Below are 42741 nucleotides of genomic sequence, written 5' to 3'. Positions count from 1 at the left end.
TGACCCAGCAAAACGCGGCGCTGGTGGAAGAAATGGCGGCAGCGGCCTCGTCACTCAACACCCAGGCGCAAGACCTGGTGCAGACCGTGGCCGTGTTCAAACTCTCGGCCCAAGACGGCCAGCGGGCAGGCGCTGGCCGCACGGCGGCTGCACCTGCGGCAGCGCCCCGCAAAGCCCCTCACGCCAGCGCCACCCGGGCTCTGGCCCCGGTGAAATCGGCGGCCAAAGCGCTGTCGGCGGCCCAAGCCGGTGCCAAGGCCAGCGCCAAACCGGCGGCGGCCCCCAAGCCAGCGGCCAAGCTGCCTGGTGAAACGGCAGCGGCCACCTCCACCAACACGGCCATCGCGCCCAAGGCCAAGGGTGGGGATGAGGACTGGGAAACGTTCTGAGTCTCGTCACGCCCCCTGGGAAGGGGGCGCATGGCGCGAAGCGTTGGGGGGCTCAATGGGCAGCGTCACACGGAAGATGCTGCCACCGCCGCCGACCTTGTTGCGCACCGTGATGTCGCCTGAGTGGGCTTGCACGATGCCGTAGGCCACGGCCAGCCCCAGGCCCATGCCTTTGCCCACGGGCTTGGTGGTGAAAAAAGGCTCGAAGACGCGGGGCAGCACATCGGCTGGTATGCCCGTTCCGGTGTCCTCCACTTCAACCCATACCCGTTCCATTTCGACACCGCTGCGAAGCGTGATGCAGCCGTGTGCAGGGATGGCTTGTGCAGCGTTGAGCAGCAGGTTCATGAACAGTTGTTTGAGTTGGAAAGGCATGCAGCGGATCGGCGGCAGTGCGCCGTAATCCTTGACCCATTCGGCTTTTTGCCGAACGTCATGGCCCACGATGTTGAGGGCGCTGTCCAGGCAATCGTGAACATGGGCCAGTTGCCAGTCGGCGTGGCCTGGTCTTGAGAAATCGCGGAGGTCGGCCACAATGCGTCTGACCCGCTCGATGCCTGCCAGCGATTCTTCAAGCAGCTTGGGTGTGTCGTCGCGGATGTAGGCGTAGTCCATGGCGGTTTCCAGGTCGTGGATCTGTTGCCGCACGGGATCGTCTGTCGGTTTGTGCTTCAGCGCCATTTCATAGGCTTCCACCAGACGCAACAGCTCGGACAGGTAGTTTTGCAATGTGCCGAGGTTGGATTTCACAAACCCCACAGGGTTGTTGATTTCGTGCGCCACCCCCGCCGCCAGCTGACCGACCGCGGACATTTTTTCGGCATGGAGCAATTGCGATTGTGTGTCTTGCAACTGCTGATTCAGCTTTCTCAGGGTCACGACCTGTTCGGCCATTTCGTGTTCCAGGCGTTTGCGTTCGGTGATGTTTTCGACGATGGACCAGACGTAGTGCCGATGATCACTCCCGGTGATTCGCACGCCGCTGGTCTGCACCGGCACATGCAGGCCGTCGGGTCGCAAGTACTCCAGTTCCATGGCGTCGTAATGGCCTTCGTCCTGGAGCGATTGGCGGATGTGGTCCACCCGGTCGGCGAACTGCTGGGGGATCAAGTCCCAAAGGCGTGTGGTCTTCAGCGCGTCGTCGGAGCAACCCAACAGTTGCTGATAGGCGTTGTTGCACTCCAGATGGGTGCCCGCTTCGTCCACCAGGGCGATGCCCAGGGGTGAGTGGCGAAACAAGGCACCCAGCTTTTCGTCGCTGGCGGCTTCGGCCAGCTTGCGTTCGGTGATGTCAAGGGTGACGCCGATCACCGCAGGGCGGCCTTGGAACTCCGATGCCCGGCCATGCACTTCAACGTGAATGCGCCGCCCATCCCGGTGCAGGCCCACGAAGGTGTAGCGCATTTCTGTCACCTGACCTTCGGTACGGCGGCGGACGTTGTCTGCCACGCGTTGGCGCTCTTCGGGTGCAATCAGCTCGGAAATCTTGATGGTGTCGATCAACTCGGTGGGTGATGCGTAGCCAAAGATGCGGGCGAACTCCTGGTTGACATAACGAAAGCACCCGTCCTGGATCACGTAAATGCCGGCCAGTGACTGCTCAATCAGCGCTTGGGCCCAGGCTCCGCTCATGGCCAGATCGGCTGACTGGGGTGCCAGTGGTTGTGTTTTTTCGGGGTCACTCATGATTTGCCTCAGTTCCAACGAGTTTCCTCTGCTGCACCGAAGCGCGAACAACAAGAAGGCGTCGGTGAAGCCGGGGGCACTGAAGGCCATGGCAAGAGGAAACCTCAGGCCATTGTCTTCCGAGTGGCCGATCTCGCCAAGCAGGGCGCCAAGGTGTGTTGCATGGAAAAATGCACCCTCTCATCGGCAGAGGCGGGGGCAAATTACCACCGCCAACTCACCGAGCAATCGGCTGCGACGGCATGGGCACTTCAACCAACTGACCTCTGCGAAACCCGGGGCGGTTCAGCTTCGCCGTGGATCACCAGCGTGGGCACGCTCACCCGTTTCAAGTCATCGCGGAAATCGGTTGTGTCGAATGCATCCATGCAAGCCAGCGCCGCATGCTGTGCCGACTGATGGCACAGGGTGACGGCCGCAATGCATGCGGACTTCGGTACTTTCAGCACCCCGTGGGCAGAGAAGAAGTTCTTCACGAACTGCTCGAAAAACGCTTGGCGGTCTTGTTCCAGGGCGTGCCTTTGCTGTTTCGCATGCTCGGGGGTGAGCGGGCCCGTGGGGTTGTCGGCCGTGGCCATCAGGTAAGGTGGCACGGCGGCGGCGAACACCACGCTGTGCAGGCGCGATTCGCCGTGCCGGGCGATGTAGCGGGCCACTTCGCCGCCCCCCATTGAAAAGCCCACCAGCGTCACGTCTTGCAGCCCGCACTGCGCCATGACGCGATGCAAGTCGTCGGCCAGGGTGTCATAGGTGTAGCCGGAAGCGGGCTTGTCCGATTGTCCAAAGCCCCGTCGGTCATAGGCCACCACGCGATACCCCGCGGCACGCAGTGCAGACACCTGCGGTTCCCATGCCTGGGCAGACAGCGGCCAGCCGTGGATCAGCACCACCGGACGTCCGCTGCCCCCGCTGTCCTCAATGTGCAGGCGCACGGCGTCTGCGGCGGCGGGCTGAGGGGGGGTGTCGGAGTCGTCCGCACGGGTTGATGCCCCGGCTGCGGCACCGCCCAATGCACCGGCAACGGCCCCCAGTGCAACCCCCACCACCACCCCGACAGGCCCGCCCACGGCCACCCCGAGGGCCCCGCCGGAGGCGGCTCCTGCCACCATGCCGCCGCCCGTCAGCACCGAGTTGGCCTCGCGCACCTCTTCTTGCGGGGGCATGGGCGTCTGTGCGGCAGGGTCCGGGTCTTGCGAGGGAATGCCATGCCCGGGGTTGGCCTGTTCGGCAAGATCCCCATCAGCCGCAGGGGGGGGGAGTGCAAGGGGGTGGCAGCAGAGGTCATGGGTTTCTCCAGGTCAAAGTCAACAGAACGGCGAGGCGCACAGCCATGGGCCGCCGAGGCCCCCCGCAAGTCGCTTGGTGGAAGGACCCGCCGCACATGGACGAGTCCGTGTTGACGCGTCATGCCCCTCACATCGGACGGCCTGTGCACAGGCGCGCAGACCACCAACGCCCCGGGTCATCGCGTCAACCGCGCCGGTGGTGAAGAAGCCGGACAGACCCCAGCCAAACGTTGATTCCATGGTGCGGGCTCTGGGCTTCAGCGTCTGTGCATCAACCCACACAGCGCGCCCATTCGAAACCTATGTGTGGATGTCCGTTCTTCCCCTGTCGGGCCTCATTCCGCCCCGACACGCCACACCACATTGCCCACGTCATCGGCCACCAGCAACGCACCTCGCCGATCCAGGGCTACCCCCACCGGACGGCCGAATGCTTGGCCGTCATCGCTCAGGAACCCCGTCAGCACATCGATGGGCAACCCCACGGGTTGGCCTGCCTTGAAGGGCACAAAAATGACTTTGTAGCCACTGTGCGGCTGACGGTTCCACGAGCCGTGTTGACCAATGAACATGCCGTGGGCAAACGCAGGTGGCAGCGTGTTCCCCTGCGACCAGGCCAGGCCCAGTGAGGCGGTGTGCGCCCCCAGCGCATAGTCGGGCACCAATGCCTGGGCGACCAGATCGGGCCTGGGGGGCTGCACACGCTCATCCACATGCGGGCCAAAGTAGCTGTAGGGCCAGCCGTAAAACCCCCCGTCTTGCACCGAGGTCATGAAATCGGGCACCAGGTCATTGCCCAGGTCGTCGCGCTCGTTCACCACCGTCCACAAGGCCCCGAGGACGGGCTCCCAGGCCAGCCCGTTCGGGTTGCGCAGGCCCGAGGCAAAGACGCGCGGGTTGCCGGTGGCGATGTCCACCTCCCAGATGGCGGCACGTCCGGCCTCGGCCTCCATGCCACGCTCGGCCACGTTGCTGTTGGAGCCCACCGTGACCCAGAGCTTGGTGCCGTCCGGGCTGGCCATCAGGTTTTTGGTCCAATGGTGGTTGATGTCGCCCGCAGGCAGTTCGACCACCCTGACCCCCGGTGACGCCAGGCGGGTGTCGCCCTCGGCATACACAAAGCGACGCACCGCATCGGTGTCGGCCACATACAGGTGTGGCCCGACCAATGCCATGCCGAAGGGCGAGTTCAGGCCATCCAGAAACACCGAACGCACATCGGCCACGCCATCCCCGTCGGTGTCGCGCAGCAAGGTGATGCGGTTGGCGCTGGCCGCACCAGCCCCAGCACGCTTCATCACCCAACCGGTGATCCAGGCTTTGAACCCTTTGGCGGTCTCCTGATGCGGTGTGTTGGTTTCAGCCACCAGCACATCCCCGTTGGGCAACACATGCAGCCAACGCGGGTGTTCGAGACCACGGGCAAATGCCCCAACCCGTGTCCCGGGTGCGCCCCGGGGCACCGTCCCCTCGGGCCAGCCTAGGGCTGGAGCGATGTTGACCGTTGGCATCCATGAGGACTGGGGGGCAGGCAAGTCGGGCTGAGCCCCGTACCCCTGCGCCCACGGCGGTGGTGGTGTGTCGGCACAGGCCGACAACGCGATCGCGAACACGGCGCTCAACGCTTTTGATTTGGACATCAGGTGAACCTCTCGCACGGCGCTGGGGCACAGGAGGGAAGTGTCCGCTCGGGGTGGCCCATGGTCTTCATGGGGGGCCATGCTCATGCCCAGGTTCAACACCGTCTGTTCGGCGCCACACCGTGAACCGCGAAGTCCCCACCCCATGGCCTCGGACACCGCTGCCTGGCCATGGGAATACCTGTCAGCCTACCCAGGGTTGAGCACAGACGTTTTGGCCAGCTTCCGCCAGTTGATCCATCGGTTGCAAGACGAGCTGGCCCAGGTGGAGGGGGGATTGACGCGGGTCGTCTGCCATGGGGACACACACGGCTTCAACAACCATGTGTTCAACGGTGCGGACGGTTCCCCACGACGGTGTTTTTTGACTTTGACGACGCAGGCCCCGGTTTTTTGGCCTACGACCTGTGCGTGTTGGCGTGGTCCCATTTGATTCGAAACGGCCTCAAGGAGCCCGACGCTGTGCTGCGCGAGCGTGGGGCGCACTACCTTCGCGGATACCGCCCAGGCGGCGGTGAAGTCAGTGATGCCGACCTGGCCGCGCTGCCCTTGTTTGTGCAGTTGCGGCACCTGTGGAACATGGGTGCAGCCGCCGGGCGGCTGCACCACTGGGTGAGCTGCACCGTGGCGCATGAACACAATTGCTTGCCTCCACGAAAGCTGCGGGCAGGAGGCCCTCATCAACGCCAAAAATGGACCATGTGGGTTTTTGTTCACTGAACTGAGTGAAAGGCGAAAGCCACGGGATCGCCGTCAGTTATCCTGCCTTGGTGTTTTCTCCAAAGAGTTGGGGCATTCACCACCATGAAACCTGATCAACACGATTCCATCCGTTCCAAACCGTTGAAGGGTATTGCAGACCCCTGGTCCAGGCCATGAGTTGTGTGCTGGCCTGTGATTTGGGGGGGACCAACTTTCGTGCCTCGCTCATCGATGAGGAAGGGGTTGTCCTTGCTGAAAGTGTTGTTCCTTGCCCCATCCACGGCTCCGAAGTCGGCTGGTCGGAAATAGAGCCGGAACTGTGGTGGCAAGCGCTGATTCACGCGTGTGGCAGTCTGGCGGTTGCCGAGCCCAGGCTCTTTTGCACCGTTGAAGCTGTGGCCATTTGCGGGGTCACGCGCAGTCAGGTGTTTTTGGACAGCAAGGGGCAAAGCCTTCGCCCAGCCATCATCTGGAATGACAGTCGAGCAAGTCATTTGGCTGAGCAGTTGGCGGCAGATGTTCCTGAACCACACCCTGAGTTGGCAAACCTCAACGCCTTTCATCCGCTTGCGCGTTTGGCATGGCTTCGCATGGAAGAAGGGGCCACGTTTCGGAAACTGGCCACCGTGCTGGAGCCCAAAGACTATTTGAACTTTCGCCTCACGGGGCAACGCGCCAGTGACAGGATGTCAATGGCGCGTCTTGTTGCTGCTGCTGAACAGGTACAGGGTGTAGATCTCTTCTGCCACATCGGCACCTCGACGCGCATCTTGCCGACCTTGATGGATCCGTGTGCCATGGTGGGTACCGTCAGCGCCGACCCAGTCGCACCGTTTGATCGACTTGTTGGCCGACCTGTCTTTTGCTGCTCCGTTGACACTTGGGCATCTGCCTTGGGGTTGGGTGCCTTGCGCCCTGGTGTGGCGTTCAATGTTTCGGGCACCACAGAAGTTTTTGGTGCCATGAGCCCCAATACCGTTTCTGCGCAAGGTCTGCTTTGTGTCGATTGGGGTGGATTGTTTCAAATTGGAGGCCCGAGTCAAAGCGGGGCCGATACCGTGCGCTGGTTGCTTTCCCTGTTGGGACAGGATGTTCCTGAGAGCCGCAACATTGGCATCACCTTGGATGCATTGTTGGAGCTTCCGCGTCATCCCCAGGCGTTGCTGTTTTTGCCGTATCTTCAAGGCGAGCGTGTGCCCTATTGGGATCCGGCTTTGCGTGGGGCATTCATTGGGCTTCAGCGACAACATCGGGCAACTGATCTTGCCCATGCTGTTCTCGAGGGGGTCGCGTATTTGAATCGCATAGTGCTGGATCGTGCCGAAACAGCACTGGGGCATGCCGTTTCTGAAATACGCTTTGGCGGCGGTGGTGCATCCAACACCATTTGGCGACAAATCAAAGCGGATGTTTGTGAGCGACCAGTCATTGTGGGAGCTTCGGCTCAGCCCGGCACGTTGGGAGCGGCTCTTGTGGCATGGACTGGATTGGGGAGATTCAGCTCACTGGAACAGGCCCAAGACACATTGGTCAAGGTGGCATCACGATACGAGCCAAATCCAAAGAAAACCGAATTTCATCGGCGCATGTTTGAATTGTTTCGGCAGAGTGAAAGTTGTTTGGTGAATATTTCTCATGAACTAGTGAGAATTGGTGCTGCTGTTTGAGTATTTGTGAGATCTGGTTAATGCCCATCAATGCCATCATCAGTCGTTTTGGAACCGCCATCGCCGGACTGGGCATGGTTTTTTTGTTCATGGTATTTGCCCCCAACTTTGCATCGGTTCCCAACCTGGTCAATGTGCTCGCTGAAATGGCTTTTTTGGCCATTCTTGCAACAGGGTTCACAATGGCGTTGACCGTGGCAGAAATCGATCTTTCCGTCGCTGACGTGGCAAGCCTTGCGGCGGTTGTCTGTGGTTGGCTTATACAGATGAACTACCCGGTTTTTATCGCGACAAGTGCCGCGCTGATGGTGGGCTGTGCCTCAGGCTTAATCAACGGATGGGGTGTCACGTCATTGCGTGTTCCATCGTTGATCATGACTTTGGGCACGGCCTCAATGGCCAAAGGACTGTCTTTCATGGTCACCCAAGGGGTCGCGTTTGTGGGAAGTTGGCCTGTAGCCTTTACTGGATTGGCCAGGGGTACAAGCTTTGGGGTGCCGAACCTCCTGGTGTGGTTGGCCACAATCACGTTGTTCACTCACGGATGGGTGAACTGGACACGCATCGGTGCGCATTTGTCTGCAACAGGGGAGGCCGATGAAGCGGCTTATCGAGCAGGCATCGCAATCGGTCGCATGAAGCGCTTGGGAATGACTGTGTCGGCCATTCTTGCCAGTGTGATGGCGGTGCTGCTGATTGCCAACTTATCTTCTGCCGCCCCTGGCATGGCCGGTGATTATTTGTTGTATGCCTTGGCTTCAACGCTTTTGGGCATGACCATGTTTCAGCCTGGTAAGCCCAATGTCATGGGGACAGTTTTTTCTGCTTTCGTGCTCAAGGCAACAGGCAATGGCTTGGTGTTGTTGGGCGCGCCATATTACATGCAGGACATTGTTTTGGGTGTGGCCATTGTTGGATCGGTCGCATTCTCGGCAAGCGCTGTCAAAAAAGCAGCATTCAAGGTTTGATTGAATCACAACCCCATTGGAGGTACATCATGGACACTTTCGAAAAATTCCTTGAACGAACCACCGCCGCAACGCTGTTGTGGCTGGCCACCTCAGCACATGCGTTTGAGGTTGGCATCATTGGTTTCCAGTTTTCATCGGAAACTCACGCCCGTGTTGTCAATGCAGCGGCCAGTGCTGCCAAAGCGAAGGGGTGGTCTGCAACCGTGCTCAATTCAGAGGGCTCCTTGCCCAAGCATGCCGAGCAAATTGATGCATTGATCGCCAAACAAGTTGATGCCATCGTCATTGCAATGGGTAAACCCACTGAAGCAGAAGCCAAGCTCAAGGCCGCGCACGATAAAGGCATTCCCATTGTCACCGTGATGGCGGGATCGAGCCCCCACACCCTGTTTGATATTCAGACCAATGAGTACAAAGTTGGGGCTGAGGCTGCGCTCTATTTGTTGGGTCAAATGGGGTACAAGGGTAATATTGTCACCAGTCGATTTGATCAAAATGTCGCAACTCGAATCCGGGGTAAGGTGCTTGATTCCGTTCTGTCCGAGAACCAGGGTGTCAAGGAATTTGGGAAATTCTCCATGTCACGAACGCAAAGTTGGCGCGATGACGTGCGTGCAGGTATGCAGGCCCTTTTGTTGCAGAATCAAGGGAAAATCAATGGAGTCTGGGCGTCTTTTGATGGGCAGGCGTATGTCATAGATGATTTGCTTAAGGCCCAGGGTGTCAAGAAAGGGCAAATTCCGTTTGTCTCGGTGGATGGCGGGAAAGAAACCTATGCACGAATTGCCGATCCCAACTCAACACTGATGGCCACTGTCTCGATTCCATTTGAAGACATGGGGAGGCAGGCCATTGATGCAATCCAAGCGGTTGTTGTAGAGAAGAAGTCAAAGGAGGTAATGACAAAAGGTCCCTATTTATTCAGAGAGGCTGTGCTTGTTGATAGGTCAAATGTGCATGAATACCTGAAATGATGCGGTGATATTTGGGTGGGTTTTTTGAAAATGATTGGAGTGAATTCGGTTAATTAAAGCTGTAGCATGGGTAAGTCAATCATCTTGTCTCTCCGTGATGTTGGTAAACATTATGGATCGGTTGTTGCGCTTCAACAAGTCAATCTTGATATAGCAAAAGGCGAGGTGGTGGCCATTTGCGGGAACAATGGAGCGGGCAAGTCAAGTTTGGTAAAAATCATCTCGGGTGCCGAGCGTCCCAGTTTTGGGAGTTTGTTCTTTTGCGGAAAAGAAGTTCAATTTTCCACGCCCCGTGACGCTCTGGAAAGCGGTATTGCAACCATTTACCAGGATTTGGCTTTGGCACCGCGCTTGTCCATTGCCGCCAATGTGTTCATGGGTTCAGAACTGACACGCTCCATTGGCGTGCCTTTTCTGCATTTTCTAGACAAGCAGCGCATGGCGGTCGAGGCTCGGCAGTATTTGGCCCAACTGTCTGTTCCCCTGAATGACATGTCTATTCCAGTGGAACAGCTGTCTGGCGGACAACGGCAGGCGGTTGCCATTTCCAGGGCCTTGCGCTGGCGAGCTCAAATCATCGTGATGGACGAACCTACCGCAGCATTGGGTGTAAAAGAATCCATTGCAGTGCTTGGCTTGATTCGCAAACTTAAAGAGAATGGTCACACCGTCATACTTGTGAGCCACAACATGCGTGAAGTGGTCGCCCTCGCGGATCGGGTCGTGATCATGGAGGGAGGGTGCAAACGACAGGATCGCCTTCTCAACGGATTGGATGCAGAGGCGTTGGCTCAGCTGATAGTGAGCCGGAGCGAATGACGTTCATGCGTCAGTGAACTCCTAACGCATGCAGTCGGTTTTTGCCAACAAGTCTGCCAGCATCCGAGCCACCACTTTCGTGGCTCGGCGCAGGTCGGCCAGGTCGATGTGTTCGTCGGCCCGCTTGGCGTTGCTTTCGCGCACGGTGCGGGGGCCTGCGCCGTAGATCACGCCGGGAATGCCGTGTTCGCCGTACAGCCGCACGTCGGTGTACAGCGGGGTGCCCACGGCGGGAATGGGCTCGCCAAACACCGCTTGGCCGTGGTGCTGCAGGGCGGCCACCAGCGGGGCGTTGCCGGGCAGGGGGCGCATGGCGCGGGCCAGCAGGATGCGGCGCACGTCCACCTGCAGGGCCTTGCCGCCGCGGGGCGGGTTGAAGCTGGCGGCGGCCTGGGCGATGGTGGTGCGCAGGCTGGCTTCGACCTGTTCGGGGTCTTCCTCGGGGATCATGCGGCGGTCCAGCTTCAGCACCACCTTGCCGGGAATGACGTTGGTGTTGGTGCCGCCCTGGATGAGCCCGATGTTGAGGTAGGGGTGGCTGATGCCTTCCACCTGGGAGCTGACGCCCAGGTAGTCGCGGTTGAGCTGGTACAGCGCGTTCATGATGTGCACCGCGCCTTGCAGCGCGTCGGTGCCACTGTCGGGGATGGCGGCGTGGGCCATGTCGCCTTGCACCGTCACCTCCAGCTGCAGGCAGCCGTTGTGGGCCACCACCACCTGGTAGCTGAACCCGGCGGCCACCATCAGGTCGGGACGGGTGTGGCCGTGTTTCAGCAGCCAGCCGGGGCCGAGCTCGCCGCCGAATTCTTCGTCGTAGGTGAAGTGCAGCTCCACGCCGCCCCGCAGCGCCACGCCCTGGGCCTGTGCCACGGCCTCCAGCGCCCGCAGCGCAAAGGTGAAGGTGGAAAAGTCGCACTTGCTCACGGCAGAGGCGCGGCCATACAGCTTGCCGTCCACCACGTCACCGCCGTAGGGCGGGTGGGTCCAGCCCTCGCCGGGGGGCACCACGTCGCCATGGGCGTTGAGGGCGATGGTGGGGCCTTCGGCAAAGTGACGGCGCACGATGAGGTTGGTGATGCTCTCCAGCCCCGCGGCCCGCACCTCTTCGGGCGGCACGGCAAAGGCTTCCACCGTGTAGCCCAGGGCGGCCAGCAGCTGGGCGGTGCGCTCGGCATGCGGGGCGTTGTTGCCCGGCGGGGTGTCGGTGGGCACGCGCACCAGTTGCTGCAGGAAATCCACCTGCTCGGCAAAGTGGGTGTCCACCCAGGCGTCAAGCTGGGCGCTGAGCGTGGGGGGGAGTTCGGGGGTGGGGTGTGTGGTCATGGGGTTGCTATATATTTGCTAGCTGTTTGCGCTTTTGTATAAAGCGATAGGTGCCAAAAAGTCATTGAATTTCTGAGGGCTGTGCCAGTTGGTTCAGCAGGTGGCTGAAGGCATCCACGGCGCGTTGCATGTCGTCGGCGGTGGTGCTTTCCAGTGGGTTGTGGCTGATGCCGCTGTTTTCGCCGCGCACAAACAGCATGGCCTGGGGCATGGCCTCGTGCAGCTTCATGGCGTCGTGGCCCGCGCCGCTGGGCATGCGGAACACGGGCAGGCCCAGGGCGTCCACGGCGGCTTCCCAGCGGGCTTGCCAGGCGGGGTCGCTGGGGGCGGCGGCGGCACGCAGGGTTTCTTCCAGCGTGTGGGTCAGGCCCCGGCGTTTGCAGATGTGCTGCAATTTTTGCAGCACGTCACGCTCCACCGCATTGCGCTGGGCGTCGCTGGGGGCCCGAATGTCCAGGCTGAAGCGGCACACACCGGGCACCACGTTGATGGAGCCGTTGGGCACCTGCAGCTGGCCCATGGTGGCCACGACACCTTCACCTGCTGGGCCATCCAGCGCGGCGCGTTGTTCCAGGTACAGCGCCAGTTCGGCCACGGCGCAGGCGGCGTCGCGGCGGCGGTCCATGGGCGTGGTGCCGGCGTGGCTGGCCTGGCCCTCCACCTCGCCCAGGTAACGCACGCTGCCGTTGATGCTGGTGACCACGCCCAGGGGCAGGTTCAGCTCGTTGAGCACGGGGCCTTGTTCGATGTGCACTTCCACAAAGCCCAGGTAGCAGGCCGGGTCGCGGCGCAGCGCGGCCACGGCGGGCAGGATGTCGGCATCGGCCTCGCTGGCGCACAGCCCGGCCTGGTGCATGGCGCGGCGCAGGGGGATGCCGTCGGCGTCCAGCTGGTCCAGCCAGGCGGGGTCAAAACCGCCAGTGAGGGCGCTGGAGCCCAGGAAGGTGGCCTTGTAACGCTGGCCTTCTTCTTCGGCAAAGGCCACCACTTCAATGCCAAAGGGCAGGCGTTGCCCGGCACGGTGCAGTTCGCGCACGCAGGCCATGGGCACGAAGATGCCCAGCCGCCCGTCGTACTTGCCGCCGTTGCGCACGGTGTCGTAGTGGCTGCCGGTGAGCAGGTAGGGTGCCGCCACGCCCGGCGTAGGCGCAAGCGTGGGGGCCGGGTGAAACCGGCCCACCACGTTGCCCACGGCGTCCAGGTGCACCTCGTCGAAGCCGCAGTCGTGCATCCAGCGCTGGAGGTCGGCGGCGCAGGCGCGGTGGGCGTCGGTCAGGTAGGTGACGGTCAGTTGCCCCAACTCGGCACAGCCCGGGTCGGCGTGGCGGGCGAGTTGTTCCTGCCAGTCCCACACCTGCTGGCCCAGCGTGGGCTCCACGCCAAACTTGTCGTTCAGGCGGATTTCGGCAATGCGGTGGATGTTGCGGATGCACTCGGCCAGCTCGAAGTCGGGGTGGCCTTGCAGGCGGCGTTCCAGGGTGTGGATGATCTGCTGCTTGCTCAGGCCCGTGCCCCGCGGGCCGCGCACCGCCAGGATGAAGGGCCAGCCGAACTTGGCGTTGTAGGCGGCGTTCAGGTGCTGGAGGTGGGCAAATTCCTCGGGTGTGCACTGCGTGAGGCCCGCCTTTTGCTGCTCGTTCGTCGATTCGGCGGTGAGGGTCTGGGCCACCATGGCCTTGCCCGCGAGTTCCGGGTGGGCACGGATCAGCTCTTTTTGAGCCTCAGGGCCTGCCTCCGCAAGAACCACGGTCAATGTGTGCTTCAAATGTGAGAGCGATTTGAAAGGCCGGTGCGCCATGGACTGGCCCACGATCCAGGGCGTGTGTTCGTACAGGCCGTCGAGCATCTTGGCCGCCACATCGGGCGGTGCGGCGTTGAGTCGGGCCAGGGTGAGGGGGATGGTCATGGTGCAGGGCTCAGCCGGGGAAGGGGTGGGTGGCTTTCCAGTGGCGGGCAATGTCCACCCGACGGGTGATCCACACGCCTTCATGGCGCTGGATGTGGTCCAGGAACCGCTGCAGCGCGGTGATGCGCCCGGGGCGGCCCAGCAGGCGGCAGTGCATGCCGATGCTCAACATCTTGGGGCGGTCCAGGTCCGCCGGATCACCCTCGGCGTACAGCGCGTCAAAGCTGTCCTTCATGTACTGGAAGAACGGGTCGGCGTGGCTGTAGCCCTGAGGCAGCGAAAAGCGCATGTCGTTGCAGTCCAGCGTGTAGGGCACGATGAGTTGGGGCACCACGCTGCCGTCGGACTTTTGCACCTTCATCCAGAAGGGCAGGTCGTCGCCGTAGTAGTCGCTGTCGTACTCGAAGCCGCCGAAGTCGGCCACCAGGCGGCGGGTGTTGGGGCTGTCGCGGCCGGTGTACCAGCCCGCGCCGTGCAACTGGCGGTTTTGGTCGCCCGTGATGCGGGCCAGGGTCTCCATGGCCAGGGCCATGTGCTCACGTTCAATCGACTCGTCCAGGTTCTGGTAGTGGATCCACTTCCAGCCATGGCAGGCAATCTCGTGGCCCAGTTCGGCAAAGGCGGCGGTCACGTCCGGGTGGCGCTCCAGCGCCGTGGTCACGCCGAACACCGTCAGCGGCAGGCCGCGCCGCTCGAACTCGCGCAGGATGCGCCACACCCCGGCACGAGAGCCGTATTCGTAAATGCCCTCCATGCTGATGTGCCGGGCGGGAAAGGCCGCGGGGTTGAACATTTCGGACAGAAAGGTTTCGCTGGCCGCATCGCCGTGCAGCACGCAGTTCTCGCCGCCTTCCTCGTAGTTCAGGACGAACTGCACGGCCACGCGGGCACCGCCCGGCCAGCGGGCGTGGGGCACGTCGCGGCCATGGCCGACCAGGTCGCGGGGGTAGGGGCGGGTGGTGTCGTAGGTCATGAGAGGGCCATGGAAATGTCGTTGCTGGGCAGCTTGCGGTCGAAATGCAAGCTTTGTTCCACATGCTGCAGGTGTTCGTCCATCAGGCGCACGGCCAGGGCCTCATCCTTGGCGGCCAGGGCGTTGACGATGGCGGCGTGTTCCTCGCTGGAGTGCTCGGCGGCGCTGGTGCTTTGGTACATGAGGGTGATGAGGGCGCAGCGCGACAGCAGCTCGTCCAGCAGCTGCGCCAGCACCTGGTTGCCCATGAGCTCGGCCACGCGCACGTGAAAGTCGGCCAGCAGCTCGGTGCGGCCCGACACGTCCTGCCGGGCCACGGCCTGTTTTTCCTGCCGAACGTGGGCCTTGAGCGCCTTGATCTGCGCCGGGCGGACCTGGCGAACAAACTCGCGCACCATGGACGCCTCCAGCATGCGGCGCACCGCAAACACCTGCCGCGCCTCGTCGGCCGACGGCGTGGCCACAAAGGCCCCCCGGGCGGGCTCCATGCGGATGAGGCGGTTGCGCGTCATCTGGAACAGCGCCTGGCGCACCAGCGTGCGCGACACGCCAAACTGGTCGGCCAGCTTCTGTTCGGCCAGTTTGGTGCCGGGGGCCAGGCGGTGCTCGACGATGGCGCGGGTGAGCGATTCAACGATGCGGGCGGTGCTGGATGCCGATGACACCGCCGGGGTGCGGGAGGAGGGCGCGGCGCTCATGGAACGGGGGCTGGGTGGGGGCGTTCGCGGAAAGGTGATGGATGGAAAGTGTATACACTTTGCCGTCAACCGAACATTGGAGAACTGCCATGGGCCTGAGCACCCACGTCCTGGACACCATGCACGGCTGCCCCGCCGGGGGCATGCGGGTGAGGTTTTACGCCACCCAGGCCGGTGAGACCCGACTGCTGCGCGAGTTGCAGCTGAACGCCGACGGTCGCAACCCCGACGGCCCGCTGCTGGACAACGCCAGCCTGGCCGTGGGCACCTACCGCCTGGTGTTTGACGTGAAGGGCTACTTTGCCGCCAAGGGGGTGGTCTTGCCCGAGCCCAACTTCCTGGACCAGGTGGCGCTGGACTTTGGGGTGGCCGACCCCAGCCAGCACTACCACGTGCCGCTGCTGGTCAGCCCCTGGAGTTACAGCACCTACCGGGGTTCGTGAGGGGGCGGTTGGGCACCCGCCTCAGTCGATGTCGGTGGTGTGGATCTGGAATGCGCCCTGGCGCAGGTCGTCAAAGTAGTGGCGCAGGGTTTGTTTGACGGTGGTGAAGGCCAGCTGGTCCCACGGGATGGTGTCTTCGGTGAACAGCTGCACCTCCTGGGTTTCGTGCCCGGGGTCGAAGTCCAGGCTCAGCAGTTTGGCGCGGTAGTACAGGTGCACCTGGCCCACACGCTTGACGTTCATCAGGGTGAACAGGCCCAACAGCTCAATCTGAGCCCCGGCTTCCTCGTCGGTCTCGCGGGCGGCCCCTGACGACGTGGTTTCCCCCAGCTCCATGAAGCCCGCGGGCAGGGTCCAGAACCCATGGCGGGGTTCGATGTTGCGCTTGCACAGCAGCACCTGCTCGCCCCGTTCGCCCCAGAAGGGCACCGTGCCCACCACGTTGAGCGGGTTTTCGTAATGCACGGTGTGGCAGCAGGGGCAGACGGCGCGGGTGCGGGTGTCGCCATCGTCGGGCAGGCGATGGACCACCGCCGCACCACAGCGGCGGCAGTGCTGGATGTTGCTCACGGTGGGGCTCCCAAGGTGGTGAATCGGGCGGGGTGACTCAGGCCACGTGCACGGTCAGGGGCACCAGGCCTTCCACCTGGGCATGCAACACGTCGCCCGGCACCACGGCGGCCACGCCTTCGGGGGTGCCGGTGAAGATCAGGTCGCCGGGCTGCAAGGTCCACGCGGCGGACAGGTGCTCGATGGTCTCGGCAATGTTCCAGATCAGCTTGGACACGGCGCTGCCCTGGCGGGGGCTGCCGTTCACGGTGAGGGTGATGGCGGCTTGCGCCACCTGGGGCACCGTGGCCGCAGGGCTGATGGGTCCCAGCGGAGCCGATTCGTCAAACGCCTTGCCAATGCACCAGGGGCGGCCTTGCTTCTTCATGTCGTTTTGCAGGTCGCGCCGGGTCATGTCCAGGCCCACGGCGTAGCCGAACACATGGTCCAGCGCCTGCGCCGCCGGGATGTTGCGCCCGCCCTTGCCAATGGCCACCACCAGCTCCACCTCGTGGTGCAGGTTCTGGGTGAGTGGGGGGTAGTGCATGGTGACCGGGTCGCTGCCGTGGGCGGGCACCACGGCGTCGGCAGGCTTGAGGAAGAAAAACGGGGGTTCACGCCCGGTGAAGCCCATTTCCTTGGCGTGCTCTTCGTAGTTGCGGCCCACGCAGTACACGCGGTGCACGGGGAAGACGGCGTTGGAGCCCACCACCTCGACAGTGGTCAGCCCGGGGGCGGGAACGGCAAATTCGGCGGCAGAGGACATGGTGCAACGGGAGGGCATCGGAATGCCACAGCTTACCGTGTTGGCGAGGTGGGGTCGTGGCGGTGGGTGTTATCCCTGAGAGGGGTGGGCCGCAGTCAAATCGGTCATCAGGCCGGTATATGCTGTGCAGCATGAAGCTGTACAACTACTTCCGATCGTCGGCCTCGTTCCGCGTTCGGATTGCCCTGGCCCTCAAGGGCCTGCCGTTTGACTACGTTCCCGTGCACCTGGCCAAGGCCGAGCATCAGCAAGCCGGTTATGCCGAGCTGGTGGCCGACCCGCTGGTGCCCATGCTGGAAACCGATGGGGGCGAGCGGCTCACGCAGTCGCTGGCCATCCTGGAGTACCTGGAAGAAACCCACCCCAACCCCCCCTTGCTGCCTGCGGACGCCGCGGGCCGCGCACGGGTGCGGGCCCTGGCGTTGTCGGTCGCGTGCGAAATCCACCCGCTCAACAACCTGCGCGTGCTCAAGTACCTGGTGAAGGACATGGGCCTGTCCGAGGTGCAAAAAAACCAGTGGTACGCCCATTGGGTGCGTCAGGGGCTGGAGGCCTTTGAAAAGGCGCTCGCCACCGGGCCGCAGGGGCGTTTTTGCCATGGTGACCAGGTGACCTTGGCCGACTGTGTGCTGGTGCCCCAAATTTTCAACGCCCAACGGTTTGCCGTGCCCCTGGACGGGCTGCCGCAGGTTTTGCGGGTGTTCGATGCCTGCATGGCGCTGGAGGCGTTCCAGAAGGCCCAGCCTTCGGCGTGCCCGGATGCCGATGCTTGAGCCCACTGTCCATGCCTGAGGCCCAAGGGTTCTGGCCCATGGACTGGCCGTTGCCGCCCGGTGTGCGGGCGGTGATGACGTCGCGCCAGCCGGGGGCTTCGGTCGGCGGGCATCGCGGTTTCAACTTGGCCACGCATGTGGGCGACGATCCGCAGGCCGTGACCGCCAATCGCGCCCAACTGGCGGCCCACATCCAGGCCCGGCCGGTGTTTTTCAACCAGGTGCATGGCGTGGTCTGCGTGCCCGTGCATGGCCAGACGCCCGATGGCACCGTGGGTGACGCCGCCACCACCACCGACGAGGGTGTAGCCTGCACCATGATGGTGGCCGACTGCTTGCCCGTTCTGCTGTGTGACCGACATGGCCGCCAGGTGGCCGCGGCGCACGCGGGCTGGCGGGGGCTGGTGTTCGGGGTGCTCGACACCACGGTGGCCGCTTTTGCCGACATCCCGGCAGGGGAGCTCACCGCCTGGCTGGGGCCGTGCATCGGGCCGACCCGGTTCGAGGTGGGGGATGACGTTCGAGACACCTTTGCCTGCCGCTGGTCCACCGAGGTGTTGGGGGCGCCGTGGTTTGTGCCGCATGCCAAGGTGGAGGGCAAATACTGGTGCAACCTGATGGCCTTGGCCCGCTGGCGGCTGGCCCAGTTGGGGGTGGAGTCGGTGCATGGCAACGACGGTTCGTTGCCCTGGTGTACAGCGTCTCAGCCCGAGGTGTGGTTCTCGCACCGTCGCGACGGCAGCACCCCCGGCGGTACCGGGCGCATGGCCGCCTGCATCTGGCGTGAGGGGGCTGCGTGAGGTCTGTGTGCGGTGCGTCGGTGTCAGGGCTGAGGTGGGGGCGAGGGGGGCATTTCAGATGGCGTGGGCGGTGCGGACGGTGTCTGCGCCTGTTCGGCCGCTTTGCGTGCCCGGCGCCGGTGGGGGGTGTTCAGGATGTACATCAACAAGGCCACGGGCAGCGCCCCGTACAGCAGGAAGGTCATCGCTGCACCCAGCAGCGTGCCCGTGGGGTGGGTGGCTTCGGCCACGGTCATCATCACGGCCACATAGAGCCACGCAATAGCCACAAGGTACATGGGATGGAACAGGTAGAAAATGAACGTGTCAGCGTGCTGGAAGCGCATGCCCCCAGACTGGCCCGTGAAAACCACCGCGGACGGCGGGAGATGACAGGAGACAAACATGAATTTTGACCCCAAGTGGCTCGAAGGGGCTCAACAGTTTCAACAGCAGATGCTTGGCTCCTTGGGTTCCCTGGGGGCTTTCGGTTGGCCCGGGGCGTCGGCGGTGCCCGACATGTCGACGCTGATGCCCGACATGGGGGCCCTGAAGGACGTGTTGTCTGGCGGAGGAACCCAACCGGTCAAACTGGACCCGGGGCGTTTGCTGGACATCCAGCGCCAGTACCTGCAAGACGTGGCCCAGCTGTGGAACCAGGGCTTTCAGGCCAAGCCTGTGGGTGACCGCCGGTTTGCCAACGACGCCTGGCAGGGCAACCCGGTGTCGGCGTTTTCGGCGGCGCTGTACCTCATCAACGCCAAGACCCTCATGGCCTTGGCCGAGGCGGTGGAAGGGGATGCCAAGGCCCGTGCCCGGGTGCGGTTTGCGGTGCAGCAGTGGATTGACGCCAGCGCACCCAGCAACTTCCTGGCCTTCAACGCCGAGGCGCAGAAAAAAGCCATCGAAACCCAGGGCGAGAGCATTGCCAAGGGCGTGCAGAACCTGCTGCACGACCTGAAGCAGGGCCACGTGTCCATGACCGACGAAAGCGTGTTCGAGGTGGGCAAGAACGTGGCCACCACCGAAGGCGCGGTGGTGTTCCAGAACGAGCTGTTCCAGCTCATTGAGTACAAACCCCTCACCGCCAAGGTGTACGAGCGCCCCTTCCTGCTGGTGCCACCGTGCATCAACAAGTTCTACATCCTGGACCTGCAGCCCGAGAACTCGCTCATCCGCTATGCGGTGGAGCAGGGCCACCGCACCTTTGTGGTCAGCTGGCGCAACCCCGACGAATCGCTGGCCCAGGCCACCTGGGACGACTACATCGAGCACGCCATCCTCAAGGCCATTGCGGTCACGCAGGACATCACCGGGGCCGAAACGCTCAACGCGCTGGGCTTTTGCGTGGGCGGCACCATGCTGGGCACCGGGCTGGCGGTGCTGGCCGCACGGGGCGAAAAGCCCGTGCACAGCGCCACCTTCCTCACCACCTTCCTCGATTTTTCGGACACCGGCATCCTGGACGTGTTCATTGACGAAGCCTTCGTCAAGTTCCGCGAAATGCAGTACGCCAACGGCGGTCTCATGCCCGGGCGTGACCTGGCCACCACCTTCAGCTTCCTGCGGCCCAACGACCTGGTGTGGAATTACGTGGTGGGCAACTACCTCAAGGGCGAAACCCCGCCGCCGTTCGACCTGCTGTACTGGAACAGCGATTCCACCAACCTGCCGGGCAAGTACTACACCTGGTACCTGCGCAACACCTACCTGGAGAACAAGCTGGTCAAGCCCGGGCAGGCCACGGTGTGTGGCGAGCCGATCGACCTGGGGCTGGTGGACATTCCCACCTACATCTACGGCTCGCGCGAGGACCACATCGTGCCCATCGGCGCGGCCTACGCCAGCACCCAGCACCTGTCGGGGCGCAAGCGTTTTGTCATGGGTGCGTCGGGCCACATTGCCGGGGTCATCAACCCCGCCAGCAAGGGCAAGCGCAGCCACTGGATCGGTCAGGCCAACCAGTTCCCCGCCGACTTCAACGACTGGCTGGCCACCGCCACCGAACACCCCGGTAGTTGGTGGACCGACTGGTCGGCCTGGCTCAAAGGCCAGGCTGGCAAACAAATTGCAGCACCCAAGGCCTACGGCTCGCGCAAGCACAAGGTGCTGGAGCCCGCGCCGGGCAGTTATGTGAAGGCCAGGGCCTGATTTTTTGCATCCCATTCCATTCCATTGACATCAAGGAGAGAGACACATGGAAGACATCGTCATCGTTTCAGCCGCCCGCACCGCCGTGGGCAAGTTTGGTGGCTCGCTCGCCAAGACCGCTGCCACTGAGCTGGGCAGCATCGTCATCAAGGACCTGCTGGCGCGCAGCGGCCTGCCCGCCGATGCGGTGGGTGAAGTCATCATGGGCCAGGTGCTGGCTGCGGGTGCGGGCCAAAACCCGGCCCGTCAGGCCATGATCAAGGCCGGTGTTGCCAAGGAAACCCCGGCGCTCACCATCAACGCCGTGTGCGGCTCGGGCCTGAAGGCCGTGATGCTGGCCGCCCAGGCCGTGGCCTGGGGCGACAGCGAGGTGGTCATTGCGGGTGGCCAGGAAAACATGAGTGCCAGCCCCCACGTGCTGCTGGGCAGCCGCGACGGCCAGCGCATGGGCGACTGGAAGATGGTGGACACCATGATCAACGACGGCCTGTGGGACGTCTACAACCAGTACCACATGGGCATCACCGCCGAGAACGTGGCCAAGGCCAACGGCATCACCCGCGACATGCAAGACGCCCTGGCCCTGGCCAGCCAGCAAAAAGCTTCTGCCGCCCAGGACGCTGGCAAGTTCAAGGACGAAATCGTTGACGTGCTGATCCCCCAGCGCAAGGGCGACCCGCTGGTGTTCAACACCGACGAGTTCATCAACAAGAAAACCAACGCCGAAGCCCTGGCCGGCCTGCGCCCCGCCTTCGACAAGGCCGGCACGGTGACCGCGGGCAACGCTTCGGGCATCAACGACGGGGCCGCTGCCGTGATGGTCATGACCGCCAAGAAGGCCGCCGCCCTGGGCCTGACGCCCCTGGCACGCATTGCCAGCTTTGGCACCACCGGCCTGGACCCCGCCATCATGGGCTTGGGCCCGGTGTCGGCCTCGCAAAAGGCGCTGGCCCGTGCGGGCTGGAAGGCATCGGATGTGGACCTGTTCGAACTGAACGAAGCCTTTGCCGCCCAAGCCTGCGCCGTCAACAAGGCGCTGGACATCGACCCGGCCAAGGTCAACGTCAACGGCGGTGCCATTGCCATCGGCCACCCCATCGGGGCGTCGGGCTGCCGCATTTTGGTCACGCTGCTGCACGAAATGCAGCGCAGCAACGCCAAGAAGGGCCTGGCCGCGCTGTGCATCGGCGGCGGCATGGGCGTGGCCCTGGCCCTGGAACGTTGAGTCTTAAGAAAAAACAGGCTCTACCGCTTTATTTGAAAGCGGTGGCAGCTATCAATTTCATAACACCGGGCTGCTTGAATGGCCCGGATCACCGCAGCCAAGAAAGAGGAAACAAATGAGCCAGAAAGTTGCATACGTCACCGGCGGCATGGGTGGCATCGGAACCGCGATTTGCCAGCGCCTGCACAAGGAGGGCTTCAAGGTCATCGCCGGTTGCGGCCCCACCCGCGACGCCCAGAAGTGGCTGGACGAGCAGAAGGCCCTGGGCTACACCTTCTACGCCTCCATGGGCAACGTGGGTGACTGGGACTCCACCGTCGAAGCCTTCAGCAAGGCCAAGGCCGAGCACGGCTCCATCGACGTGCTGGTCAACAACGCCGGCATCACCAAGGACCGCATGTTCCTGAAGATGAGCAAGGAAGACTGGGACGCGGTCATCAGCACCAACCTCACCTCCATGTTCAACGTCACCAAGCAAGTGGTGGGCGACATGGTGGAAAAGGGCTGGGGCCGCATCATCAACATCAGCTCGGTCAACGGGGCCAAGGGCCAGGCGGGCCAGACCAACTACTCGGCTGCCAAGGCGGGCATGCATGGTTTCAGCATGGCGTTGGCGCAGGAAATGGCCACCAAGGGCGTGACCGTCAACACCGTCAGCCCCGGTTACATCGGCACCGACATGGTCAAGGCCATCCGCCCTGACGTGCTGGAAAAGATCGTGGCCACCGTGCCCGTCAAGCGCCTGGGTGAACCCAGCGAAATCGCTTCCATCATCGCGTGGCTGGCGTCGGAAGAAGGTGGCTACGCCACGGGTGCCGAGTTTGCCGTGAACGGCGGCCTGCACATGAGCTGATGGCCGCGTGCGCCCCGCACCTCAGGGGCGCAGGGCCTGTGCCAGTGCCGGGTGCAGGCCTGCCATGAAGCGTTCCACCGCTTCGGTGTAGGGGCCGGGCAGGCCCAGGCGGGCGTTGATTTCGCCGTGGCTCAATGCCTCGGGGTGCACCTCGCTGTGCCCGCCCAGGCTGCGCACCTGGGTGGCAAAGTCCCGGGCCTGCTGGCAGGGGTGATCGGGCCGTTCGCTGGAGCACACCAGCATGGACGGCGGCACGCTGGCCGTGAGCTGGTGCCAGGGCGACACGGACTGCCAATAGGCCGGGTCGGTGCCAAAAGCCTCGTCGTACAGCGACATGTGCCGTTGCTTCATCACGCGCGGCACGTCCATGGCCGCACTGTCCAGACTGACCACGCCCAACCAGGGGCGCGCCCCTTGCGCCAGCGCCCGCGCAGGGTCTGCCGACACCAAGGACACCAGGTGGGCCCCGGCGGAGTGGCCCATCAACACAAAGCGGTCCGGCGGGGCCTGCCATTGCGGTGCCAGGCGTTGCGCCTGGGCCAGGGCCAGGCGCACATCGTCGGCCTGGGTTTGCACCGGGGCCTCGGGCAGCATGCGGTAGTTGATGGACACCAGCGCCAAGCCCTTGGGCACCCAGCGGGCCACCTTCTGGTCCACCACGTTGTCGTGGCGTTTGTCGCCGTGTTTCCAGCCCCCACCGTGCACCATGAAGATCACCCCCTGAATGGGCTGACCCGCAGCGGGCAGGTACACGTCCATGCGCTGGTCCGCGTCGGGGCCGTAGCTCACATTGCGCAACACCTTCTGGGGGCCATGGCTGGCCTGAGGGGCTGCAGCCTCACCCGCACGGGCCGCCCGGTGGGCCTGGATGCGGTCCATCAGCAGGCCCGCGTGCGCAGGGCGGGTGCCGCCCACCAGGGCCGCGGCCAGCACCACGGCGCCCAGAGCCAGGGGGTTCAGTCGCTGTGAGAAGGGAATGGGTTTCATGGTGGATGCGGTTTGGAGCAAAGGCTTGGAGGGGCTGACGGGATAATTCTGCCCATGCCCCAAGACACTTCCGCCCCCGAACCCGGTGGCTTTACCCAGATTTACCCACGGTCCACGCAAGTTGACCTGGGACATCTGACTGGCGCGGATTTAGCTTGATTGAGAGGGGCTGCGGCCGCCCCGTGGTTGCCTTCGAGGCCTAACGCGCATGAAAAAACCCGCAGGCCCTTGGCGCTGCGGGTTGGGTTATTTCCGGCGGCGTAGCGTCGGCAGTGGCCCGAAGGGCTCACGTGGCATCGTGGTACATCAGGTCAGATGCAATGGCATTGGCCAGGGAAACACCTGCAATGCTCGCAAACCTGTTCCTGGTTCCCATTGCGGGTCCGGGTGTAGGAGCGAACATGCACGGCTTTCGACAGCTTGCGGTACATGTGGTTGGATCTCACACAAATGGTTGAGAAAAACCTGATGACGTTTAGCACTTGCTCAAATTTGAGGGGTAGACTCCAGCCGTCCGGCAAGACTTCTGTTGTCGTTCCCTCAAGTTTCACTTGTGCACGGTCATCAGAACCTGAGAAGCCTCTGACGAAAGTTGGGGGCTTTTCTTTTTTCTCCTTTCAACACAGCCACCTGCGTCTGTTGCTTCTGGTTCGGGACTGTATCAGCCCGTCATCGGTGTTATTCACCGCTAGCAGTGGTGTTTGGGAATATTTTTGAAACCAAAAAATAGGCCCAAAACATGCTATGCGGCACTCGGTTTCGGGGTGATTTTTCAAAAACTGAAGCAAATTCTTCAGTCTAGGCAAGCGTTTCTGTCTGTTGCTGATTTTTTTGCGGTGTCATGAGGCCGTCGCAATTCTGAGCATACGGACTTGATAAATGCCTACCCGCGTTCAAAGAACAATTGGAAAAACGCATCGCAGTGAAATTGCTCTGCGCCTCTTCAATGGTGACGTGTGCATATTGATGTCGGTCTTGATTACCTGTCGAACAAACTACCGTAGGTGCTACTTGTCGCACCGCTGTTGGCGTTGAATGGGAATAGCAGTTCGGCCTTACGGTTCATCGCCTAACATTTTTGAGCAATGGTCATACTTCTCGACTAAGGCGTGGCGGGCGTTTTTTCCGTCAGACGGTTCTGACGATGGCGACCAGGATTTGGTCGTATATGGGTGGCGCATCTGCCCTCTTGGATTCAATCCGCGAGTGGTTCACCAAGAGCCAGTCCCACTGGACCTCAAGTTGTCCCAGTCAGAGGAGATGAGCACAAGCTGCTAGAAGGTCTGGACCTCGGAATGGATAATCAATCTGCCGGACTATCTGGGCCGCGTGCACCTCCATGCCTCCTTCTGTCCTTTAGTGATGTGACGGAGATCATTGCTCCCTCAGCCTAAGCCACAAGGCATGTGCCGTAGCACCCGATGAGCACTGATGGCAAAAAATCCACCAAAAAGCCAGCAAATGCACCAGAACGTAACTACTTTGCACCGACCCTAAGTGACTGATTCAAAAGAAAATTCAATCAAATCAAGCCCTTGGCGCGTGTCTGTTGCGCCGATGCTGGACTGGACCGACCGCCATTGCCGTTTTTTCCACCGCCTGCTGACCCGCCACACCCTGCTGTACACCGAGATGGTGACCACCGGTGCGCTGGCGCACGGCAGCGTGCAGCGCCACCTGCGCTTCAATGCCGAAGAACACCCCGTGGCCCTGCAACTGGGCGGCAGCGAGACGGCTGATCTGGCCATGGCGGCCAAGCTGGGCCAGCAGTGGGGCTACGACGAAATCAACCTCAACTGCGGTTGCCCCAGCGACCGGGTGCAGCGCGGTGCGTTTGGGGCTTGCCTGATGAACGAGCCGCAAACCGTGGCCGATGGCGTCAAGGCCATGCTGGACGTGGTGGACCTGCCCGTCACCGTCAAGCACCGCATCGGCATCGACAAGGTGGAGCGTTACGACTTTGTGCGCGACTTCGTGGGCCAGGTGGCCGAGGCCGGGTGCCGCGTGTTCATCGTCCACGCCCGCAACGCCTGGCTGCAAGGCCTCAGCCCCAAGGAAAACCGCGAAGTCCCGCCCCTGCGCTACGAGCTGGCCCACCAACTCAAGCGCGACTTTCCGGCGCTGACCATCGCCGTCAACGGCGGCATCACCACGCTGGAGCAGATGCACAGCCACTTGCAGCAGGTGGACGGCGTGATGATCGGGCGCGAAGCCTACTACCGCCCCTGGGCCATGACCGAGTGGGACGCCGCCTTCTGGGGCGATGACCACCCCCGCCCCGAGCGCGAGGCCGTGGAAGCCGCCATGGTGGATTACATGGAACGCGCCCACGCCGAAGACGGCTGCCCCTGGTACCCCATTGCCCGCCACATGCTGGGCCTGTACCACGGCCAGCGCGGCAGCCGCCTGTGGCGGCAGGTGTGGAGCAACCACCGCCTGAAGCCCTTGCCCCCGCGTGAGGTGTGGCAACTGGCCCGCCAAGCCTTGGCGTCGGCGGCGCACACCGAGGACGAGGGCTCGCCGTTCGACTCGGACGTGGTGGGGGCCCCGTCGTGACACCGCGCCCCCGGTTGCAGGCGCAACGGCAGCGTGCGCAGCGGCTCAAGGCCCGCGTGCAATCGGCAGGCCTGGCCGTGTGGGCCTTGCTGTGGTCCGCCGGGCCGGTGCTGCTGCTGGTGCTGGCCGCCATGGGGGCGGCGTACTGGTGGCTCAACCCCACGCCGCCCAAACGGGTGGTGCTGGCCACAGGCCCCGGGCAAAGCGCCTACGACACCTTTGGCCAGCAGTACGCCAAAGCCCTGGCCCTCAACGGCATCGAGCTGGTGCTGCGGCCCACCGAGGGGTCGTCCGACAACCTGGCGCTGCTGCGCTCGGGCGAGGTGGACCTGGCCTTTGTGCAAGGCGGCAGCGACACCCTCACCGACGACGACCGCGACCAGCTCGTGTCGCTGGGCAGCCTGTTCGTGGAGCCGGTCTGGGTGTTCTACCGGGGGGCGGTCAACCGCTTCAGCCACCTCCAACAGCTCAAAGGGCAACGGGTGAATGTGGGCACGCCGGGCAGCGGGGTGCCGCAGCTGTTCAACAGCCTGTTGGACGCCAACCACCTGGCCCCGGCCGACTACCGCCTGAGCGGGCTGACCCAGACCCCGGCCACCGTGGCCTTTTTGCAGGGCGAGGTGGATGCGCTGGTGTTTGCCTCGGCCCCTGAGTCGCCGCTGGTGCAAATGCTGCTGCTCACCCCCGGTGTGCGGTTGATGAACTTTGCCCAGAGCGAGGCCTATTCCCGCCGCTTTGCCTACCTCAAACCCGTGGTGCTGCCCCAGGGCGTGGTGGACCTGGCGGGCAACCGCCCCAGCCGCGACGTGCGCCTGATCGCCCCCACCACCAGCCTGGTGGCCCGGGCCGACACCCACCCCGCGGTGCTGCAACTGATGGCGCAGACCGCCGTCAAGCTGCACGGCGGGGCCAGCTGGTTCAGCACCGCCCGCGAGTTTCCCAACCTGACCCACGCCGAGCTGCCCCTGGCCCCCGAGGCGGCGCGGGCGCAGGCGGGGGGCATCCCCTTCCTGCAGCGCCTGCTGCCGTTCTGGCTGGCCAACCTGGTGGAACGCATGTGGCTGGCCATGGGCCTGATCCTGGCGCTGGCCCTGCCGCTGTCGCGTGTGGTGCCGCCGCTGTACACGCTGCGCATCCGCTCTCGGGTGTTCCGCTGGTATGCCGAGCTGCGCGACATCGAGGAACGGGCCGCCGCAGTCCCCGACGGTTCAACCCCAGACGGCGCAGCAAACGCCGTGCTGGCCGAACTGGACGAGCTGGAACGCAAGGCCGGGCGCATGGTGGTGCCACTGGCCTATGCTGACGAGTTGTACGCCTTGCGCAGCCACATCCAGCTGGTGCGCAAACGCTTCCTTCACCCTTTACCCCAGGAGAGAACCCCATGAGCATGGACGTGATTGACTATGAAATCCGCGGCGCGGAAATGCAGTTTGTGGAAGTGGAGCTGGACCCCGGCGAAGCCGCCATTGGCGAGGCCGGCAGCCTGATGTTCATGGACAGCGGCATTGCCATGGACACTGTGTTTGGCGACGGTGCGCAGCAAAGCGGCGGCTTCTTTGGCAAGCTGATGAGCGCAGGCAAGCGGCTGGTGACGGGCGAATCGCTGTTCACCACCGTCTACACCAACCAGGGCAGCGGCAAGCAGCGTGTGGCCTTTGCCGCGCCGTACCCCGGCAAGATTCTGCCCATGGACCTGCGCCAACTGGGCGGCACCCTCATTTGCCAGAAAGACGCCTTTTTGTGCGCCGCCCGCGGCGTGAGCCTGGGCATTGCCTTCCAGCAAAAGCTGTCGGTGGGCTTTTTTGGTGGCGAAGGCTTCATCATGCAAAAGCTGGACGGCGACGGCCTGGCCTTTGTGCACGCCGGGGGCACCGTGGTGCGGCGTGAACTGGCCCCCGGCCAAAGCCTGATGGTGGACACCGGCTGCGTGGTGGCCTACACGCCCAACGTCAACTTCGAGGTGCAGTACGTGGGCAAGATCAAGACCGCGCTGTTCGGTGGCGAGGGCCTGTTCTTCGCCAAGCTCACCGGCCCCGGCACCGTGTGGCTGCAAAGCCTGCCGTTCTCACGCCTGGCCTCTCGCGTGTTTGCCGCAGCCCCGCAGCGTGGCGGCTCCAAGGAAGAAGGTTCGGTGCTGGGTGGCTTTGCCGCGGGCGGCATGCTCGGCGGCTTGCTGGGCGGCGACGACAACGACTGAGCTCACTGCAAGGTCAGCCCCGACTCCAGCACCCGCTTCACCAGCGGGTGCATCACCTTGCGCTCCGAGCCGATCAGCACAAACTGCTCGGCCACGCCGGGGCAATCGGCCAGCCACACCAGGCCCTGGCGCTGCTCCAGGTCGGCCCGCACCAGCTCAGGCGCGGGAAACACCCCCATGCCGCTGGCCCCAAACTGCATCAGCAGGGCACTGTCTTCAAACTCGCCCGCCACCTTGGGGTGAATGTGCTGCTGCTCAAACCACCGGTTCAGCCGCCCCCGCAAGGCCGCGTGGTGGGTGGGCAGCAACACCGGCAGCACCTGCAAGGGGTGGGGGTGGTTGGCGTCCCGGTTGTGCAGCGCCAGCACCTGCTGCCAGCGCTCGGCCAGCGCCGGGGTGCCCAGCCACTGCACGGGCGACTGCCCCAACGCGTGGTTGTAGACCCGCACGTTGTCGCTGGGCGGGGCAGGGCGGTCGGCCAGGATCATGTCCAGCCGGTGCAGCGCCAGGTCGGCCAGCAGGTCGTCGAACTCGTCTTCGTGGCACTCCAGCCGCAGGTGGGGCGTGTCCAGCACGGGGCCCAGCAGGCGGGGAATGGCCAGCTTGGGCAAGCCGTCTGAAATGCCCACCCGCAACATCACCTGCGGGCTGTCGGTGGCTTGCTGCAACACGTCGGGCAGGCGTTCGCCCAGCTCAAAAATGTGCTCGGCATGGCGGTAGGCCGCTTCGCCCGCCGGGGTCAGCGCCACGTTGCGCCCCACGGGCTTGAGCAACTGGTAGCCCAAGGCCCGCTCCAGCTCCCGCACCTGGGCGCTCACGGTCTGCACCGCCATGCCCAGCCTGTCGGCCGCCTTGGTCATGCCCCCCTCCTTGGCCACGGCCCAGAAGTAGTACAGGTGCTTGTAGTTCAGAGGCTGGGACATGGCATTTCCAGTTGAAAAGAAATTGGCTTCTACCGCTTTATTTTATTGAACTTTCAGCTACTGAAACAGGAGTGTTTGAGTGCAACGATTCCCCCATTTGAGGGATGGTGCGATGGGGCAAATTCCGGCAAAGTCGCGCCCTTCATATTTTGTTCAGATTGAATCGTTCAAGGCCCATGGGCTTCGATTCGGCTGTGCATTCAAAACATCACGACGTGGGGCAGGGGGAAGGTTTGATCCAAAAGAACAACAACGCCAAATGTTTTGGCGAGGGTGGTTGGTGCGCCCATTTTGTGGCCCGGTTTGCGGCTTGTGTGATCCGTGCAGGGCTGCTGGTTTGGGCTCTGGGCTTTGGCTTCAACGCCCAGGCTTTTCCTGCGTCGGTCACGCAAAACGGCCTGGTATGGCTGACAGCCCAGGTTCAGCCGACGGGTGACATGGCCAGCGGCACGGCCTCGGGTGCGGCCGATTGGCAGGTCCAGGCCGAAACCGTGTCCACCCTGCGCACCTTCAACCAGCCGTTGCCCCCCGCACTGCTCACGAATCTGCTGGGCCGCCCCGACGAAGGCGTGGTGGAACTGCTGGCGCGGCAGGTTGTGGCCAGCAGCGCAGGCGGCTTGGACAGCAGCGGCATTCAGACCAGGCTGCTGGCTGCGCAACAAGCGGGCACGGGATGGGGTGCCACCGCAACCCATCAGCCCAATGCACTCGACACCGCCTACGCCCTGTGGGCTTTGAGCGCGGTGAGCAACACCAGCGGGGTGGCGGTGGGTTTGCCGTTTCTGCGCGCACAGCAGTACACCAGCGGCGGCTTTGGCCCGCCCAGCGCATCTGCCGACACCGAACAACCCAGCGTTTTTGGCACCGCATTGGCGGTGCAGGCCATTGCCGCATGGCGGCAGCAGTTTGAAGCGGGAACCTCGCTGGCCAATGCACAGAACTGGCTGTTGAGCGAACGCGCCACTGGGGTCTACGCCAACGTGTTGGACAACGCCGTGGCCTTGCTGGCGCTGTCCCGCCAAACCAGCGACAGCGCCGTGCTCCAACCCCTGGTGGACGCCCTGGTGAATGCCCAACAAGCCAACGGCAGTTGGGCCAACGACGGGTACCTGACGGCCCTGGCCTTGCGGGCGTTGGGCACCTACAACCTCGCTCCCCCCACCCCCACCACAGGCGGCCTGACCGGCTTGGTGGTGGACCGTGACACGGGGGCAGCCTTGCCCAACGTGCCGGTTGCCCTGGTGGGGGCCAGCAGCCAAACCGTGGCCACGGGCACGGATGGCGGGTTTTCTGTCTACAACATCGCGCCGGGCAGCTACACCTTGAGCCTGTCTCAAGCAGGCTATGCCACGGTGCAGATTCCCGTGGACATTGCCGCGGGGCAGTTGCTCAACCTGGGCGTGGTGCGCCTGACGCCAGCCCCCAACACCGCCAGCTTGAAGGGTCTGGTCAGGGGCAGCAACGGCTATGCGCTGACCAATGCCCTGGTGGCGGTGGGGGCCAACTCCGCCCTCACCGATGCGCAAGGGGCCTACCTCATCACGGGTATCGAGGCGGGCACGCACGACGTGTTGGTGTCGCTCAGCGGGTACACCGCGGCAACGGTGTCCATTGCCTTTGCGCCGGGGCAAGGGTATGTGTTTTCGCCCACGTTGCAGTCCACTGGCTACAGCACCAGCCTCACGGGCAAGGTGGTGGATGCCGACACCAGCGCCCCGTTGGCGGCGGCCACGGTGCAAGTGGGCAGCGCCACGGCCACCACGGGGGCCGATGGCAGCTTCTCGCTTGCCAACCTCAGCCCAGGGGCCTTCAGCCTCAAGGCCAGCGCAACGGGTTATCCCGCCAGCACCTTCAGTGGGGTGTTGCTGGCCGGTGCCAACAGCCTGGGCACCCTGCGGCTGAGCAAGCAAAGCGTCGCACCCACCACGGCCAGCCTGTCTGGGGTGGTCAAAAACACCTCGGGCACCTTGTTGCAAGGCGTGGCCGTGTCGGTGGCGGGAACAACGGTGTTGACCGATGCCAACGGGGCCTACCAACTCGCAGGCATTGCGGCGGGGTATGCCAGCGTGAAGGCCAGCCTGGCCGGTTACACCGACATCTCGGTTCTGGTCAATTTCGAAGCGGGCCAGAGCTACGTGTTCTCTCCCGTCATGGGCAGCAGCCCCACCTATGCCACGCTTCAGGGCAAGGTGATGAACGCCACCAGCGGGGCCCCCATTGCATCGGCCACGCTCACGCTGGGCAGCCTGACCCGCAGCACCGCGGCAGATGGCAGTTTCTCGTTTCCGAACCTGAACCCCGGGGCCTTCAACCTCCAAGTCAGCGCCACGGGCCACCAAGGGGTGACGGTGAGCGGTACGCTGACCTTGGGCGTCAACGACGTGGGCAACATCTCCCTCACCCCGCAGGCGGCCACCCGCAAGCTGTCCGGCGTGGTGACCGATGCGCTGACCCAAGCCCCCATTGCGGGCGCAAGCCTCAGCCTGGCCGGGCTGACGGGCAACGCCATCACCGCCGCTGATGGCCGCTACAGCTTTGACGCCGTGGGCGGCAACAGCGCCAGCCTCACCGCCACGGCAGCTGGCTACGTGAGCCAAACCTTTGCCCTCAGCTTCGGGCAAGCGGGAGACGCCACTTTCGACGTGCGCCTGTCTCGCCCCATTGCCTCGCACGTGGCCATTCGCAACGTGCAAACCAACAAACCCAGCTACGAGCCGTTTGGCCCCATCGAACTCGAAGTGGAAGTGCAAAACGGCGACGCCCAGGCCGCCAGCCTGTTGATCGAGGCTGATGTGGTCGATGCGCAAAACCGCGTGGTCTACACCTTCATGGGCAACGCGCCCACCGGGGGCGCGGGTGTGCGCCAGCCCAACCAACCCCTGCTGGTGCCCGCCAACGGCACGCTGACCGTGCCCATGGAATGGCATGCCTTGCGCCAACCTGCCGGAACCTACCGGGTGCGCGCCCGTGCCATGGATGGGTCTGGCCAAGTGGTGGCCGAAGGGCAAACCCAGTTTGACGTTGCCGCCCTCGCCATCTTCAGCGGGGGGCTTACCACCAACCCACCCTTGGTGCAATACGGCACCCAGCAGGCTGTGGCCTTGAGCGCCAGCGTCACCAACGTGGGCAACCTGCCCATTGCTGCCGGCAATGTGGACGTGAAGGTGATTCTGGAAACCCCCGATGCCACGGGGACCAACCAAACCATCACCCGGGCCATTGCGTTGGCTGCAGGTGCGCCGTTGAACGAGCCCAGGGGCCTGGAGCGGGATGCAGCGGGCAACCTCTACACCGTCAATTACAACGACGGCAAGGTGCTCAAGTACGACACCAGCGGCCAGGTGTCGGTGTTGGCCACTTTGCCCAACGGCAGCTACCCCAAAGCCCTGACGCTGACTTCCAATGGCGATGTGTGGGTGCTGGGCTCCAACGGATCCGCCCTGTACCAAGTGCCCCCCACCGGGCAGGTGAACACCTTTGCGGTCAATGCCTTGGGCAGCTTGAGTTCCATTGGCGTGGATGGCAGCGGGGCTTTGGTCATTGGTGGCACCCAGCGGCAAACCGGCCAACCCCAAATCATCCGCCGGGATGCCGCGGGCACCGAAACCGTGCTGTACACCGGCGGCCTGGCCAACCCGGTCAGCTTTGTCAAAGACGACGCGGGCAACTACGTGGTCACCAACTACGGCGACAGCACCTTGGCCAAGGTGTCCGCGGCCAACGGCAGCATCAGCGCGTTTGTGCCTGCTTCCAGCGGACCAGCAGCACTCAACCGCCCCTGGGGCATCACGCGGGATGCGGCGGGCAACTTCTACGTGGCCAACAGCGGGGCCAACAACGTCATCAAGGTCAGCCCCCAAGGGGTGACCAGCGTGTATGCCAGCGGCTTCAATGGCCCACGCGACGTGAAGTTTGACGCCACCGGCACGCTGTACGTCAGCAGCCAGAACGACAACACCATTTACACCGTGGCCCCCGGCGGTGCGGTGGCCGTGTATGCCCGGGGCGGTGTGGCCAACGGACCCCAGGGCATGCGTTACGACGCGGCGGGCAACTTGTGGATTGCCAACAACGACGGCACGCTGCGCGTGCTGGACAGCAGCGGCCAAAGCCAGGTGGTGGCCACCGGCCTTTCCAACCCCCGTGGGCTGGCGGTGGACGCCGCGGGCAATGCCTATGTGGCGGACTATTCCAGCGGCTCGGTCCAGAAAATCAGCAGCACGGGCCAGCGCAGCACCTTTGCCAGCGGCTTGTTTGGCCCCTGGGGCGTGGCGGTGGACGCCAGCGGCCATGTGTGGGTGAGTGAATACACCACCGTGGGCCGCATCAAAACCTTCGATGCCAATGGCACCCTCTTGAACACCACCCAGAGTTTGCTGACCAGCCCCAGCCAAGTGCTGCTGGGCACGCATGGTGAGGTGTATGTGTGCAACAGCGGTTACATCACCGTGGTGGATGGCGCTGGGGCTCGCGTGCTGTACCAAAACCCCTCGGTGGTGATGGACAGCCTGGCGGTGGACCCCAGCACCGGCCACCTGCTGGGCAAGCGTGGCAACGACCTGTACCACATTGACACCACCACCGGCACCGCCACCCAGTGGGCCACGCTGCCCAGCGGCACCTACTGGTACGGCATTGCGGCCGATGCCAGTGGCAATGCGTATGCCATTGACTATTACGCCCGCGTGGTCAACCGAATCACCCCGGCAGGGGTGGTGGCCCCGTTCTCGGGGGTGTTGCCCCGCAACGCCACAGCTCTGGGCAATGACTTGGCAGGCAAGCTGACGGCGTACTACAGCAACAACACCTACTACCGGTTTGCGGCGGACGGCACGGCCACCGAATGGCAGCTTCCGTATGTGGGTGGCAACTACATCTACCGCCTGGACACGGGGGCTGACGGCAGCCTGTTGGCCCTGGGCTACAACAAGTCTTACGTGGTGAACCCCGACACCCAGGCCCTGCAGCAAACCATCAACATCCCCTACCTGTACAGCCACAGCGGTGTGACCATGGGCACTGATGGGGTCCTTCACGCCGTGAACAGCAGCGACCAACAGCTGTACCAAGCCAGCACCGGGGCCACCAGCCTCACCGCCGTGTTGTCGGGGTTCAGCTCCCCGCAAGACATGGACTGGTTGGGGGGCGACTTGCTGGTGGCGGGAGCTTCCCAGCACTGGTACCGCTACACCCCTGGGGCAGCTCAGCCAACGTTGTTGCCCAATGCCCCTTACCACTCCGGCTACTTGGCGGTAGCCGATGGAGTTGCCTTTGCTGCCTATGGTGGTGGCTTGTACCAATATGCCAGCGGAACGACCTCGCGTTTGGGCAGTTTCAATGGCTATGCGGACGGGGGGGTTGCGGCCCGCATCGGCTCGGTGGCCGTGGCTTCGACGAACCAAAGTCGCGTCACGGTGTTTGATTCGGTGGGAGCGGTCTCCACCCAATATGCGGGCATTGTGTCTCCGCAAGGTTTGGCGTTTGATGCGACTGGGCAGCTGCTGGTCGCCAGCAACGGAAACGGCAGTGTGGTGCGGGTTGCCGGTCCCAACCAGTCGGTGTGGCTGGGGGCCGTGTCTTCTCCTCGGTTTCTGGCCTGGGATGGTCAGGGTAGGCTGTGGGTCACGGCGTCTGGCTCGGTGGTTCGCTTGGACGCACAAGGCAGCGTGGCTGAAACACGCTCCCTGCCAATTTCTGTGCAGGGGGTGGGCTTTGATGGTGCACGCATGGTGTTGCCCGACCTCGGGGCCAACCAGTTGGGTGACTGGCAAACCGACCATTGGCAGGTTTTTTCCGCAGGTTTGTCGGCAGCCCCCGTGGCACTGGAGGTGGACGCCGCCAACACTGTGTGGTTGGCCAGTGGCAACAACGGCAGCTTGCTGACCCTGCAAGCCAACAGCCTGCTAACCCAGGCCACTGGGCTGACCAACCTGCGCGCCATGCGTCTGAGCCCCGAGGGGGTGTACCTGGGCGGCAATGGGTGGGGTAAGTTGCGCAAGGCCGACGGTACGCTCACCGACCTCAAGTTGGACGCACTCACCAACGGCAACCCCATTCGGGGCATCTCCAATGGCGGCCCGCATGTGTTGGTGGGCGGCTACCCGGCCCAACTGCTGAAGCTGCAAACCACCTTGCCCGCCGCCGTGGCCCCTGCGGGCACCGTGGCCTACCAAGCCACGCTGCCCATGCCCGCCTTGCCCAGCGCAGATGGTTACCTCACCCTGGACCTGGGCCAATGGCTGCCGCCCTATGGGGGGGACTTCAAGGTGCAAGTCACCCGCAGCGGGGTGCAGGGCAGCTTGGATAATTACGTGCACGTGGGCCCCCATGCCACCAGCGACTTGCAAGCCCTCAAGGCCGAACTGCCGCCGGGTGACCCTGCCTTGCCCATGTGCATGAACCTGAACGGGGCCGACTTCACCGCCATCTCGCGGGTGGAAATTGCCAACGTCAAGCCCCTGGTCAATACCGGCATGCCCTTGGGTCTGACGTCGGACCGCAGCGGCAACATTTACTACACCTCGGCGGACACCTTGTACAAAGCCGTGCCCGGCCAAGCCACGGGCGTGGCGTTGGCCAACGGGTTTTCGTCCATCGCCTTTGGGTTGGCCACCGACAGTGCGGAAACCATGTACCTGTCGTCGTTCAACCCGTCCACGGGCAAATACGAGTTGAAGGCCATTGCCCAAGATGGCAGCCAGCGCACGGTGGTGGAGCTGGGCACCACCCGCCCTGCTGGCCTGGTGGTCAACAGCAAAGACGAGGTGCTGGTGGGCACTGTCGGCCAGTTGCTTAAGGTTAGCCCGCAAGGGCAACTCACGGTCATTCCCTCTGCGGGGTTGCACAACCCGCGGGGCATTGCCATTGACGGCAAAGACAACGTGTACGTGCAAAACGACAGCGGCGGGCAACCGGTGACCAAGGTGGAGCCTTCCGGGGCCACCACCGTCATCTTTCATGGTGGCGACGGCATGGAGAATCCCTACTTTGAAGGTGACGGTTACCCCAACATTGCCGCTGACTGTGCCGAGAACTTTTACATCGCGCCGTTCGCTTGGCAAAAAATCGGCCAAAGTGGTGAAGAGCATAGGTTGGCCCAAGTCATCCCGCGCACCGGGCGCGTGGCGGTGTTGTTCGACACCCTCAAGGTCCACCCCAACTTCAGCGACATCGATTACCTGGCCTACGACAGGCTGAACAACCGCCTGCTGGTGTGGAACGACTCCGACCGGAGCGTGTGGGGCGTGCCCGTGACCTGTGGTGCCATCAGCGTGGACGTGCACCTGTTTGCCAAACCCGGTCAGCGCCTCACCGGGGCCACCAAAGCCCCCGTGGCCACCATCGCCCAGGCCGATGGCCGCACCGAATACGTGTGGAGCCTGAAAGACGTGACCAGCAGCGGGTCCCAGGTGTGTTTTGACGCCAGCCAAAACGGCCTGCAACTCGGCGAAAACCGCACCGCCCTGGACGCGGGTTACATGAGCTTTCAGAACAGCTTTGTGGCCCAACCCGTCAAGGTGCCCATGGCCGTGCCGCGTGTGCGCGGAGCCAACCTGGTGGGCATGACCGTGGCGACCGACAAGGCCGAGTTCCCCGCACGGGAAACCGCCCAAGTGACCACCACGCTGAACAACGCCAACACCCGCGATGTGTCGGGCACCCTGACCGTGGACGTGTTCGACGCCGTGGGCCAGAACGTGGGCCGGGTGGTGCAGCAAGGCGTCAGCATCGGTGCCCAAGGCGGCCTGACCGTGCCCGCGCCCTTTGCCATTGGCACCATCGTGCCCGCCACCTACACCGTCAAGGCCACGCTGACCGAGGCGGGTGTGACCGTGGCGAAAGCGCAAAGCGACTTCAACGTGCTGGCCGACCAGGCCAGCGCCTCTGCCGTGAGCCAAGTGCGTACCGACCGCAAAACCTACCAGGCCAGCGACCGCGTGCAACTCAGCTCCATGGCCAACAGCCGCTCGGCCAACGTCATCCTCAACAACCTCACCCTCATGGTGCGGGTGCGCGGCCCCGGGGGCGAACTGGTGTACAGCCACGGCCACCCCGTGCCCCAGCTGCTGCCCGGTGCGTTGATGAACTTTGCCGCCGTGCAACCCTTGGTGAATGCCGCATCCGGTGTGTACACCGTGACCCAAGAGCTGCTGGACGCGCAGAACCGCGTGCTGCACAGCACCCAGACCACCTACAACGTGGGGTCGTCGGCCAACGACGGCATGGGCCTGGGCGGCTCCCTGGCCGTGCGGCCCGGCCCTGTGCGCGGGCGGGATGACCGGTACGCCAACACCTACACCACCCAGGCGGCAATGACCACCGTGCGCATTGGCGACATGGCCAACCTCACCGCCCAGGTGGTCAACCAAGGCAACACCAACCTGACGGACCTGCCCCTGGCCATCTGGGTGGTGGACCCGGCCACGCAAGCCGTGCTGCACCAGTACAACACCACCGTTCAGCTGAACGTGGGTGCCAGCGTGACCCTGGTGGACACCTGGCGAGCCACCGGCACCGACCAGCAAACCCTGCTGGCCGTTCTGGTGGCCACCCTCAACGCCTCCAGCGGCAGCCCGGTGCAGATGACGCTGGCGCAGTCCCCCTTCATGTTGACCGCCTCGGCCCCCAGTGGCGGCACGGACCCCCAGGCAGTGCCCATGTGGGGTGACCCCGTCCAGCAAGCCGTGGCCCTGACCCTGCTTTGCGCCCTGATGTTGCTGGTGGCCCATGCCCAGCGCCGCCGCCACAACCCACAATGAACCCACAACCCGCCATGCCCTTGCAAGACATCCCCCAGCCCACCCACATGGGCGTGCCCCGGCGCATCATGCGCCGCGTGGCCACCGTGCTGATGGTGGCCCTGCTCAACACCGCTTTGCTGCCGCTCAGCCGCGCCCAGCAACTCAAAAGCGCCCAAGCGGCCCAAGCCGCCCAGATGCTGGCCGCCCAAGGCCCCCAAACCCTCCAAGACCTGCGCGATGAATGGGCCCAACTGCGCACCCGCTGGCAACAAGCGGGCGTGCCCCAGGACATCCTGGCCCGCCAAGCCCAGCTGGAAGCCACGTTCGAACAACAGTACCGCCAACGCTCGGCCACCTTCAGCGCCCAAAGTGCGCCGGGGCAGGCCGATCCCGGCCTCACCCACCACCCCATCAACCTGAACAACCTGCCGTGGCAAGTGCAAAAAGCCACCCGGCAAGACCCCATGGCCGACCCCCAGGCCCTGCAAGCCAAACTCTTTGGCGCTGCGGCCCAGCCGCTTTCATTCACCACCCAAAAAGCCGCCGCGCCCACCGCCGCCGACCTGGCCCCCACGCTGGACGCCCCGCACACCCCCGCCATCAAGGCGCTGGCGCAAAGCCTGGGCAACAACCCCTACAAAATCTTCCAGTGGGTGCATGACAACATCTACTACGTGCCCACCCACGGCAGCGTGCAAGGCGCACAAGACACCCTGGACAAAAAAGCCGGCAACGCCGCCGACACCGCCAGCCTGCTGCTGGCCCTGCTGCGCAGCGCAGGCGTCAGCGCCCGCTACGTGTACGGCACCGTGGAACTGCCCGCCAGCAACGCCATGAACTGGGTGGGCGGAGCCCAAACCCTGGACGCCGCCCAACAAATCCTCAGCCAAGGCGGAGTGCCCAACGTGGCACTGGTCAGCGGCGGGCAAATCAACACCCTGCGGCTGGAACACATCTGGGTGGAAGCCCACGTGCGCTACAACCCCGGGCGCGGGGCCAGCCATGTGGGTGGCCAGGTGGGCGACACCTGGGTGCCCCTGGATGCCAGCTACAAGCAATACACCTTCACCCCCGGCATGGACCTCGCCAGCGCCGTGCCGCTGGACACCCAAGCCCTGCTGGCCGCCGCCGAGCAAGGCGCACAAAGCAATGCCGCAGAAGGCTGGGTCAAAAACCTCAACACCAGCGCCCTGCAAACCCAACTGACGCAATACCAGACCCGCCTCAAAACCCACATCGACAGCCAGAACGCTGGAAAGAGCACCGTGGGCGACGTGCTGGGCACCCGCCAAGCGCGCATCGACCCCTTGCCCTACCTGGCAGGCACCTTGCCCTACACCCTCAAGGCCCGCACCCAAGCCTTCAGCGCCATCCCTGCCAGCCTACAAGCCCAGTTCCGCTACAACATCTACCCCAATGCCCAAGCCGCCGCCTGGGGCGACAGCCCCTTGCTGAGCTACCAGGCCCCCACAGCCGCCCTGGCCGGCAAGAAACTCACCCTGGCCTGGGTGGCCGCCAGCGCCGCCGACCAGGCCGCCATTGAAGCGCTGATTCCCAAACCAGCCCCCGGCCAAACCCTGGACCCCAGCCAACTGCCCCGGGGCCTGTCCCACAGCATCCAACTCAAACCCCAACTGCTGCTGGAAGGCCAAGTGCAAGCCCAAGGCCCCGGCCTGGGCGCGGGCACCGAAGTGGTGGGGGCAGGGGCCTTCACCAAATACGGCAACAGCGGAGACTGGGACGAAACCACCGACCCCCTCATCGCCGGGCAACAAAGCGCCCTGGGCCTGAGCGTTCAAGGCATCAGCCAAGAACAGCTCACCACCCTCAAGACCCGCATGGAGGCCACCAAACAAACCCTGCAACAAGCCCAGGCCGCCCCAGAAAACCAACGCGCCGCCCTGCTGCAAGGCATGACCGGAGACCACCTCACCGGAGACCTGCTCACCGCCACCCTGTGGGGCTACTTTGCCGCGCTGCAAAGCCATGGCGCGATTGCCAGCAGCCAAGCCCACATGTTCGACAGACCAGCCCTGAGCTACGGCCTGTTCCATGCCCAGGTGCGGTCCAACAAGCTCTACGGCATCGTCACCACCGGCATCACCTTCCAAGGCTTGAACATGGACATTGGCCACGTCCGCCACATCCGTTGGGTGACCAACGACGACCCGCAAGCCCCCATCAACAACAAACCGGAACTCACCCAAAACGGCAAGACCGCCGCCCAAAACCGCTGGATTGCCTACAACAAGATGCGCGGCCAGTACGCCAGCGCCATGGAACACGCGGTGCCCGAACAGTTCTGGGTGGACAAAAGCCAATGCCGCTACGTGGACGAAGCAGGCCAGATCCAGAACCCCTCCCTGGCCGACTGCGCCCAAGGCGTGAGCGCGGTGAAAGCCCTGGCCATTGCCCAGGCAGAAGGCCAACGCATCTACACCATCACCGCAGAGAATGCAGCCACGGCCTTGCCGAACTTGCCCGTGGGCGGCTCGGTGGGTGATGAAATCCGCTCAGCGGTTCAAGCGGGGAAAGAAGTGACGGTGCACGAGCGGGCGATCAACGCGCATGGGTTCTCGGGGTATGGGTACATCGTCACGGACCCGGATACTGGGGGTGGAGGGTATTTGATTGAGGGGAGGGGGAATGGGGGGTGGCTGGAGGCATTGACATATGCCTTGGGGGTTGCCTTGAAAGTAATAATAATACTGCCAGCTATTGCGTATGCGACAGCTATTTTGTCGGTATTGACAAGTCCATTTGTTGCTGCGGCAATTCTGCTTGTGTTGTCGATGGCTGCGCTGATTATATCTGCCCAAATATATCTTGCGGAATATCCTTGCGCAAGAGATATTATTCAGGGGATTGCTGGGGCTATTATGGGGTCGCTGTGGGGAATGCCGGAGTCTGCGGCTATTGTTGTTGCATTTATTCGGGCTTTGATTGGTGGATTGGTGTTGGGGTCATATGGGGTGGTGAGAACATGTCTGGAATAATTGAATATGGAGAGAATACTGAAAGGTTTGTGTTCTTGTTGTGTTCGGCTGCACTGTTTTTTGTGATGGTTTTTAAAATTTATTCAAGGGGTGTTTTTCTTAAGATGATTTCTGCCATTATTTTTGTTTTTTCTGCTTGGGTTTATGTGATCCACATGCGTGGAATTTTCATTGGGTTATTTTCGTTTTTTACTTTTGTTGCATATCTGTATTGGCTTTCATGCGGGAGGGATCGGCTGGCGGATTCAAGCTCCAAGTGCAACGAGAGTGATGATGGGAATTCAAAATCGAACCCCGTTGATCGGGTTTGATGTGAACTGCTCTGTATTCGATAGCTACTCACGCTTTCAAATAAAGCGCCAGAAGCCAATTTCTTCATGAATCCACCCGCCCGCCACCGGTCCCCGCATGCACCGCCCCCAGCGGCCCGCATGCGGCCCCGTCGCTACCGAGGGCAGAGGCTCAAGCGGATGTGTGGCCGCAATCCTCCCGGCATGGACCTGGCCAGCGCCGTGCCGCTGGACACCCAAGCCCTGCTGGCCGCCGCCGAGCAAGGCGCACAAAGCAATGCCGCAGAAGGCTGGGTCAAAAACCTCAACACCAGCGCCCTGCAAACCCAGCTGACGCAATACCAAACCCGCCTCAAAACCCACATCGACAGCCAGAACGCTGGAAACAGCACCGTGGGCGACGTGCTGGGCACCCGCCAAGCGCGCATCGACCCCTTGCCCTACCTGGCAGGCACCTTGCCCTACACCCTCAAGGCCCGCACCCAAGCCTTCAGCGCCATCCCCGCCAGCCTGCAAGCCCAGTTCCGCTACAACATCTACCCCTCGCCCCAAGCCGCCGCCTGGGGCGACAGCCCCCTGCTGAGCTACCAGGCCCCCACCGCCGCCCTGGCCGGCAAGAAACTCACCCTGGCCTGGGTGGCCGCCAGCGCCGCCGACCAGGCGGCCATTGAAGCGCTCATTCCCAAACCCGCCCCCGGCCAAACCTTGGACCCCAGCCAACTGCCCCGGGGCCTGTCCCACAGCATCCAACTCAAACCCCAACTGCTGCTGGAAGGCCAAGTGCAAGCCCAAGGCCCCGGCCTGGACGCGGGCACCGAAGTGGTGGGGGCAGGGGCCTTTACCAAATACGGCAACAGCGGAGACTGGGACGAAACCACCGACCCCCTCATCGCCGGGCAACAAAGCGCCCTGGGCCTCTCCATCCAAGGCATCAGCCAAGCGCAACTGCAAACCCTGCAAACCCGCATGGAGGCCACCCAGCAAACCCTGCAACAAGCCCAGGCCGCCCCAGAAAACCAACGCGCCACCCTGCTGCAAGGCATGACCGGAGACCACCTCACCGGAGACCTGCTCACCGCCACCCTGTGGGGCTACTTTGCAGCGCTGCAAAGCCATGGATCCATCGCATCCAGCCAAGCCCACATGATCGACCGCCCGGCCCTGAGCTACGGCCTGTTCCATGCCCAGGTGCGGCCCAACAAGCTCTACGGCATCGTCACCACCGGCATCACCTTCCAGGGCCTGAACATGGACATCGGCCACGTCCGCCACATCCGCTGGGTGAAAAACGACGACCCCCAAGCCGCCATCAACCACAAACCCGAACTCACCCAAAACGGCAAGACCGCCGCCCCCTCTGTCACGATAGATGACCGCTCCGTGTGTAAAACCCGAAGAACCCTGGAGGGGGCAGGAAAGATGGAGAGATGCCGGTCTACAGTGAGCAATACAAGGAACAGCTGGTCAGAAAGCTGATG

The 42741-nt window shown here is 63.5% G+C and carries 29 protein-coding genes and 1 pseudogene; 18 read left to right on the top strand and 12 right to left on the bottom strand.

From position 1 onward, the window contains the following. Nucleotides 1–389: pseudogene (locus tag ACYVB7_RS19120) on the top strand (methyl-accepting chemotaxis protein); the annotation flags it as partial. A gap of 6 nt (nt 390–395) precedes the next feature. Here the strand turns inward: ACYVB7_RS19120 and ACYVB7_RS19115 are convergent. The 3 genes from ACYVB7_RS19115 to ACYVB7_RS19105 form a co-directional block, all read right to left on the bottom strand. After that, the gene (locus ACYVB7_RS19115) at nt 396–2075 is read right to left on the bottom strand and encodes a PAS domain S-box protein (RefSeq protein WP_460510458.1); all 1680 of its coding nucleotides are present in this window, start codon (nt 2073–2075) and stop codon (nt 396–398) included. 251 nt (nt 2076–2326) lie between these two features. After that, nucleotides 2327–3238 (bottom strand): alpha/beta fold hydrolase, encoded by a 912-nt coding sequence (locus tag ACYVB7_RS19110; RefSeq protein WP_460510456.1) that lies wholly within the window; start codon nt 3236–3238, stop codon nt 2327–2329. A gap of 458 nt (nt 3239–3696) precedes the next feature. Next, on the bottom strand, nt 3697–5001 hold the full coding sequence (locus tag ACYVB7_RS19105; protein ID WP_460510454.1) for a PQQ-dependent sugar dehydrogenase: 1305 nt from the start codon (nt 4999–5001) through the stop codon (nt 3697–3699). 357 nt (nt 5002–5358) lie between these two features. On the opposite strand from ACYVB7_RS19105, the gene ACYVB7_RS19100 reads away from it, so the two are divergent. The 5 genes from ACYVB7_RS19100 to ACYVB7_RS19080 all read left to right on the top strand — a co-directional run bounded on the left by ACYVB7_RS19100 (nt 5359) and on the right by ACYVB7_RS19080 (nt 10134). Beyond that, nucleotides 5359–5721, top strand: a complete 363-nt coding sequence (locus tag ACYVB7_RS19100) for an aminoglycoside phosphotransferase/kinase family protein (protein ID WP_460510452.1) — start codon at nt 5359–5361, stop codon at nt 5719–5721. A 155-nt stretch (nt 5722–5876) separates the two neighbouring features. Continuing rightward, nucleotides 5877–7370 carry a xylulokinase gene (locus ACYVB7_RS19095; RefSeq protein WP_460510450.1) on the top strand — a complete coding sequence of 498 codons (1494 nt, stop codon included), beginning with the start codon at nt 5877–5879 and terminating at the stop codon, nt 7368–7370. Nucleotides 7371–7390: 20 nt separating this feature from the next. Next, nucleotides 7391–8338, top strand: coding sequence for an ABC transporter permease (locus tag ACYVB7_RS19090; protein WP_460510448.1), 948 nt, complete (start codon nt 7391–7393; stop codon nt 8336–8338). Nucleotides 8339–8367: 29 nt separating this feature from the next. Then, nucleotides 8368–9315, top strand: coding sequence for a sugar ABC transporter substrate-binding protein (locus ACYVB7_RS19085; RefSeq protein ID WP_460510446.1), 948 nt, complete (start codon nt 8368–8370; stop codon nt 9313–9315). Nucleotides 9316–9381: 66 nt separating this feature from the next. Next, the gene (locus ACYVB7_RS19080; RefSeq protein WP_460510443.1) at nt 9382–10134 is read left to right on the top strand and encodes a sugar ABC transporter ATP-binding protein; all 753 of its coding nucleotides are present in this window, start codon (nt 9382–9384) and stop codon (nt 10132–10134) included. Nucleotides 10135–10155: 21 nt separating this feature from the next. Here the strand turns inward: ACYVB7_RS19080 and ACYVB7_RS19075 are convergent, their stop codons facing one another. The 4 genes from ACYVB7_RS19075 to ACYVB7_RS19060 form a co-directional block, all read right to left on the bottom strand. Next, nucleotides 10156–11457, bottom strand: a complete 1302-nt coding sequence (locus ACYVB7_RS19075; RefSeq protein WP_460510441.1) for a zinc-binding metallopeptidase family protein — start codon at nt 11455–11457, stop codon at nt 10156–10158. Nucleotides 11458–11518: 61 nt separating this feature from the next. Continuing rightward, entirely contained in the window at nt 11519–13363 is a 1845-nt protein-coding gene (gene uraD, locus ACYVB7_RS19070) for a 2-oxo-4-hydroxy-4-carboxy-5-ureidoimidazoline decarboxylase (RefSeq protein ID WP_460510439.1), read from the bottom strand. 10 nt (nt 13364–13373) lie between these two features. Then, nucleotides 13374–14336 (bottom strand): polysaccharide deacetylase family protein, encoded by a 963-nt coding sequence (gene puuE, locus ACYVB7_RS19065; protein ID WP_460510437.1) that lies wholly within the window; start codon nt 14334–14336, stop codon nt 13374–13376. Next, nucleotides 14333–15034 (bottom strand): GntR family transcriptional regulator, encoded by a 702-nt coding sequence (locus tag ACYVB7_RS19060; RefSeq protein ID WP_460510435.1) that lies wholly within the window; start codon nt 15032–15034, stop codon nt 14333–14335. Before ACYVB7_RS19060 ends, puuE begins: the two co-directional genes overlap by 4 nt. Nucleotides 15035–15123: 89 nt before the next feature. On the opposite strand from ACYVB7_RS19060, the gene uraH reads away from it, so the two are divergent. Continuing rightward, nucleotides 15124–15477 (top strand): hydroxyisourate hydrolase, encoded by a 354-nt coding sequence (uraH, locus tag ACYVB7_RS19055; protein ID WP_460510433.1) that lies wholly within the window; start codon nt 15124–15126, stop codon nt 15475–15477. A gap of 21 nt (nt 15478–15498) precedes the next feature. On the opposite strand, the gene ACYVB7_RS19050 is transcribed toward uraH, so the two are convergent. Together ACYVB7_RS19050 and ACYVB7_RS19045 are read right to left on the bottom strand one after the other, a co-directional pair. Then, nucleotides 15499–16047 carry an NUDIX hydrolase gene (locus tag ACYVB7_RS19050; protein ID WP_460510431.1) on the bottom strand — a complete coding sequence of 183 codons (549 nt, stop codon included), beginning with the start codon at nt 16045–16047 and terminating at the stop codon, nt 15499–15501. 37 nt (nt 16048–16084) lie between these two features. Further along, nucleotides 16085–16792: a fumarylacetoacetate hydrolase family protein gene (locus tag ACYVB7_RS19045; RefSeq protein ID WP_460510429.1), complete on the bottom strand. Its 708-nt coding sequence runs from the start codon at nt 16790–16792 to the stop codon at nt 16085–16087. 131 nt (nt 16793–16923) lie between these two features. Between ACYVB7_RS19045 and maiA the strand changes: the two genes are divergently transcribed. Then, the gene (gene maiA, locus ACYVB7_RS19040; RefSeq protein WP_460510427.1) at nt 16924–17565 is read left to right on the top strand and encodes a maleylacetoacetate isomerase; all 642 of its coding nucleotides are present in this window, start codon (nt 16924–16926) and stop codon (nt 17563–17565) included. After that, nucleotides 17562–18365 carry a peptidoglycan editing factor PgeF gene (gene pgeF, locus ACYVB7_RS19035; RefSeq protein WP_460510425.1) on the top strand — a complete coding sequence of 268 codons (804 nt, stop codon included), beginning with the start codon at nt 17562–17564 and terminating at the stop codon, nt 18363–18365. Before maiA ends, pgeF begins: the two co-directional genes overlap by 4 nt. A gap of 23 nt (nt 18366–18388) precedes the next feature. On the opposite strand, the gene ACYVB7_RS19030 is transcribed toward pgeF, so the two are convergent. Continuing rightward, on the bottom strand, nt 18389–18643 hold the full coding sequence (locus tag ACYVB7_RS19030; protein ID WP_460510423.1) for a hypothetical protein: 255 nt from the start codon (nt 18641–18643) through the stop codon (nt 18389–18391). A gap of 106 nt (nt 18644–18749) precedes the next feature. Here ACYVB7_RS19030 and phaC point away from each other — a divergent pair, with 106 nt between their 5' ends. The 3 genes from phaC to phbB all read left to right on the top strand — a co-directional run bounded on the left by phaC (nt 18750) and on the right by phbB (nt 22573). Further along, nucleotides 18750–20495, top strand: coding sequence for a class I poly(R)-hydroxyalkanoic acid synthase (gene phaC / locus ACYVB7_RS19025; RefSeq protein ID WP_460510421.1), 1746 nt, complete (start codon nt 18750–18752; stop codon nt 20493–20495). A 46-nt stretch (nt 20496–20541) separates the two neighbouring features. Next, nucleotides 20542–21720: an acetyl-CoA C-acetyltransferase gene (locus ACYVB7_RS19020; RefSeq protein ID WP_460510419.1), complete on the top strand. Its 1179-nt coding sequence runs from the start codon at nt 20542–20544 to the stop codon at nt 21718–21720. Between the two features lie 115 nt (nt 21721–21835). Continuing rightward, nucleotides 21836–22573, top strand: coding sequence for a Rossmann-fold NAD(P)-binding domain-containing protein (gene phbB, locus ACYVB7_RS19015; RefSeq protein ID WP_460510417.1), 738 nt, complete (start codon nt 21836–21838; stop codon nt 22571–22573). 21 nt (nt 22574–22594) lie between these two features. Here phbB and ACYVB7_RS19010 read toward each other — a convergent pair whose 3' ends face one another. Then, complete coding sequence (locus ACYVB7_RS19010; protein WP_460510415.1) at nt 22595–23560, bottom strand: alpha/beta hydrolase; 966 nt, start codon at nt 23558–23560, stop codon at nt 22595–22597. 1497 nt (nt 23561–25057) lie between these two features. Here ACYVB7_RS19010 and dusA point away from each other — a divergent pair. From dusA to ACYVB7_RS18995, 3 genes are read left to right on the top strand one after another with little or no spacing between them, the layout of a single operon-like run. Further along, nucleotides 25058–26116, top strand: coding sequence for a tRNA dihydrouridine(20/20a) synthase DusA (dusA, locus tag ACYVB7_RS19005; RefSeq protein ID WP_460510413.1), 1059 nt, complete (start codon nt 25058–25060; stop codon nt 26114–26116). After that, nucleotides 26113–27501, top strand: coding sequence for a TAXI family TRAP transporter solute-binding subunit (locus ACYVB7_RS19000; protein WP_460510411.1), 1389 nt, complete (start codon nt 26113–26115; stop codon nt 27499–27501). The genes dusA and ACYVB7_RS19000 overlap by 4 nt, the downstream gene beginning before the upstream one ends. After that, a complete protein-coding gene (locus ACYVB7_RS18995) occupies nt 27498–28313 on the top strand; it encodes an AIM24 family protein (protein ID WP_460510409.1) in 816 nt (271 codons plus the stop codon). The genes ACYVB7_RS19000 and ACYVB7_RS18995 overlap by 4 nt, the downstream gene beginning before the upstream one ends. A gap of 2 nt (nt 28314–28315) precedes the next feature. On the opposite strand, the gene ACYVB7_RS18990 is transcribed toward ACYVB7_RS18995, so the two are convergent. Further along, nucleotides 28316–29236: a LysR family transcriptional regulator gene (locus tag ACYVB7_RS18990; protein ID WP_460510407.1), complete on the bottom strand. Its 921-nt coding sequence runs from the start codon at nt 29234–29236 to the stop codon at nt 28316–28318. Nucleotides 29237–29469: 233 nt separating this feature from the next. On the opposite strand from ACYVB7_RS18990, the gene ACYVB7_RS18985 reads away from it, so the two are divergent. From ACYVB7_RS18985 to ACYVB7_RS18975, 3 genes are all read left to right on the top strand, one after another. Further along, complete coding sequence (locus ACYVB7_RS18985; RefSeq protein WP_460510405.1) at nt 29470–37995, top strand: carboxypeptidase regulatory-like domain-containing protein; 8526 nt, start codon at nt 29470–29472, stop codon at nt 37993–37995. Beyond that, complete coding sequence (locus ACYVB7_RS18980) at nt 37992–40973, top strand: transglutaminase domain-containing protein (protein ID WP_460510403.1); 2982 nt, start codon at nt 37992–37994, stop codon at nt 40971–40973. The genes ACYVB7_RS18985 and ACYVB7_RS18980 overlap by 4 nt, the downstream gene beginning before the upstream one ends. A gap of 377 nt (nt 40974–41350) precedes the next feature. After that, nucleotides 41351–42739 carry a hypothetical protein gene (locus ACYVB7_RS18975; RefSeq protein WP_460510401.1) on the top strand — a complete coding sequence of 463 codons (1389 nt, stop codon included), beginning with the start codon at nt 41351–41353 and terminating at the stop codon, nt 42737–42739. Nucleotides 42740–42741 lie beyond the last annotated feature (2 nt).

The organism is Hydrogenophaga soli, from assembly GCF_054777695.1.
This window is presented reverse-complemented; position numbering and strand designations above follow the sequence as displayed.

Bases quoted from the DNA above. Each gene is read 5' to 3' on its own strand.
- ACYVB7_RS19115 (WP_460510458.1), bottom strand. From the start codon at position 2,075: ATGAGTGACCCCGAAAAAACACAACCACTGGCACCCCAGTCAGCCGAT.
- ACYVB7_RS19110 (WP_460510456.1), bottom strand. From the start codon at position 3,238: ATGCCCCCGCAAGAAGAGGTGCGCGAGGCCAACTCGGTGCTGACGGGC.
- ACYVB7_RS19105 (WP_460510454.1), bottom strand. From the start codon at position 5,001: ATGTCCAAATCAAAAGCGTTGAGCGCCGTGTTCGCGATCGCGTTGTCG.
- ACYVB7_RS19095 (WP_460510450.1), top strand. From the start codon at position 5,877: ATGAGTTGTGTGCTGGCCTGTGATTTGGGGGGGACCAACTTTCGTGCC.
- ACYVB7_RS19090 (WP_460510448.1), top strand. From the start codon at position 7,391: ATGCCCATCAATGCCATCATCAGTCGTTTTGGAACCGCCATCGCCGGA.
- ACYVB7_RS19085 (WP_460510446.1), top strand. From the start codon at position 8,368: ATGGACACTTTCGAAAAATTCCTTGAACGAACCACCGCCGCAACGCTG.
- ACYVB7_RS19080 (WP_460510443.1), top strand. From the start codon at position 9,382: ATGGGTAAGTCAATCATCTTGTCTCTCCGTGATGTTGGTAAACATTAT.
- ACYVB7_RS19075 (WP_460510441.1), bottom strand. From the start codon at position 11,457: ATGACCACACACCCCACCCCCGAACTCCCCCCCACGCTCAGCGCCCAG.
- uraD (WP_460510439.1), bottom strand. From the start codon at position 13,363: ATGACCATCCCCCTCACCCTGGCCCGACTCAACGCCGCACCGCCCGAT.
- puuE (WP_460510437.1), bottom strand. From the start codon at position 14,336: ATGACCTACGACACCACCCGCCCCTACCCCCGCGACCTGGTCGGCCAT.
- ACYVB7_RS19060 (WP_460510435.1), bottom strand. From the start codon at position 15,034: ATGAGCGCCGCGCCCTCCTCCCGCACCCCGGCGGTGTCATCGGCATCC.
- uraH (WP_460510433.1), top strand. From the start codon at position 15,124: ATGGGCCTGAGCACCCACGTCCTGGACACCATGCACGGCTGCCCCGCC.
- ACYVB7_RS19045 (WP_460510429.1), bottom strand. From the start codon at position 16,792: ATGTCCTCTGCCGCCGAATTTGCCGTTCCCGCCCCCGGGCTGACCACT.
- maiA (WP_460510427.1), top strand. From the start codon at position 16,924: ATGAAGCTGTACAACTACTTCCGATCGTCGGCCTCGTTCCGCGTTCGG.
- ACYVB7_RS19030 (WP_460510423.1), bottom strand. From the start codon at position 18,643: ATGTACCTTGTGGCTATTGCGTGGCTCTATGTGGCCGTGATGATGACC.
- phaC (WP_460510421.1), top strand. From the start codon at position 18,750: ATGAATTTTGACCCCAAGTGGCTCGAAGGGGCTCAACAGTTTCAACAG.
- ACYVB7_RS19020 (WP_460510419.1), top strand. From the start codon at position 20,542: ATGGAAGACATCGTCATCGTTTCAGCCGCCCGCACCGCCGTGGGCAAG.
- phbB (WP_460510417.1), top strand. From the start codon at position 21,836: ATGAGCCAGAAAGTTGCATACGTCACCGGCGGCATGGGTGGCATCGGA.
- ACYVB7_RS19010 (WP_460510415.1), bottom strand. From the start codon at position 23,560: ATGAAACCCATTCCCTTCTCACAGCGACTGAACCCCCTGGCTCTGGGC.
- ACYVB7_RS18995 (WP_460510409.1), top strand. From the start codon at position 27,498: ATGAGCATGGACGTGATTGACTATGAAATCCGCGGCGCGGAAATGCAG.
- ACYVB7_RS18990 (WP_460510407.1), bottom strand. From the start codon at position 29,236: ATGTCCCAGCCTCTGAACTACAAGCACCTGTACTACTTCTGGGCCGTG.
- ACYVB7_RS18980 (WP_460510403.1), top strand. From the start codon at position 37,992: ATGAACCCACAACCCGCCATGCCCTTGCAAGACATCCCCCAGCCCACC.
- ACYVB7_RS18975 (WP_460510401.1), top strand. From the start codon at position 41,351: ATGAATCCACCCGCCCGCCACCGGTCCCCGCATGCACCGCCCCCAGCG.